This window comes from Haloarcula nitratireducens, from assembly GCF_019599505.1.
The window spans coordinates 168,590-224,664 of the sequence record NZ_RKLT01000004.1 but is presented as its reverse complement, the minus strand read 5'-3'; the positions used below and the strand labels follow the sequence as shown (position 1 = coordinate 224,664).

The 56,075-nt window shown below is 67.5% G+C and carries 54 protein-coding genes, 1 tRNA gene and 1 pseudogene (2 of these 56 running past the window's edge); 35 read left to right on the top strand and 21 right to left on the bottom strand.

Features of this window, described 5'->3' with window-relative positions:
* From EGH23_RS13490 to EGH23_RS13475, 4 genes are all read right to left on the bottom strand, one after another.
* On the bottom strand, positions 1-119 hold the 5' portion of the coding sequence (locus EGH23_RS13490) for a DUF8028 family protein (RefSeq protein ID WP_220580506.1). 97 nt of this gene lie to the left of the window's left edge; only the first 119 of its 216 coding nucleotides appear in the window; its start codon is at positions 117-119; the stop codon falls past the left edge of the window.
* A 401-nt stretch (positions 120-520) separates the two neighbouring features.
* Positions 521-1,396, bottom strand: coding sequence for a universal stress protein (locus EGH23_RS13485; protein WP_220580505.1), 876 nt, complete (start codon positions 1,394-1,396; stop codon positions 521-523).
* A 73-nt stretch (positions 1,397-1,469) separates the two neighbouring features.
* Positions 1,470-2,663, bottom strand: coding sequence for a site-2 protease family protein (locus EGH23_RS13480; protein ID WP_220580504.1), 1,194 nt, complete (start codon positions 2,661-2,663; stop codon positions 1,470-1,472).
* A gap of 126 nt (positions 2,664-2,789) precedes the next feature.
* The gene (locus EGH23_RS13475; RefSeq protein ID WP_220580503.1) at positions 2,790-4,043 is read right to left on the bottom strand and encodes an RNA-guided endonuclease InsQ/TnpB family protein; all 1,254 of its coding nucleotides are present in this window, start codon (positions 4,041-4,043) and stop codon (positions 2,790-2,792) included.
* Between the two features lie 350 nt (positions 4,044-4,393).
* Here EGH23_RS13475 and EGH23_RS13470 point away from each other — a divergent pair, with 350 nt between their 5' ends.
* The 20 genes from EGH23_RS13470 (at position 4,394) to EGH23_RS13375 (ending at position 25,176) form a co-directional block, all read left to right on the top strand.
* The gene (locus tag EGH23_RS13470) at positions 4,394-5,275 is read left to right on the top strand and encodes a halocarboxylic acid dehydrogenase DehI family protein (protein ID WP_220580502.1); all 882 of its coding nucleotides are present in this window, start codon (positions 4,394-4,396) and stop codon (positions 5,273-5,275) included.
* 190 nt (positions 5,276-5,465) lie between these two features.
* Positions 5,466-7,511 carry a DEAD/DEAH box helicase gene (locus tag EGH23_RS13465; RefSeq protein ID WP_220580501.1) on the top strand — a complete coding sequence of 682 codons (2,046 nt, stop codon included), beginning with the start codon at positions 5,466-5,468 and terminating at the stop codon, positions 7,509-7,511.
* A gap of 39 nt (positions 7,512-7,550) precedes the next feature.
* The gene (locus tag EGH23_RS13460) at positions 7,551-8,402 is read left to right on the top strand and encodes a hypothetical protein (protein ID WP_220580500.1); all 852 of its coding nucleotides are present in this window, start codon (positions 7,551-7,553) and stop codon (positions 8,400-8,402) included.
* Between the two features lie 75 nt (positions 8,403-8,477).
* Positions 8,478-10,337: an SLC13 family permease gene (locus EGH23_RS13455; RefSeq protein ID WP_220580725.1), complete on the top strand. Its 1,860-nt coding sequence runs from the start codon at positions 8,478-8,480 to the stop codon at positions 10,335-10,337.
* Positions 10,338-10,393: 56 nt separating this feature from the next.
* A tRNA-Pro gene (locus EGH23_RS13450) sits at positions 10,394-10,464 on the top strand.
* Positions 10,465-10,558: 94 nt separating this feature from the next.
* A complete protein-coding gene (gene mbhE, locus EGH23_RS13445) occupies positions 10,559-12,910 on the top strand; it encodes a hydrogen gas-evolving membrane-bound hydrogenase subunit E (protein ID WP_220580499.1) in 2,352 nt (783 codons plus the stop codon).
* Complete coding sequence (locus EGH23_RS13440) at positions 12,907-13,371, top strand: MnhB domain-containing protein (RefSeq protein WP_220580498.1); 465 nt, start codon at positions 12,907-12,909, stop codon at positions 13,369-13,371. The genes mbhE and EGH23_RS13440 overlap by 4 nt, the downstream gene beginning before the upstream one ends.
* Positions 13,368-13,709 carry a sodium:proton antiporter gene (locus EGH23_RS13435; RefSeq protein WP_220580497.1) on the top strand — a complete coding sequence of 114 codons (342 nt, stop codon included), beginning with the start codon at positions 13,368-13,370 and terminating at the stop codon, positions 13,707-13,709. The genes EGH23_RS13440 and EGH23_RS13435 overlap by 4 nt, the downstream gene beginning before the upstream one ends.
* Before the next feature lies 1 nt (position 13,710).
* Positions 13,711-15,318 carry a complex I subunit 5 family protein gene (locus EGH23_RS13430; protein WP_328765972.1) on the top strand — a complete coding sequence of 536 codons (1,608 nt, stop codon included), beginning with the start codon at positions 13,711-13,713 and terminating at the stop codon, positions 15,316-15,318.
* Positions 15,315-16,022, top strand: a complete 708-nt coding sequence (locus EGH23_RS13425) for a Na+/H+ antiporter subunit E (RefSeq protein ID WP_220580496.1) — start codon at positions 15,315-15,317, stop codon at positions 16,020-16,022. The genes EGH23_RS13430 and EGH23_RS13425 overlap by 4 nt, the downstream gene beginning before the upstream one ends.
* Complete coding sequence (locus tag EGH23_RS13420) at positions 16,012-16,317, top strand: MrpF/PhaF family protein (RefSeq protein ID WP_220580495.1); 306 nt, start codon at positions 16,012-16,014, stop codon at positions 16,315-16,317. Before EGH23_RS13425 ends, EGH23_RS13420 begins: the two co-directional genes overlap by 11 nt.
* 94 nt (positions 16,318-16,411) lie before the next feature.
* The gene (mnhG, locus tag EGH23_RS13415) at positions 16,412-16,753 is read left to right on the top strand and encodes a monovalent cation/H(+) antiporter subunit G (protein ID WP_328765971.1); all 342 of its coding nucleotides are present in this window, start codon (positions 16,412-16,414) and stop codon (positions 16,751-16,753) included.
* Between the two features lie 79 nt (positions 16,754-16,832).
* Positions 16,833-18,011, top strand: a complete 1,179-nt coding sequence (locus EGH23_RS13410) for an AGE family epimerase/isomerase (RefSeq protein ID WP_220580494.1) — start codon at positions 16,833-16,835, stop codon at positions 18,009-18,011.
* Between the two features lie 150 nt (positions 18,012-18,161).
* Positions 18,162-21,686, top strand: coding sequence for an LAGLIDADG family homing endonuclease (locus EGH23_RS13405; protein WP_220580493.1), 3,525 nt, complete (start codon positions 18,162-18,164; stop codon positions 21,684-21,686).
* The gene (locus tag EGH23_RS13400; protein WP_220580492.1) at positions 21,687-21,959 is read left to right on the top strand and encodes a DUF7854 family protein; all 273 of its coding nucleotides are present in this window, start codon (positions 21,687-21,689) and stop codon (positions 21,957-21,959) included.
* Positions 21,960-22,000: 41 nt separating this feature from the next.
* Entirely contained in the window at positions 22,001-22,618 is a 618-nt protein-coding gene (locus tag EGH23_RS13395) for a DUF7504 family protein (RefSeq protein WP_220580491.1), read from the top strand.
* 22 nt (positions 22,619-22,640) lie between these two features.
* On the top strand, positions 22,641-22,976 hold the full coding sequence (locus EGH23_RS13390) for a DUF7855 family protein (RefSeq protein WP_220580490.1): 336 nt from the start codon (positions 22,641-22,643) through the stop codon (positions 22,974-22,976).
* Positions 22,973-23,782 (top strand): DUF7856 family protein, encoded by an 810-nt coding sequence (locus EGH23_RS13385; RefSeq protein WP_220580489.1) that lies wholly within the window; start codon positions 22,973-22,975, stop codon positions 23,780-23,782. The genes EGH23_RS13390 and EGH23_RS13385 overlap by 4 nt, the downstream gene beginning before the upstream one ends.
* Positions 23,783-23,815: 33 nt before the next feature.
* Complete coding sequence (locus EGH23_RS13380; RefSeq protein ID WP_220580488.1) at positions 23,816-24,514, top strand: DUF7857 domain-containing protein; 699 nt, start codon at positions 23,816-23,818, stop codon at positions 24,512-24,514.
* Positions 24,511-25,176, top strand: coding sequence for a MinD/ParA family ATP-binding protein (locus tag EGH23_RS13375; RefSeq protein ID WP_220580487.1), 666 nt, complete (start codon positions 24,511-24,513; stop codon positions 25,174-25,176). The genes EGH23_RS13380 and EGH23_RS13375 overlap by 4 nt, the downstream gene beginning before the upstream one ends.
* On the opposite strand, the pseudogene EGH23_RS13370 reads toward EGH23_RS13375, so the two are convergent.
* A pseudogene (locus tag EGH23_RS13370) lies at positions 25,155-26,017 on the bottom strand (transcription initiation factor IIB). The gene EGH23_RS13375 and the pseudogene EGH23_RS13370 sit on opposite strands and share 22 nt — an antisense overlap.
* 173 nt (positions 26,018-26,190) lie before the next feature.
* Here EGH23_RS13370 and EGH23_RS13365 point away from each other — a divergent pair.
* Positions 26,191-26,691, top strand: a complete 501-nt coding sequence (locus tag EGH23_RS13365) for a DUF7858 family protein (RefSeq protein WP_220580486.1) — start codon at positions 26,191-26,193, stop codon at positions 26,689-26,691.
* A gap of 80 nt (positions 26,692-26,771) precedes the next feature.
* Positions 26,772-28,292 (top strand): glutamate-cysteine ligase family protein, encoded by a 1,521-nt coding sequence (locus tag EGH23_RS13360; RefSeq protein WP_220580485.1) that lies wholly within the window; start codon positions 26,772-26,774, stop codon positions 28,290-28,292.
* Between the two features lie 15 nt (positions 28,293-28,307).
* Here the strand turns inward: EGH23_RS13360 and EGH23_RS13355 are convergent, their stop codons facing one another.
* The 5 genes from EGH23_RS13355 to EGH23_RS13335 are packed head-to-tail and all read right to left on the bottom strand — an operon-like array spanning position 28,308 to position 31,668.
* Positions 28,308-28,790 carry a TIGR00725 family protein gene (locus EGH23_RS13355; RefSeq protein WP_483867113.1) on the bottom strand — a complete coding sequence of 161 codons (483 nt, stop codon included), beginning with the start codon at positions 28,788-28,790 and terminating at the stop codon, positions 28,308-28,310.
* A 14-nt stretch (positions 28,791-28,804) separates the two neighbouring features.
* Positions 28,805-30,217 carry a poly(3-hydroxyalkanoate) polymerase subunit PhaC gene (gene phaC / locus EGH23_RS13350; RefSeq protein WP_220580483.1) on the bottom strand — a complete coding sequence of 471 codons (1,413 nt, stop codon included), beginning with the start codon at positions 30,215-30,217 and terminating at the stop codon, positions 28,805-28,807.
* A 3-nt stretch (positions 30,218-30,220) separates the two neighbouring features.
* Positions 30,221-30,766, bottom strand: a complete 546-nt coding sequence (locus EGH23_RS13345) for a poly(R)-hydroxyalkanoic acid synthase subunit PhaE (RefSeq protein ID WP_220580482.1) — start codon at positions 30,764-30,766, stop codon at positions 30,221-30,223.
* A gap of 47 nt (positions 30,767-30,813) precedes the next feature.
* Positions 30,814-31,365: a hypothetical protein gene (locus EGH23_RS13340; RefSeq protein ID WP_220580481.1), complete on the bottom strand. Its 552-nt coding sequence runs from the start codon at positions 31,363-31,365 to the stop codon at positions 30,814-30,816.
* A gap of 6 nt (positions 31,366-31,371) precedes the next feature.
* A complete protein-coding gene (locus EGH23_RS13335) occupies positions 31,372-31,668 on the bottom strand; it encodes an AbrB/MazE/SpoVT family DNA-binding domain-containing protein (protein WP_135303420.1) in 297 nt (98 codons plus the stop codon).
* A 296-nt stretch (positions 31,669-31,964) separates the two neighbouring features.
* Here EGH23_RS13335 and EGH23_RS13330 point away from each other — a divergent pair, with 296 nt between their 5' ends.
* Positions 31,965-32,522 carry a MaoC family dehydratase gene (locus tag EGH23_RS13330; RefSeq protein ID WP_220580723.1) on the top strand — a complete coding sequence of 186 codons (558 nt, stop codon included), beginning with the start codon at positions 31,965-31,967 and terminating at the stop codon, positions 32,520-32,522.
* Here EGH23_RS13330 and EGH23_RS13325 read toward each other — a convergent pair.
* The 4 genes from EGH23_RS13325 to EGH23_RS13310 form a co-directional block, all read right to left on the bottom strand.
* On the bottom strand, positions 32,519-33,361 hold the full coding sequence (locus EGH23_RS13325; protein ID WP_220580480.1) for an alpha/beta fold hydrolase: 843 nt from the start codon (positions 33,359-33,361) through the stop codon (positions 32,519-32,521). The genes EGH23_RS13330 and EGH23_RS13325 overlap by 4 nt on opposite strands.
* 47 nt (positions 33,362-33,408) lie before the next feature.
* Entirely contained in the window at positions 33,409-34,746 is a 1,338-nt protein-coding gene (locus EGH23_RS13320; RefSeq protein WP_220580479.1) for an oxidoreductase, read from the bottom strand.
* 81 nt (positions 34,747-34,827) lie between these two features.
* A complete protein-coding gene (gene cgi121, locus EGH23_RS13315) occupies positions 34,828-35,355 on the bottom strand; it encodes a KEOPS complex subunit Cgi121 (protein WP_220580478.1) in 528 nt (175 codons plus the stop codon).
* Entirely contained in the window at positions 35,355-37,766 is a 2,412-nt protein-coding gene (locus tag EGH23_RS13310; protein ID WP_220580477.1) for an ATP-dependent DNA helicase, read from the bottom strand. Before EGH23_RS13310 ends, cgi121 begins: the two co-directional genes overlap by 1 nt.
* A 111-nt stretch (positions 37,767-37,877) precedes the next feature.
* Between EGH23_RS13310 and EGH23_RS13305 the strand changes: the two genes are divergently transcribed.
* The 4 genes from EGH23_RS13305 to EGH23_RS13295 all read left to right on the top strand — a co-directional run bounded on the left by EGH23_RS13305 (position 37,878) and on the right by EGH23_RS13295 (position 40,605).
* Positions 37,878-38,123, top strand: coding sequence for a ferredoxin (locus tag EGH23_RS13305; RefSeq protein ID WP_135303415.1), 246 nt, complete (start codon positions 37,878-37,880; stop codon positions 38,121-38,123).
* Positions 38,124-38,187: 64 nt separating this feature from the next.
* The gene (locus EGH23_RS13300) at positions 38,188-39,654 is read left to right on the top strand and encodes an MATE family efflux transporter (protein WP_220580476.1); all 1,467 of its coding nucleotides are present in this window, start codon (positions 38,188-38,190) and stop codon (positions 39,652-39,654) included.
* 69 nt (positions 39,655-39,723) lie between these two features.
* Complete coding sequence (locus EGH23_RS27195) at positions 39,724-39,819, top strand: hypothetical protein (RefSeq protein WP_425433223.1); 96 nt, start codon at positions 39,724-39,726, stop codon at positions 39,817-39,819.
* Complete coding sequence (locus tag EGH23_RS13295) at positions 39,820-40,605, top strand: DUF7089 family protein (RefSeq protein ID WP_220580475.1); 786 nt, start codon at positions 39,820-39,822, stop codon at positions 40,603-40,605.
* Here EGH23_RS13295 and EGH23_RS13290 read toward each other — a convergent pair whose 3' ends face one another.
* From EGH23_RS13290 to EGH23_RS13280, 3 genes are all read right to left on the bottom strand, one after another.
* Positions 40,606-41,733, bottom strand: a complete 1,128-nt coding sequence (locus EGH23_RS13290; RefSeq protein ID WP_220580474.1) for an ORC1-type DNA replication protein — start codon at positions 41,731-41,733, stop codon at positions 40,606-40,608.
* 202 nt (positions 41,734-41,935) lie between these two features.
* Positions 41,936-43,921: a helix-hairpin-helix domain-containing protein gene (locus tag EGH23_RS13285; RefSeq protein ID WP_220580473.1), complete on the bottom strand. Its 1,986-nt coding sequence runs from the start codon at positions 43,919-43,921 to the stop codon at positions 41,936-41,938.
* A 67-nt stretch (positions 43,922-43,988) separates the two neighbouring features.
* Positions 43,989-44,540, bottom strand: a complete 552-nt coding sequence (locus EGH23_RS13280; protein ID WP_220580472.1) for a DUF8173 domain-containing protein — start codon at positions 44,538-44,540, stop codon at positions 43,989-43,991.
* Positions 44,541-44,653: 113 nt separating this feature from the next.
* Between EGH23_RS13280 and larE the strand changes: the two genes are divergently transcribed.
* Entirely contained in the window at positions 44,654-45,547 is an 894-nt protein-coding gene (larE, locus tag EGH23_RS13275; protein ID WP_220580471.1) for an ATP-dependent sacrificial sulfur transferase LarE, read from the top strand.
* Between the two features lie 9 nt (positions 45,548-45,556).
* On the opposite strand, the gene EGH23_RS13270 is transcribed toward larE, so the two are convergent.
* Both EGH23_RS13270 and EGH23_RS13265 read right to left on the bottom strand, forming a co-directional pair.
* Positions 45,557-46,177: a histidine phosphatase family protein gene (locus EGH23_RS13270; protein WP_220580470.1), complete on the bottom strand. Its 621-nt coding sequence runs from the start codon at positions 46,175-46,177 to the stop codon at positions 45,557-45,559.
* The gene (locus EGH23_RS13265; protein WP_220580469.1) at positions 46,174-48,207 is read right to left on the bottom strand and encodes a twin-arginine translocase subunit TatC; all 2,034 of its coding nucleotides are present in this window, start codon (positions 48,205-48,207) and stop codon (positions 46,174-46,176) included. Before EGH23_RS13265 ends, EGH23_RS13270 begins: the two co-directional genes overlap by 4 nt.
* Before the next feature lie 120 nt (positions 48,208-48,327).
* On the opposite strand from EGH23_RS13265, the gene EGH23_RS13260 reads away from it, so the two are divergent.
* The 4 genes from EGH23_RS13260 to EGH23_RS13245 all read left to right on the top strand — a co-directional run bounded on the left by EGH23_RS13260 (position 48,328) and on the right by EGH23_RS13245 (position 52,509).
* Positions 48,328-50,553: a twin-arginine translocase subunit TatC gene (locus tag EGH23_RS13260; RefSeq protein WP_220580468.1), complete on the top strand. Its 2,226-nt coding sequence runs from the start codon at positions 48,328-48,330 to the stop codon at positions 50,551-50,553.
* A gap of 47 nt (positions 50,554-50,600) precedes the next feature.
* Positions 50,601-50,777 (top strand): ribbon-helix-helix domain-containing protein, encoded by a 177-nt coding sequence (locus EGH23_RS13255; RefSeq protein ID WP_135303406.1) that lies wholly within the window; start codon positions 50,601-50,603, stop codon positions 50,775-50,777.
* A complete protein-coding gene (locus tag EGH23_RS13250; protein ID WP_220580467.1) occupies positions 50,767-51,483 on the top strand; it encodes a queuosine precursor transporter in 717 nt (238 codons plus the stop codon). The genes EGH23_RS13255 and EGH23_RS13250 overlap by 11 nt, the downstream gene beginning before the upstream one ends.
* Before the next feature lie 66 nt (positions 51,484-51,549).
* Positions 51,550-52,509 carry a dienelactone hydrolase family protein gene (locus tag EGH23_RS13245; RefSeq protein WP_220580466.1) on the top strand — a complete coding sequence of 320 codons (960 nt, stop codon included), beginning with the start codon at positions 51,550-51,552 and terminating at the stop codon, positions 52,507-52,509.
* A gap of 19 nt (positions 52,510-52,528) precedes the next feature.
* Here the strand turns inward: EGH23_RS13245 and EGH23_RS13240 are convergent, their stop codons facing one another.
* Complete coding sequence (locus EGH23_RS13240) at positions 52,529-53,323, bottom strand: 23S rRNA (uridine(2552)-2'-O)-methyltransferase (protein ID WP_220580465.1); 795 nt, start codon at positions 53,321-53,323, stop codon at positions 52,529-52,531.
* A 49-nt stretch (positions 53,324-53,372) separates the two neighbouring features.
* Positions 53,373-53,963, bottom strand: a complete 591-nt coding sequence (locus EGH23_RS13235; RefSeq protein ID WP_220580464.1) for a hypothetical protein — start codon at positions 53,961-53,963, stop codon at positions 53,373-53,375.
* 184 nt (positions 53,964-54,147) lie between these two features.
* Between EGH23_RS13235 and EGH23_RS13230 the strand changes: the two genes are divergently transcribed.
* The 3 genes in view from EGH23_RS13230 to EGH23_RS13220 are tightly spaced (at most 36 nt apart) and all read left to right on the top strand, a layout consistent with a single transcriptional unit that may run on beyond the window.
* Positions 54,148-54,891 (top strand): DNA polymerase sliding clamp, encoded by a 744-nt coding sequence (locus EGH23_RS13230; protein ID WP_220580463.1) that lies wholly within the window; start codon positions 54,148-54,150, stop codon positions 54,889-54,891.
* A 24-nt stretch (positions 54,892-54,915) separates the two neighbouring features.
* Positions 54,916-55,797 carry an alpha/beta fold hydrolase gene (locus EGH23_RS13225; RefSeq protein ID WP_220580462.1) on the top strand — a complete coding sequence of 294 codons (882 nt, stop codon included), beginning with the start codon at positions 54,916-54,918 and terminating at the stop codon, positions 55,795-55,797.
* 36 nt (positions 55,798-55,833) lie between these two features.
* A protein-coding gene (locus EGH23_RS13220) for a cell division protein CdpA domain-containing protein (protein ID WP_220580461.1) crosses the window boundary here: on the top strand, positions 55,834-56,075 show its 5' end (the start). It continues 370 nt past the right edge of the window; the window shows 242 of its 612 coding nt (coding positions 1-242); its start codon is at positions 55,834-55,836; the stop codon falls past the right edge of the window.

The following is a 56,075-nucleotide window of genomic DNA, read 5'->3' as shown; positions in this document are numbered from 1 at the left end:
GTAACGAGCGTGCTCGCGATGAGGACGGGAAGGGGGATAGTCGCCCAGAAGGCGACCCCTCGGACCAGCGTCGCACACGCGTCAACAGTAACGGCACCAACAGTCCGGAGGGTGCTCATATCAGAATCTATACTCGAAAGCGGTGGGCGTGCGATGGACATGGCTGATTCGTGTGCCGAAACCATGAACTCGAATCGTCATATAAAGTCGATATTATTCACGTCAGTTTTCAGCGTTCGCGTGCAACTGTTTCGGTTTCGGCTATTTCATAATCGGCATATACGGCCCGAGAGCCGGGAAAATAGCGAAATCGGATGATCGAATAAGTTCCGAGTTAGCGCACTCGCTTACCTCTCGGCAACCTCTCAAATATATTGTCTGTCAAAAATATAAGTACGAAAGTCTAACTATTGTAGCGGTAATATATTCTCGTTTAAAATAATCGGATTTTATATGCTTCGGCACTTCTCGGTCGGCGAACTACTGCTCGGTGCGCCGTCGCTCGACCGCGGCGGGGAGTTCACTCCGCCGGCGGCGACTGCTTCACCGAGAGCACCGGGGCGTCCGCGAGGCGGACGACGCGTTCGGTGACGCTCCCGAGGATGTATCGCTCGAGGCCAGTGCGGCCGTGGGTCCCCATTACGATACAGTCGACGTCGTTCTCGTCGGCGTAGTCGACGATCGCGCGATGGGGGTTGCCGGTCAAGAGTTCGGTTTCGACGTCGGAGACGCCCGCCTCGGAGGCGCGGGTCTCGACCGCTTCGACCGCTTGTTCGCCGACGTCTTCGAGCGTTTCGAGCAGTTGACTGGGGTCGACCTGGGTGTCGAGCAGGTACGGGTCGACGACGTGAACCACGTGGAGTGTCGCGCCGGTCGCTGACGCGAGGTCGATGGCACGGTCGCTGGCGACGAGCGCGCCGTCGCTCCCGTCGGTCGGGACCAGGATTCGCTCGAAGGGCATCTCGACGGTGGATTCCTCGTGGACGGTCAACACCGGGACTGGCGACTCACGGAGCGTCCGCTCGGCGACGCTCCCGAGGACGAACCGGTCCAGTCCGGTCCGTCCGTACGTCCCCATCACGATGCAGTCGGCGTCGTGGTCGTCCGCGTAGTCGAGGATGCCCCGATGTATCGGGACACCGCCGACGATGACCGACGTGGTCGCCTCGACGCCGGCCTCGGCCGCCCGCTCGGCGGCCGCCGTGGTCGCCTCCGAGCCGACCGACGCGAACTGGTCCGCGTCGTCGTCTTCGACCCCCGGCGGGAGTTCGCCCATCTCCATGACGTGGATGGCGTGCAGGTGCGCGTCGAAGCGGTCGGCGAGCGTAATCGCCGCCGAGACGGCGGCGTCGGAAACGTCGCTCCCGTCGGTCGGAACCACGATCTGGTCGAACATTGTCGTTCGTATTGATATAGCTGCGACGCGCTCTTAGTACCCGCCGTCCGTATCCCGATGTCTCGGCCGGTCCCTAGGGCTCCGTCCGAAGCGTCTGTGAGTCGGCGTCGTCTGCGACCCCGTACGCGTCGCTGGATTTGATGATGGAGAGGGCGGTCATGATGTCCGTGCGAGTGAGCAGGCCGAGGAACTCGCCGTCCTCGTCGGTGACGATGAGGCGGCCGACGGAGTTGCTCTGGAGTTCGCTCAGCGCGTCCATCACGTCCGTCTCGGGACCGATCGTGACCAGGTCGGTCGTCATCACGTCGCCGACGGTGTAGGCGTCGCGCTCGACCTCCCGGACCGCGCGGGCGTCCTCTAAGGTCACGAGACCGACGATCTCGCCGTCCTTCTCGACGGGATAGCCGGTGTGACGCTCCTCGAACATCGTCCGAATGAGCTCGGTGACGGACTGTTTCGGCGTGACCGCGGTGACGTGGTCGGCGGGCGTCATCACGTCCCTGACGGTGACGCCCTCGAAGGCGGCCCGCATCGTCGTCTGCCGGGATTCCCCCTGCGCACCGATGTAGATGAAGAAGGCGAGCCCGGCCAGCAGGAGGTTGTTGGCGACGAACAGGCCGAACAGGCCGAGCATGACGGCGAACGCCTTCCCGACCTCGGCGGCGATCTGGGTCGCGCGGGCGTACGAGCGAGTGCGAGCGAGCAGCGCTCGCAGGACGCGCCCGCCGTCCATCGGGAACCCCGGGAGCATGTTGAACACCGCCAGCGCGACGTTCATCAGCGCCAGGTAGGCGAAGACGAAGCGCGCGCCCTCGATAACCGCCGATTGCGCGCCGGGGAGCACGGCGAACGCGACGTAGGAGAGCACGCCGAGAACGACGCTGACGGCGGGGCCGGCGACGGCGATGGCCAGTTCCTGCTTCCAGTCTTCGGGCATCTCCGTCAACTGCGCGATGCCGCCGAAGAGCCACAGCGTGATCGAGTCGATGGGATAGCCGTACCGAAGCGCCACCAGCGAGTGACCGAGTTCGTGCAAGATGACGCCGGTAAAGAGGCCGACGGCGGCGAGGACGCCGAGCACCCATACGAGGTTCCCGTCGATCAGCACGGCGGGGTCGAGCCCCGCTCCGAGCGTGTCGTTCAGCAGCTCGATCGTGTTCCCCATCTCCGAGCCGATGATCCACGCGAACAGCGGTAAGACTAATAGGAAGGTCAGATCGAGCTGAATGGGGATGCCGAAGGCGCTCCCGATGCGGAACCGACGCATACGATATGTTGTCGGCGGCGCGACTTAAACGCGATGCGAGCTGGCGACTGGGACGCCGTCGAGAGCATCGTGCAGCGTCGGAAACCCCGCTAGCGACGGTCGGTTCGTGTGCGACTGGTAAAGCAGTCATCGACCCACGACTGAAGTCGTGGGTTTGTCCGTGGACTCCCGGTCTGACGACGAACCGTCGTAGGCGATGTAATCGCCGTTCCCGTTCAACATCCCAGATTTGAGGGCGAGATGACCGTCGCCCAACCCAGAGGGACGTTTGCCCTCTGGTAAAGTTAGTAACTTGAGGCCGATGTTCTTCGACGCGTTGTAGTCGCCGTCAACTGAGTACTCACAATCGTTACACTCGAACCACCCGTCCGAGTCACGATTTGTGCTGGACTGATGCCCGCACTTCGAGCAAGTCTGCGAGGTAAACGCAGGTGGTATCTGCTCGACACGGATTCCACACTCGCTGGCCTTGTACGCGAGCATCTCTTGGAGTTCGCGGAACGCCCAGTTGTGCATCTGGCGCTTCACTTGGTCGTTCCCGTTGTCCATTCGCTCGCGGATGTGGGTCAAGCGTTCGACGGCGATGTACGAACAATCGTGGGCGTCGGCTTCCCCAACGATACGTCGAGAAATCGTGTGCAGGCGATTCAGCACGAAGCGGTTTTCTCGCCCCGACAGTCGCCGGAGTACCTGCTTGGCGGAGCGAGTGCCTTTGTGCTGAAGGCTTCGACGCACGCGGAAGTAGTGGTTCTGGCCCCACAGCAGTTCGCCACCATCGTAGAACGACCCCGTACTCGTCACGGCGACGTTCTTCAGGTTCAAGTCCACGCCCAGTACCGTGTCACCGTCGCGTTCTTCGACCTCTTTCTCGATGACGATGTGGAGGTAGAACGCATCCTCGTCCTCGCGGTAGTGGAGCGTTCCCATTCGTTTTTCGTAGTCGTTATCATCCAGGTAGGACTTCTGGTAGTCTCCAAGAACGTAGTCAACGGCGACCCGCCCGTTGATGGTTGAGAGCGTGGCCGACCTGTCCTTAATCGTCAACGTCCGCTTATCGTACACAGCGGATGGTTCGTTGAATCGAGGGAGTGGTCGGCTGTTGCCCTTCTTCCAGTCAGCGACGGTGCTTTTCATCGCTTCGATGGCTTTGGAGTACGCCCGGACACAGAGGTTCGCGGGCAGATCTGTCTCATCCCGCAGGTCGTGGTACACCTTGTCGTGTATCTTTGACTTGTTCAGAATGAGGTAGCCGTCGTCGTTGCGACCGTGTTGGACGGTGTAGTTGCAGGCGTGGTTGAATTGGTCGATGGTCTGATGGAGATCGTCCTGCCGGTCGTCTAGAACCGAGAGTTTGACCGGAATGGTTCGCTTGACCTCCATCTGTAACTTCACGTACGAACCGTTGTTTTATACTCATTATGTCTGGCGGTGGGGGAGTCGGGTGGCTATCGCTCGTGGTTGGGGGAGTTGAGTGTCGGATTCCTCCCACGGCTAAAGCCGCGGGCTTCCTCCTTGTATCTCTGTGAAGACGCGGAACAGCCAGAACGTCCCGGTGCGTTGCCCTCCGCGGCTCGTCGTCGGTTCGCTTCGGCGATGCGGTCTCCGACCCTGTACTCGACGTCGAGTGGGTCGTCCCTGGAACCGGGTCGGCCCGACTGGACCCCTCGCTGACGACGCGTGAGAGACCAGTTTGGCTGGCCGATTATCAGTCCGAGGCCCGTTGAACCGGCATGGACACGAGCGAACAACTCTACGAGGCGGAGGCGACGGGGTGGAAGCGAGGTGTCTACGACGACGTTCAGGCGACGTTCCGGGCGCCCGTCGTCAACTGGATCTGGCGAACGACGATGGCGAACTATCCCGAGTTCTGTCGGTACCTCTGGTCGCAGGTCAAGCCGGTCTTCGAGACGCGAGCGTTCGGGCGGTTCTCGGTCCGCTACCGCGACGCCGTCCTCTCGGCCGTCGAGAGCGACGTCACGATACCCGCGTATCGCCGGACGAACCTCGACGTCGCCCCCGCCGAGTACACCGAACTGAGGGGGCAACTCGCCACGTTCGACGTCGTCGCACCGAGACTCGCGGTCCTGTTTCGGGTGACGAACCGCGCCCTCCACGGGGAACCCGTGGGCGCCGACCCGGGTACCGACTGCGCGACGACGGCCCCGTTTCCCGACTGGCTCGACGCGGACCGGGGACGAACGCCGTCGATGGTCCCCTTCGACGAGTTCGGCGAGGACGCCGCCGAGACGGCGGCCGCATTTCGGCGGTTCCACGGCTTCGACGACGGGTTGGCGAGTATCTACCGCTGCCTCGCACAGTGGCCGACGCTGTTCGATGCGCTCTGGACGGACCTGGGGCCCGTACTGGAGAGCGAGACGTTCGAGACGGCGTGTGACCGTGCGGACGAGCGCACGGACGCCTTCGTCGACGGTCTCCCCTATTCGCCGCGTCTTGGGCCGGACGCGCTTCGGGAGTACGGGTTCGACGACGGTCTGATAGGCGACGTGCAGGCCCTGTTCCGAGAGTTCGACGAGGGCGCTGTCGACGACGTCCTCCCCGGGATCCACCTCTGGGCGGCGTCTGTCGATTCCGTCGGCGAACGGGACTGGTAGAGCGGACAACCGCTCTTCGACGATACCGCTCGTATCGGCCCGCGGGTGTGGGTATCGCCCTGCCGGCCCCAATTGACGCTCGGGCCACGGGTATCGGTAACGAGGACCAGGGAACCGAGATGGAGTCGCCGCCACCGAGGTCGGTCCCGTGTCGAGTGACTGAAGTAGGTCCCGTCCCGTACACACGCTCGTGTCTCAGCAGGCCGCACAGGTGGATACGCTGTTCCTCCACGAACACGGCGAGGACGTGCGGGTAGTCGCCAACCGCGACGGCGGGCGGCTGTTCCACGGCGTCCTCGAACTGAAGGAGACCGACGCGGGGCCGCGACCCCGCCGGCTCCGCATCAAGGACGGAACCAGCGAGGACCTCCGCTCGCCCGACCAGTTCGTCGAACTCGCCCGCCGAGCGGCCCGCATCCGCATCTCCGAGCAAACCTCGCCCAGCGCCCGCGACCGCATCCGCGAGATGCTCGACGGCTATCAGCTCGACGCGAAGGTCGTCCGGACCTGTCGCTTCTGCTCGAACGCGGGGCGCTATTCGCCCATCACGAGCGAGACGGCCATCGAAGCCGACGGGGAGACAATCTGCCCGTCGTGTGCCCGCGAGGAACTGGACCGAGAGCTCGCCTTCCAGGGCGACATCACCGGCGACGCCCGCGAACGCCTCGAAGACCTCCTGCTCGAAGTGCAGGACTTAGAACGCATCACGAACCTGCTGTCGGGGCAACTCGACCCCGACCTGACGAAGTTCGACGAGATCTCGGCGACGACGGAGGACGTAGAGCCCGTTCCCGTCGATTCGCTGGGATTACATCCCGGCATCCAGCAGCACCTCGAAGGCCGCTTCGAGACGCTACTGCCGGTCCAGAGCCTCGCGGTGGAACACGGCGCGACCGACGGCGCGGACCAACTGGTCGTCTCCGCGACGGCGACGGGGAAGACCCTCATCGGCGAGATGGCCGGGCTGGACCGCGTGCTGAACGGCAAGGGGACGATGCTGTTTCTCGTCCCACTGGTCGCGCTGGCCAACCAGAAGTACGAGTCCTTCCAGGAGCGCTACGGCGATATGGTGGACGTCTCGCTGCGCGTCGGCGCGAGTCGCATCGCCGACGAGGGCGGCCGCTTCGACCCCGACGCCGACGTCATCGTCGGCACCTACGAGGGGATCGACCACGCCCTGCGGACCGGAAAGGACCTCGGCACTATCGGCACCGTCGTCATCGACGAGGTGCACACGCTCGGGGAAGACGAGCGCGGCCACCGACTCGACGGCCTCATCTCTCGGCTGAAGTACTACTGCGAAACCGGCGGCGCGCCCGACGGCGACGACACGCAGTGGATCTACCTCTCGGCGACGGTCGGCAACCCCGGCCAGCTCGCGAAGAAGCTCCGGGCCAACTTAGTCGAGTTCGAGGAGCGCCCGGTCCCCATCGAACGTCACCTCACCTTCGCGGACGGCCGCGAGAAGATCGACACCGAGAACAAACTGGTCAAGCGGGCCTTCGACACGAAATCGAGCAAGGGGTATCGCGGTCAGACGATCATCTTCACCAACTCCCGGCGGCGCTGTCACCAGATATCGCGAAAGCTCAACTACGACTCCGCGCCGTATCACGCCGGGCTGGACAACCGCAAGCGCCAGCAGGTCGAGCGGCAGTTCGCCGACCAAGAGCTGGCGGCCGTCGTCACGACGGCGGCGCTGGCCGCCGGGGTGGACTTCCCCGCCTCGCAGGTCATCTTCGACTCGCTGGCGATGGGCATCGAGTGGCTCACCGTCCAGGAGTTCAGCCAGATGCTCGGCCGGGCGGGGCGACCGGACTACCACGACAAGGGGACCGTCTACCTCCTCGTGGAACCGGACTGCTCGTATCACAACAGCATGGAGATGACCGAGGACGAGGTGGCGTTCAAACTCCTCAAGGGCGAGATGGAACCGGTCATCACCCGCTACGACGAGGGCGCGGCCGTCGAGGAGACGCTGGCGAACGTCACCGTCGCCGGCAAGCAGGCCAAACGGCTCAACGACCGGATGATCGGCGAACTGCCGACCAAACACGCGCTGGGCAAACTCCTCGAATACGACTTCATCGACGGCCTCTCGCCGACGCCGCTCGGTCGGGCCGTCACCCGCCACTTCCTCGCCCCCGACGAGTCCTTCCAGTTGCTCGATGGCATCCGCAAGGGACGGGACCCCTACGACATCGTCGCCGAGATGGAACTGCGCGAGGAGGAGTAGGGCCACACCTTCTTGTGGTTCGGCCGTCTTCGCCCGTTCATGGGGCTGTTCGATAAGGTCCGCCGCGCGGTCGGCGGCAGCGAGGACGAGTCGGCCGACGACGAGTCGAGCGACGCCGCCGACTCGGAACCGGACGGCCGAGCGACGGCAGAATCCACGGCGGAGTCGGAACCGGACGACCGAGCGGCCGAGGGACCCGACGACTCGGACCTGATCGGCGAGGCCGAGGAGCCGGCGGCCGACGCGTCCGAAACCGAGGGCGGAGACGCCTCGGAGCCGCGGGCGTTCGCCGACGCGGCCGACGAGCGTAGCGACGCCGACGCAGACGCGGGAAGCGAACCCGATGCAGGCGACGCGGACGGCCCGACCGCGGACCCGTCGTCGGTCGGCCCGCCCGCCGCTTCGGACTCTCCGACCACCGACCCGCCGCCGGTCGACTCGACTGCCGACTCCTCTTCCGCCACCGGCGACGACCTCGGCGCCGAGTACGCCGAGACGGCGACCGACTTCGCGGAGTTCTGGGGCGAACGCGACCTCGATTTCACGCCGGACTCGCTCTCCCGACTGGACGACCTCGTCGAATCGGAGTGGGACGGCGACCGGTTCGCGGACGCGACGTTCGGTAGCGAGGCGACGTTCGACGACCGCGCCTTCACCAGCGTCACGCGGGAACTCGGGAGCTACTTCGGCGAGGTGCTGGTCCGGGACCTCGCCGGCGAGTGGACCGACGAGACCGACCACGAGGCCGTCGTCGTCGTCAGCGGCTGGGACGGGAGACTCGCCGTTCCCGTCTTTCGGATCGCCGCCGACTCACTGCGGGAGACGGCCGCCTTCGCTCGGAGCTACGAGGCGTTGCTGGCCGACATCGACGCCGAGACGAGTGGGGAGTGACCCCGGCGAAATCCCCACGCTTTTGCTACCGCCAGCCTACTCCCCGACGTGTCGCTGCCACCCGTCACGCCAGGGATGGCGTTCGTGTTCGCGCTGATACTCGTCGCGCTCGCCCTCTTCGCCACCGAGGCGCTCCCTGTCGACGTGACCGCGATCGGCGTGATGGTCGCGCTGATGCTCGTCGAACCGACCACCGAGTCGCTCGTCCAGGCCGGCCTGCTGGCCGAGCCGATCTACATCCTCCACCGGCCCGGTGACGGCGTCTCGCCGCTGACGCAGGGGCTCTCGGGCTTCGCCTCGACGGCGACCATCACCGTGCTGGCGATGTTCATCCTCTCCGACGGCGTCCAGCGGACCGGTATCGTCCAGATACTCGGCTCGAAGCTCGCCTCGCTGACCGGTGACAGCGAGACGAGACAGCTCGGGGCCACCGTCGGCCTCGTCGGCCCGATCTCCGGGTTCATCAACAACACCGCCGCCGTCGCCATCCTGCTGCCGATGGTGACCGACATCGCCCACAGCGGGAAGATCTCGCCGTCGAAACTACTCTTGCCGCTCTCGTACGCCTCGATGTTCGGCGGGATGCTCACGCTCATCGGCACCTCGACGAACATCCTCGCCTCGCAGCTGTCGGCGGACTTACTCGGCCGCCCCTTCTCGATGTTCGAGTTCACCCAGTTGGGTCTCGTCGTCACCGTCGTCGGCACGATCTATCTGCTGACAGTCGGCCGATGGCTCGTCCCCGGGCGCATCCCGGCCCGCGAGGACCTCACCGACGAGTTCGAGATGGGCGAGTACCTCACCGAGGTCGTCGTCCGCGAGGACTCCCCTATCGTCGGCCAGACGGTCCGCGAGGCGCTGGCAGAGACGGACTTCGACGTGGACGTCATCCAGCTCATCCGCGGGAAGCGGACCTTCCTCGAACCGCTGGACCCCAAGACTATCCAAGCGGGCGACGTCTTCGCGCTCCGGACCGACCGGGATACCCTCGTGGACCTCCTCGACGCCGAGGGGCTGGACCTCATCCCGGAGGTGGACGTGGACGACGCCGAACTCGAACGCGCGAGCGAACAGCAGAACCTCGTGGAGCTCGTCGTCTCGCCGGGGTCGTCGCTCGTCGGCGAGACGCTGACCTCCGCGAACTTCCGGCAGCGCTACGACGCGACGGTGCTGGCGCTGCGCCGCGGCCGCGAGCTGTTCCGCCAGCGGATGGACCGCGTGGGTCTGAAAGTCGGCGACACGCTACTCGTTCAGGCGACGGCCGACAGCATCGACCGCCTCAACATCAACAACGACTTCATCGTCGCACAGGAGGTCGAACGGCCCGATTACCGCCGGTCGAAGATCCCCGTCGCCGTCGGCATCGTCGCCGCCGTCGTCGCCGTCGCCGCCCTGACGCCCATCCACATCGTCGTCTCGGCGCTGGCCGGCGCGGTGGCGATGATCCTCACCGGCTGTCTCCGCCCGCCGGAGCTGTACGACGCGGTCCAGTGGGACGTCATCTTCCTGCTCGCGGGAGTCATCCCGCTGGGAATCGCGCTCCAGGAGACCGGCGGCGCGGACCTGCTCGCCGAGGCGTTCGTCCTGGCCGCCCCCGGCCTGCCCCCCCTCGTCGTGCTGGGGCTGATGTACGTCGTCACCGCCCTGCTGACCAACGTCATCTCGAACAACGCCTCGGTCGTGCTGATGGTCCCCGTCGCCGTCGAGGCCGCCCGGCAACTGGAGGCAAACGCCTTCGCGTTCGTCCTCGCGGTGACGTTCGCCGCCTCGACGGCGTTCATGACGCCCGTCGGCTACCAGACCAACCTGCTGGTCTACGGGCCCGGCGGCTACCGCTTCACCGACTACGTGAAGGTCGGCGCGCCGCTACAGGCCGTCTTCGCCGTCGTGACGACGCTCGGCATCGCCTTCTTCTGGGGCCTCGCGCCGCAATGACACGGGGCGTCGCTCAACGAAACGCTTTACTCGGTGACGCGGGGAGTAGTATACGCGGGACCATGGGTTAGTGGTATACTCCGAGCCTTGGGTGCTCGTGACCCCGGTTCGAATCCGGGTGGTCCCACTTCTACGTCGCCACGTCAGTGAGCTACTGCGTCGCACTGGCGATATGCAGCAACAGGGACTAAGTGTGCGCTGGCAGTACGTGGACACACTCGATGGACCCCGATTTTGCGGTCGTCGCCACCGCGATAGGCCTCCCGTTTCTCGCCGCGCTGATAGCCCCGTTTCTCTACCGGGCGCTCGGCGACCGGACCGGGTACGTCGGCGCGCTCGTCGCGGCGGCGTCGTTCGCGCTCGTGAGCACGCAACTCGGGGCGGAAGGCGTCGTCGCCGTCCCGTGGATCCCGTCGCTCGGCGTCGCGGTCCGCTTCGCCGTCGACGGGTGGGCGCTGCTGTTCGCGCTGCTGGCCAGCGGCGTCGGCATCGTCGTGTTCACCTACTCGGCGACGTACATGCACGGCGGGGAGAACCTCGGGCGGTACTACGGCGTCCTGCTGGCGTTCATGGCGTCGATACTCGGCGTCGCGTTCGCGGCGGACATGGTCGTCCTCTTCCTCTGTTGGGAGCTGACGAGCGTCTGTTCGTTCCTGCTCATCGGCCACGAGACGACGAGCGACGACTCGCGCTACGCCGCCCGGATGGCGATGGTCGTCACCGTCGGCAGCGGGCTCTGTCTGCTGGTCGGGCTGCTGTTGCTCGCAGTGGCCGCCGGCGGCCCGCTCGGCGGCACCACGTTCGACCTCGCGGCGATACTCGCGAACGGCGAGGCGGTCCGAGCGGCGCTGCGCGAGTCGGGGCTCTTCCTCCCGGTGTTGGGCCTGCTGGCTATCGCGGCCGGCGCGAAGTCCGCGCAGGTGCCGCTTCACTTCTGGCTGCCCAACGCGATGGTCGCGCCGACGCCGGTGTCGGCGTTCCTCCACTCGGCGACGATGGTGAAGGTGGGCGTCTACTTCGTCGGCCGCGTCCGCCCGCTGTTCCTCGGGCCGGAGTGGACGGCGCTGTTCGCGACGCTGGGACTGGCGACGATGCTCGTCGGCGCGACGCTGGCGGTCGTCGCGAGCGACAGCAAGGAGCTGCTGGCGTACTCGACGGCGAGTCACCTCGGCCTGCTGGTCGCCGCCTTCGGCTTCGGATCGTACTACGGCCCGCACGCGGGGAGTTTCCACCTGTTGAACCACGGACTGTTCAAGGCGGCGCTGTTCCTCGTGGCCGGCATCGTCGTCCACGAGGCCGGTACCCGCAATCTCAACCGCCTCGGGGGGCTCTGGCGGGAGTTGCCGGTGACCGCGGCGATAACGGTCGTCGGGACGCTCTCGATGGCCGGCCTGCCGCCGTTCAACGGTTTCTACTCGAAGGAGCTACTGTTCAAGGCGGCCTACGAGACGGCGGTCGACGGGGGCGGGCTCGCGTGGGTCTACCCGGCGGTCGCGGTTCTCGCGAGCGCGCTCACCGTCGTCTACTCGCTGCGGTTCCTCTGGATATTCCTCGGGGATCGGCCCTCGGAACTGGAGGTCGCGGGTCGGCCCTCTATCGGGCTGCTCGCGCCGGCGGGGGCGCTGGCGCTGGTCGCGGCGGCTATCGGGCTGGTCCCGCAGGCGGCCGTCGACGCCGCCGTGCAGGCGGCCGCCGACGCGACGGCGACGGAGTCCCATCCGGTCGTCGCCGTCATCCCGACGCACCTCTCGGGACCGGTCGCGATGTCCCTGACGACGTTCGCGCTCGGGTTCGCCGCGTTCCCGGCCCGCGACCGCCTTCAGACGGGCGTCGACCGCGTCATTAGTTCCGGGACGCCGCTGTGGCCCAATCGGTGGTACGACCGACTGGTCGACGGCGCCACGACCACCAGCATCCGCCTCGACGCCGTCGTTCACGGCGGGGCGCTGCGGACATACGTCCTCTGGGCGCTCGGGTCGGCCAGCACGCTCGCGCTCGTCGGGTTCGTCGCCGCCGACGTCGTCGTTCGGCCGACGCTGGGACTCGGCGTGCCCCTCGCGGTGGCGCTCGTCCTCGCGGTGGCGCTCGTGGCCGGCGGCGCGATGCTGACGGCCCCTTCACACGTCGCCGGCGTGCTCACGCTGTCGATTCTGGGGTTCATGATCGCCATCTTCTACGTCCTCGCCAGCGCGCCGGACCTGGCGCTGACCCAGCTCATCGTCGAGACGCTCGTCCTGCTGATATTCCTCCTCGTGCTCGACCGGATTCCCGCGTTCTACCACGACTTAGACGCCCGGGTCGCCCTCACCGACGGGGCGATCTCGCTCGCGGTCGGCGCGGCGGCGTTCGTCTCGGTGCTGGCCGCGGGCCGCGGTGCGAACGAGGCCCCGACGGCCATCGCCCGGTACTACGTCTCGCAGGCGGTCCCGAAGGCCGGCGGGACGAACGTCGTCAACGTCGTCCTCGTCGACTACCGCGGGTTCGACACGCTCGGCGAGAGCTTCGTCATCGCCATCGCCGCCATCGCGGTGATGGTGCTGCTGACGATGCGCAACCGAGGTGAGACGGAGTGACGACGACCATCACCAGGACGACCATCAGGGTCGTCGTCCCCATCGTCCTCGTCGTCGCGATCCTGTTGCTCTTACAGGGCCACAAGCTACCGGGCGGCGGATTCATCGGCGGCGTCCTGACGACGGCGGCGCTCGTCCTCGTCTACGTCGCGTACGGGCTGGACTACGTGGAGATGGAGGTCCTCGACCGGGAGGTCGAGTCGGGCGGGGGCATCTTCGAGCGGCGCATCGTCACCGCGTACCGGCGGCTGTTCTCCCTCGGGCTGGGGCTGGCCGTGACCAGCGGCGTCGCGGGACTGGTGTTCGGCGAGCCGTTCCTCTCGCAGTCGTTCGTCATCTTCCACGACGTGCCGATCTATCACGAGGTCGAACTGGCGAGCGCGCTCCTGTTCGACCTCGGCATCTACGGCGTCGTCGTCGGCGGCCTGCTGACCATCGTCTCGGTGGTGGGAGCCGAATGAGCCTCGCGCTCGCCACCGTCGTCGGCGGCCTGTTCGCGCTGGGGACCTTCCTCCTGCTCCGACGGGACCTGGTACGGGTCGTCTGGGGGGTCGCCGTCTTCTCGCAGGCGGCGAACGTCTACCTGATTTCGATGGGCGGCGTCGCCGAGGGGAGCTTCCAGCAGGTGCCGATACTCGCGACCCACGGCGGCGAGGTCCCCGAGACCGCCGACCCGGTGGTCCAGGCGCTGGTGTTGACCGCCATCGTCATCAGCCTCGGCACGACCGCGCTGGCGCTGGTCCTGTCGTATCGCGCCTACGAGGAGAACGAGACCGTCGACGTCCAGAGGTGGCAATAGCGTGCCCCCGCACATCGTCGTCGCGCCGATGCTCGTCGCGCTCGGAACTATCCTCGCCGTGCTGGGGCTGCGGAGCGCTCGGACGGCCCAGCGAGCGGTGAGCGTCCTCGGCGGCGCGGTCTACGCCGCCGTCGTCGGTCTCCTGACGTGGCGGGTGATGCTGTCGCCGGCCGAGCCGACGCCGCTGGTCTACCAGATCGGCGGCTGGCCGGCCCCTTTCGGCATCACGCTCGTCGCCGACGCGCTGGCGGTCTTCATGCTCGTCATCGCCGCCGTCGTGACGCTAACGGCCGTCGCGTTCTCGGTGCGGTTTATCGACCGGCAGAACCAGCAGGTGTTCTATCACCCGCTCTTCCACTGTCTGCTGCTCGGCGTCACCGGGGCCTTCCTCACCGGCGACCTGTTCAACCTCTTCGTCTGGTTCGAGGTGATGCTGATGGCCAGCTACGTCTTCGTCGCCTTCTACGGCGAGGCGCCCCACACCGCCGCCGCGTTCCGCTACCTCGTCTTGAACGTCATCGGGAGCGCCGTGATGTTGCTCGCCATCGGCGGGCTCTACGCCACGACGGGGACGCTCAATATGGCCGACATGTCCCGGCGACTGGCCGCGCCGGCGGCCTACGGCATCGACGTGGCTCCCGTGGTCGGCCTCTCGGCGCTGCTGTTCGTGACGTTCGCGCTCAAGGCCGGGCTCGTCCCCTTCCAGTTCTGGGTCCCGGCGGCCTACCGGTCGGCCCCGCTCCCCATCGCGGCGATGCTGGCCGGCGTGACGAAGAAGGTCGGTGTCTACGCTATCGTCCGGCTCTACTTCGTCGTCTTCGCCGGGGCGTCGCTACCGACGGAGTTTGGCCCGATAAGCGGTCAGTCACCGCTGGCCTTCCTCGCCCCGGTCCTGTTCGCGATGGGCGCTGCGAGCATCGTCGTCGGCGGTTTTGGCGCGATCGGTCAGAGCCGCCTCGACGGCGTCTTCGCGTACTCGAGCGTCGGACAGGTCGGGTTCATCGTCCTGCCGGTGTCGTTCGCCGCGGCGGCCCAATCCGCCTCGTTCCGCCGGCTCGCGCTCGCCGCGGCGCTCGTCTACGCGCTCCACCACGCGCTGACGAAGTCGCTGCTGTTCCTCTCGACGGCGGCGATTCGCGGGGCGGCCGGGACGACGAACATCTCTCGCCTCGGCGGGCTGGCCGCGTTCTCGCCCGCGCTGGGCGGGATCTTCCTGATCGGCTGCGTCTCCATCATCGGCGTGCCGCCGATGACCGGCTTCTTCGGCAAGTTCCTCGTCTTCGAGGCCGCGGCCGCGCGGTACGCCGCGGCGCCCGGGTTAGTTCCCGCCGTCGCCGTCGTCACCCTGCTCGCGGGCGCGCTGTTTACCATCCTGTACGCCTCCCGCGCGTGGGTCAGGGGCTTCTGGGGCGAGCAGACGGAGGTGGTCGCGACCGCGACCCTCGACCGCGGACAGCTCTCGATACTGGCCGCGCTCGCGCTGATCGTCGTCGCCGTCGGCGTGGGCTTCGACCCGGTCTATCGGTTCGCCGGGGCCGCCGCGGAGGCGGCGCTGGACCGCGGCGCGTACGTCGACGCCGTCGCCCCCCGCGGAGGTGGCAGCCAGTGACCCGCCGCTGGCCGATCGCGGGCGTCGTCTTCGGGGTCCTCTGGGTGTTCGTCCGCGGGCCGAAGTTCACCGCGGCGGCGTTCCTCGGCCAGTTCCTCTTCGGCCTCGCCGTCGGCTTCCCGGTGGCGTTCGTCTTCCGACGGCTGTACGACGACACGTTCGAACTCCGTCGGACGGTCTCGACGCTCCCGGCCGTGGCGGGCTTCCTCGCCGTCTTCGCCCGGGAGGTCGTCGTCGCGAACGTCGACGTCGCCCGGCGGGTGATGCTGCCCGGGATGCCGCTGGAACCGGAGGTGATCCTGGTCCCGCTCCGCGTCGAGACGGACCTGGGTATCACGACCATCGCCAACAGCATCACCATCACGCCGGGGACCGTCACGCTGGACCACGACCCCGAGCAGAACGCGCTGTACGTCCACTCCATCCAAGGGAGCGACCTCGAATCGGTCGTCGAGCCGATACGGGCCTGGGAGCGGTACGCCCTCACCATCTTCGACGAGGAGCGCTCCCCGGAGGACCCCGCTCCGCCGATACGGAACACGCCCGAGGACGGGCCGCCAGAGCCCCAGCGCGCGCCGATGATGCCCGGCGGACTGCTGGGCGGGGACCAGGTACGCGTCGACGACGAGACGCCCGAGGACGAGGGGGCTCTGGAGTCAGGATCCAACGACGACGACGAAGGGGGGACCGACGATGGTCGCTGAGGAGACCATCGTGACGACGGCCGCGGACGTCGGCATCGTCCTCGTCAGCGCCCTCTGTATCCTCTGTAGCTACCGGGTCGTCAAGGGGCCGACCGTCCCCGACCGCGTCGTCGCGCTCGACGCCATCGCCACGAACGTCGTGGCGCTCGCGGTGCTGTTCGCGCTGAAGACCGACCGCGGCCTGTTCGTCACCGTCAGCCTCGTGCTGGCCATCATCGGGTTCCTCTCGACCATCACCGTCGCGAAGTTCGTCACCGAGGGTGACATCATCGAGCGACGGGAGGAGCAACAGTGACACGAGACCGTCTCCCCTCGATCGCACCGCTCGCCGAGCGTTCGCGACCGCTCGGCCGCACGAACCCCGCGCTGGCAGCGGGAGGTGAGCGACCGTGGTGACGCTCGCGCTCCTCCAGCAGTGGGTCGTCGTCGGGCTGATCGCCGTCGGCTGTTTCTTCCTGCTGGTCGGCACCGTCGGGCTCATCCGCCTCCCGAACGTCTACAACCGGATGCACGCCACGAGCAAGCCGACGACGCTGGGGACGGCCTCTATCTTCCTCGCCGGGTTCGTCCACTTCGGGCCCGGCGGTGCCGGCCTGCCGTCGCTCATCGGTATCGTCTTCCTCTTCCTGACGGTGCCGACCGGCGCGCACATGATCGCGCGCTCGGCCCAGCGCATCGGCGTCCCCTTCCTCGGGAGCGTCACCTGGCCGACCGAGGACGACGAGGAGTGACCGAAGAGCACGGATCGGAACCCCGCCGCCGCGCTACCCGGCACAACGCTCTTGCCGACCCCCCGTGACTAGCCGACTCATGACCGACTACGCCGACGCCGACTGGCTCCGCGAGCGCGTTCAGGCCGTCCTCGACTTCTACTACCCCGCGTGTATCGACGAGGAACATGGCGGTTTCGTCGCGCAACTGGACTACGAGACGGGCGAGGTGTACGACCCGGACAGCAAACACCTCGTGGCGACGGCGCGCTTCACGCGGAACTTCGCGCTGGCAAGCGAGCTGTTCGGCGACGACCGGTGGTTCGAAGCCGCCGAACGCGGCGTCGACTTCCTCCACAGCGAGTTCCGCGACGCCGAGCGCGGCGGCTATCACTGGCTCTTGGAGGGCACGACGCCCGTCGAGTCGCGGCGAATCTGTTACGGCCACGCGTTCGTCGTCCTCGCGTACGCTCGCGCGGCCGACGCGGGCGTGCCCAGGGCCGCCGACTATCTCGACGAGGTGTGGGAACTCCTCGACGACCGGTTCTACGAGGCCGATCACGGGCTCTACCGGAGCGCCTACGACGCCGACTGGACCGAGGCCGAACCCTACCGCGGACAGAACGCCAACATGCACGCCTGCGAGGCGTCGCTGGTCGCCCACGAGGTCACCGGCGAGGACCGCTACCTCGACCGCGCGGCGACCATCGCCGAGTCGCTGTGCGTCGACTTGGCCGCCGAAACTGACGGCCGCGTCTGGGAGCACTACGACGCCGACTGGACGCAGGACTTCGCGTACAACCGCGACGACCCGGCCCACCAGTTCCGGCCGTGGGGGTACCAGCCGGGCCACCACGCCGAGTGGGCGAAACTCCTCTCCGTGTTGGACCGCCACTACGACGCCGAGTGGCCGCGCGAGCGAGCCACCGAACTGTTCGAAACCGCCCTCGACGGCTGGGACGACGACCGCGGCGGCTTCTACTACTCGCTGGACGAGGACGGCGACCCGGTCGTCGACGACAAGTACAGTTGGGAGGTCGCCGAGGCCATCGGGGCCGCCGCGGCGCTCGCGGAGCGTACCGACGACGACAGCTATCGGGAGTGGTACGACCGCTTCTGGGAGTACGCTCTCGAGACGATGGTCGCGCCGGCGGGCAACTGGTACGAGCGCGTCGACGCCGACAACGCGGTGTACCCGACCGGCGACGGTCCGGAGGTCGAACCGGGCTATCACCCCATCGGAGCGTGTTACGAGGGCCTGCGCAGCCTCGGTGAGTGACTATCGTGGGCGGATAACTCACTGACCACCTCACCCCCTCGTTTCGCGGCCGCCCCATCTGCCGCCCCCGAGTTCTCTCTCACCGTCGACCACTTTCACCACCCTTTGCGAACCTTCTTAGGCGAGTGGGCGTTACCTCTGTGCACTCAGATGGCGACCGCCGAGAACACCGAACTCATCGACCGCTTCGAGGAGTTCTACCGTAACTACTACCGCAACGAGATCGGTGAACTCGCCCAGAAATACCCGAACGACCAGAAATCCCTCTACATCGACTGGCAGGACCTCTATCGGTTCGACCCGGACTTGGCCGATGACTACCGGACCAAGCCCGAACAGCTACAGGAGTACGCCGAGGAGGCGCTTCGCCTCTACGACCTCCCGGTCGACGTCTCGCTGGGGCAGGCCCACGTCCGCGTCCAGAACCTCCCCGAGTCCGAGGATATCCGCGAGCTCCGCCACGAACACCACGGCAACCTCATCGCCGTCCAGGGCATCGTCCGCAAGGCGACGGACGTGCGCCCGAAGGTCCTCACCGCCGCCTTCGAGTGCCAGCGCTGCGGGACGCTCACCCGCATCCCGCAGGCCGCCGGCGACTTCCAGGAACCCCACGAGTGTCAGGGCTGCGAGCGACAGGGTCCGTTCCGCCTGAACACCGACCAGTCGGAGTTCATCGACGCGCAGAAACTTCGAGTGCAGGAATCGCCCGAGGGACTGCGCGGCGGCGAGACGCCACAGTCTATCGACATAAACGTCGAAGACGACATCACCGGCGAAGTCACGGCCGGCGACCACGTCCGGGTCACCGGCGTCCTCAAACTCGACCAGCGGGGGTCGGACCAGGACAAGTCCCCGATGTTCGACATCTACATGGACGGCGTCAGCGTCGTCATCGAGGACGAGCAGTTCGAGGACATGGAGATATCCGACGCCGACAAGAAGGAGATCGTCGAACTCTCGAACGAGCCCGACATCTACGAGAAGATGGTCGGTGCCATCGCGCCTTCCATCTACGGCTACGAGAAGGAGAAACTCGCGATGATGCTCCAGCTCTTCTCGGGGGTCACCAAGGAGCTTCCTGACGGTTCGCGGATACGTGGGGACCTCCATATGTTGCTGATAGGCGACCCTGGGACCGGGAAGTGTGTCCACGGAGACACTCGTATCACGCTCGACGACGGCCGTGACGTGACTATTCGAGAGCTGGTCGAGTCGAACCTCGACAACCCGAAACCGGTCGACGACGGTGTGTGGGACTCGGTGGACTTCGAGGTTCCGTCACTGCAGGACGACGGGATGATTGCGACACAACAGGCGACGAAAGTCTGGAAGCGCGAAGCTCCGGATACGCTGTACCGGATACGGACCGCAAGGGGGCAGGAACTCGACGTGACACCATCACATCCGCTGTTCGTCCAATCTGATGGACGGTTCCAAGCGACGAAGGCCGAAAACCTGTCTGAGGACACTCACATTGCGACTCCCCGAGACGTACCGACCAGCGGCCGTGATGACCTCGACATCGAGTTCCGCAAATCGAAGGCACACAATCGAATCGACCTCGAACTCTTCGACGAGTGGACCCCTGATCTCGGTCGGCTTCTGGGGTACATAACTGCCGAAGGATACGTCGAACAGCGGGCAGATAATACTGGGTTCGTTTCGATAACGAACAACGACCGCGCGGTCCTCGAAGACGCGAAGGTAGTACTTGAGTCCGTTAATCTAAATGTCACCGAACGGGTACCACACGATGGCAAGAACGCCCGCGAGTTGCTCTGTTCGGCCGGCGAGTTCGTGAGTTTCCTCGCGTCACTCGACGAGACGTTACTCTACTCGTCCAGCGAGCGTCGTGTCCCGGCAGATATCATGGGCGCGAGCGATGCTGTCGTCGCTGGGTTCCTAAAGGGATACATCGAAGGAGAGGGTCACGTCTCTACGTCACAGCGAGAGATCGCCGTCGCGTCGATGAGTCGAGGGTTGCTCGAAGACGTACGATCCATGTTGCTCTCGTTGGGCGTCACATCACAGCTCAAGCCCCGAAACAACGGTAGTTACCGACTGCGGATTTCTGGAGACTCGTTCAGTCGTTACGTCGAACGTGTCGGCTTCGTTACGAGCCGAAAGCGCGAAGCGTGTGAACAGTACGACGGGACGAACGCGAACACGAATCTCGACGTAATCCCAGCTGTCGGAACCGATCTGCGACGGATACGCAAGGCTCTCGGCCTCACGCAGTCGGAATGTGGGATTCCGCGCTCGACGTATCAACATTACGAGCGCGGTCGGCGGAATCCGGGACGTGAAAGTCTCGCTGCAGTCGTCGACGCATTCCGAGCGCGACTCACCGAGATTGACGCTCCCTCAGAAGGAACTTTAGCGGCCACCGATGGCGGTGGTCTCGACGCACTGAGACGAGATATCGACGCGCTCGGCGCACTCGTTGAAGGCGATATCGGCTGGGACCGAATCGAGTCCATCGAACCGGTGGAACCTGACGAGGAGTGGGTGTACGACCTCGAAGTCGAAGGGACGCACAACTACATCTCGAACGGCGTCGTCTCGCACAATTCACAGATGCTATCGTATATTCGAGAGATAGCGCCGCGCTCGGTCTACACCTCCGGAAAGGGGTCGTCGAGCGCCGGTCTCACCGCGGCAGCGGTTCGCGACGACTTCGGCGACGGCCAGCAGTGGACGCTCGAAGCGGGGGCGCTCGTGCTGGCAGATCAGGGCATCGCGGCGGTCGACGAGCTAGATAAGATGTCGCCCGAGGATCGTTCGGCCATGCACGAAGCCCTCGAACAGCAACGCATCAGCGTCTCTAAAGCCGGAATCAACGCAACGCTCAAGAGTCGCTGTTCGCTGCTGGGTGCAGCCAACCCCAAGTACGGCCGCTTCGACCAGTACGAGCCCATCGGCGAGCAGATAGACCTAGAGCCGGCGCTCATTTCGCGGTTCGACCTCATCTTCACCGTCACCGACCAACCGAACGAGGAGGAGGACCGCAACCTCGCTCAGCACATCATCCAGACCAACTACGCGGGCGAGTTGAACACCCACCGGGTCCAGAACGCCACCTCGAACTTCTCCGAGGAGGAGGTCGATACGGTCACCGACGAAGTCGCACCGACCATCGAACCCGACCTCCTGCGGAAGTACATCGCCTACGCGAAGCGAAACTGTTTCCCGACGATGACCGAGGAAGCGAAATCGGTCATCGAGGACTTCTACGTCGACCTGCGGATGAAAGGGCAGGACGACGACGCGCCGGTGCCGGTAACCGCCCGGAAGCTCGAAGCGCTCGTCCGCCTCGCGGAGGCCTCGGCGCGCATTCGCCTCGCCGACACTGTCGAGGAGGAGGACGCCGACCGCGCGGTCGACATCGCCCACTACTGCCTGAAGGAGATCGGCGTGGATCCCGAGACCGGGGAGTTCGACGCCGACGTGGTCGAGACCGGCACCTCGAAGAGCCAGCGCGACCGCATCCAGAACATCCGGGGTATCATCGCCGACATCGAAGACGAGTACGACGAGGGCGCGCCCATCGACGTGGTCGTCGAACGCGCCGAAGAGGTCGGCATCGACGAGTCGAAAGCCGAACACGAGATCGAGAAGCTCAAGCAGAAAGGCGAGGTGTACGAACCGCGGACCGACCACCTCAGGACGACGTAGATGGACCGCATCTCCGCACTTCGGAACGTCGAGGACGCGCTCGCGACCTTCGAGGCCGGCGAGTGCTCGCTCTCGGACCTCGAAGCGACCGTTCGAGGCGTGTTGCGCACCTACGCGTCCGACTTCGAGGGCGACCTGCAGGCGTATCGAGCCAGCGGCGACGGCCCGGCCGACGGCGTCGTCGTCCTCGCCTCGTCCGGTCCCGACGCGCGAGAGCGAGTCGAGGCGCTCCTCGAGGACCCCGGCTCGTTCACCGTCGTTGCCGTCGAGTGAGGTGAAAGGCGCTTTCCACGCGGAGACGGAAGCCGGAAACCATGACCGAGCGCCCCGACTGGGTCGCCGCTGCGGCGACGACACTGGTGGCCGCGCCGTCTCTGAGCGGCGAAGACGGCGGTGGCGGGGTCTGTACGGCGTTTCTGGACCGGGCCGGCCCGAGCGCGACGAGTCTGTGGGTCACGTACACTCGGACGCCGTCGGCCTGCGTCGAGGCGTACCGAGAGACGTCACACTCGACGGGGGCGACCCCGACGCTCTCGGTCATCGCCGTGGGTGATACCGGGACCGACGCGGCCCTGTCTCGGGAGACCGTCACTGTCCAGACGGTGTCGACCCCCAGCGACCTGACGGGACTGGGCATCACGTTGAGTCAGTCGTTCTCGGCGCACGACGACGTGGTCGTCTGTTTCGACTCGCTGACGGCGCTGCTCCAGTACGTCGACTTACCGACGGTGTACGAGTTCCTCCACGCGGTCACGGGTCAGCTCGACGCCGCCGACGCCGGCGCGCACTTTCACGTCGATCCGACGGCACACGACCGACAGACGGTCGACGCGCTCGCGTCCCCGTTCGACGCCGTCGTCGAGTGCTGTGACGGGAACGTACGGTTCGAACGCGCGGACCGTTGCACGATTAGTTTGATAAATTTTATATAATCTTGACGGGTTTCCACGCTCGGTGCTACTGGTCGTAACCTACTCGCGGGGGGCTCGACGCGACCTGCGAAACGTCTGTCGGGCGCACGAGGGGTGCGTGGTCCGCCAACTCGGTCGAGCGGCGCTGCTGGAGTGGACGGAGTTCGGCGCGTTCCAGGCGCTCAGACTCCGCGAGAAGCACGGGCTCGACGTCCAACTGGAGCGGGTCGTGCCCTTCGAGCCGGCAGACGCACCCGAACGCGTCCGCGAAGCCGCGAGCGCCTACGAGTCGCGCGACCAGCCGTCGACGCCGTACGAGCGGTTCGCGTCGGGCCGGGACGTTCCCGACCCGGCGGCGATGCGGGGTGAGGACCTGTGAGGCTGACCGTCGGCGGGACCACGTACGAGGGCCGCGTCGTCGACCTCCGAACGAGGGCGGTCAGCGGCGCGGCCATCGCCGCGGCGGTTCGCGGGGAACGGTGTCTGCCCGTGATCTCCGCTCCTGGTCCGCCGACCGTCTACGACTACTGCGGGCACGTCTATCCGGAGATGGGGTTCCGAACGAAAACGGCGCTCGCGGCCGCCGCCCGGTCTCGCGGTATCGAGACGCGACACGACGGGGAGATCGCCGAGCTGCGAGAGCAACTGGCCTCGCTGGACTCCGAGGAACCGTCGCTACCGCCGGCCGACGACCCGGTGTCCGAATCGGCTATCGCGGCGCTTCGAGAGGACGCCGCGACGGCGCGCGGCCGACTGGACGCGCGAAAGACGCTGGGAGCGAACACCGACGATGCGCGGCGGTCCGTTCGGGAGACGACCGGCGCGCTCAGCGAACGGGAGACCGAGCGGACGGCCGCCGCTCAGAGCCGGGAACGGCGGCGGGACGTGGCACGCTCGTACCGCGACCGCCGCGCCGAGCGGCGGCGAGTGGCCGACCGGCTCGCCAATCGCCGGCGCGACGCCCGAGCGGCGCTCGTCGACCGGCTGCGAGGGCGGTTCGCCGCGGCGCTCGACGCGCTTCCCGGTTCGACGCCGACGGACCCGTTCGACGCGTCGCCGGTGCTCGCGGCGCTCTCGATACTCCGGGTCGCACGAACCGACGCTCCGGTGGTCCTCGAAGTCGACCGCTTCGAGCATCCCACGGCCGCGGCAGCGGCGCTCGACGCGCCGATTGTCCGGTGCTGAGATTTAAACCAGAACGCGGGACCACGTCGAAACATGGTCAGCTTCGACTGCACGACTATCCGCCACGACGGGGTGACGCTGGTCACCGCCAGACTGCGGGGGATCGACGAACCGACGCGCGTTCGGGTCCGGAACCGTCTCGACGGGCCGGTGTGGCCGCCGCGCCGACGGGGCACGCCCGAAGCGGGGTGGACCGACTCGGGGTTCGAGGCCGTCGTCGGGCCGGGGTCGCACGCGCTGGGCTACGCGACGCCCGCGTCGCCGGCCGATCCCGCGGCCGAACTCTGCGACGTGACGCCGGCTCCCGACGCCGTCCCGGTCGGCGACCGAACCGAAACCGCTGCCGACGTCGTACGCGAACTCGGCGACCCGTCGCCGCCGGCGGACGCCGTCCCGATCGACGCGGCGACGGACGAGCCGTCAGAAACCCGGTCGCGAGCACCGGCTCGATCACCGGAGTCGTCGGTTCGACTGCCCGACGAGATAGATTCCTGGCTCGTAGCGATGGCCCACCGCGTCGAACGCGCCGAGGCGCTGGCCGCCGCCGAGACGCTTCAGGAAGCGACGACTGCGGTCGGTGACGCGGGCGGGCTAGCCGGGGTCCGGACGCTCGCGGACGCGGCGGAACGCGACGAACGACGCCTCCGAGCGGTGGCCCGGCGCGCCGAGGCGCTCGCTGACCGTCGAGCGGCCGCCAGCGTTCCCGTCGAGACGCTGGCTCGTCTCGCATGATCCTGGCAGTCACCGGCGGCAAAGGCGGCGTCGGGAAGTCGACGGTCGCGTACAACCTCGCCGCGGAACTCCGCGGCGTCGTCGTGGACGGCGACCTCGCGATGGCCGACCTCCCGTCGAGTCGCGGCCCGGATCTCCACGACGTGCTCACGGGGCGGGCGACCCCGCACGAGGCCGTCCGGTCGGACGGCCCGGTGACGACGGTCCCCTGCGGTCGGACGCTCACGGGGGCGCGGGCGGCCGACCCGACGGCGCTCGCCGACGCGCTGACCGAATTAGATCGCGCGTACCGCTGGGTCGTCGTCGACTCGCCCGCGGGGCTCCGCGCCGACGTCGGGCTGCCGCTCGCCGTCGCCGACGCGGCGATCCTCGTCACCGCTCCCGGAGCCGCGGCGCTCGCGGACGCGCTGCGGGTCCGCGAACTCGCGCGGGAACTGGACGCGGGGCTCTGTCGCGTGGTTCTCAACAGATCGGGACCCGACCCGACGACCCGCGCAATCGCTTCCCGGTTCGGCGCGCCGGTCGTCCCGGTCCCCGAAAGCGAGGCCCTCGCCGCGGCACAGCGCCACGGCCACCCGGTCAGCGAGACGGCACCCGACTCCCCCGCGACCGCCGCCTTCGAGGCGCTCGCCGACGCGGTTCACTCCTGTAAGTCGGTGTAGGTCCCGCGCAGCGTCACCGGAGTCACGTCCGCGGCGTCGGCCGCTTCCGCTTGAGTCAGCTCGACGCCCCGTTCGCGGGCGGCGGTGTACAGACAGGCCGCGGCGACGCCGGCGGGGTTGCGACCGCCGACGATTTCGCGGTCGCGCGCCTCGTCGACTAGCTGTTCCGCGCGAGTGCGGACCGAATCGGGGAGTTCGAGCGTCGTGGCGAAACGGGGGACGTACTCGCGGGGGTCGATGGGCCCCGTCGGCAGCCCGAGGTCGCGGTTGAGCGCGTCGTAGGCCGCCCGGAGTTCGTTCGGGTCCGCGCGCGCGCGGCCCGACACAGCTCCTCGACGGTTCTGGCGACGCCTTCCGTCCGGCAGGTGGCGTACACCGCGGCGGCGGCGAACCCCTCCAGCGAGCGTCCCTGTAAGAGGTCGGCGTTCTGTGCGGACTCGAACAGCACGCAGGCTCGGTCGCGGATGGCCTTCGAGAGGCCGAGCGAGCCGACGATGCGGCGAATCTCGGTGAAGGCGTATATCTGATTCCGCTCGCGTTTCGAACTCACCTGCGCGCGCCGGTGCTCGCGGCGGAGCCGGGCGAACTGACGGCGCTTGCGCCCTTTGAGCCGCGTCGATCGGCCGATCTCCGTCGAGAGACCGCGGTCGTGGCGGGACCGTGTCAGCGGCGCGCCGGTGCGGGCGCGTTCGGTGTCGTCGTCCTCGAAGCTGCGCCACTCGGGGCCGCGGTCGATGGCGTCCTCGCCGACCACGAGTCCGCAGTGGGTACACACCGTCTCACAGCCGTCTTTTCGAAGCGATCCGTCACATTCGGGACAGCCTGTCGCCGTTGCGCTCATCGTACTTCGAGCTACGACCGGAGCGGGGGTTAAAAACCGATGCTGCGGCGGTGATGCGGCGGTTTTCAGCGTAATCTACCTACCGGTTACCGGCAGGTATCGAGTATCGGAACGACTCCGCTCCCGCCGGGAAGACGGCAGTATTAAATCGAAAAAGGAAGGAAATTATTCCAATGGGACTATCGGAGATCGCCGCCGGCATCGAGGTGACCGAACGCCAGCGGGAGCGTGGGGTCGCGGCCGTCGACGACACCGACGCGTCGCTGACCGAGCGGCTGCGCCCGTTCGAGGAGTCGTTGCCCTGTTCGGCCAGCGAGGCGGCGACCGTCGTCGAGGCGTACGCGGGCGGGACCGCCGTCGACGCCTGCGGCCACGCCGCAGGGGTTCCGCCGGTGACCGCCGCCAAGACGCTTCACTTGCTCGGCGAGCAGGTCTCACCGGTGGGTCCTCGCGGGCGCGAGGTCGTTCGCGACTGGCTGACCGGCGCGCTCTCGCGGCGCGACGCGATGGGACTGACCGGCGTCGGCGAGCGGACCTTCGCGCTGGCGGCGTACGTCGAGAGCCACGACCCCCTCCCGGCGGCCCGAGACGCCGTCGAGGGGGCGCTGTCGTCGTCCCACGACGAGGCGGACCCGCTGGGCGAGGCGCGGAGCGACGTCGGCGAGCTACTGTAGCTTGTAGCACCTCGTTTGGCCGAGACGCCGCTCGTCTCCACTGGGCCACGCTTAACACCTCGCGCCGTGAACCGGCGGCTATGTCGGCATCGGAACTGGCCGCGGCAGTCGCGCAGGCGCTCGACGTGGACGCCGAGGCGTTCCACGCACAGGCGCGCGAGGAGGCCGAGTCGCTCAAAGAGGAGGTCAGGTCGGGGACGTTCGACAACACCGAGGCCATCGTCGGGATGGAACTGGAGCTGTACGCCGTCGACGATCAGACCGATGCCCTCCGTCGCGTGCCCAGACAGTTGCTCGAACTCGTCGGCTTCGAGAAGGAGCTCGGGCTCCACAACGCGGAGATGCAGACCAGCCCCGTGCCGCTGAACTCCCACGGGCTCGCGGCCCAGCGCCACGAACTGAAGTCGTCGCTGATGCCGGCCCAGGAGCGGCTCGGCACCGAGGGGATCCGGCTCGTCTCCGACGGGATGTGGACGGTGCCGCCGACCGGCGAGACCGCCCGCGAGTACCTCTGTGACGCCGTCGAGGAGGACGGCATCCGCATCGGGACCAACATGTCCGATTCGGTTCGCTATCACACGATGGCCAACACCGACTACCCGTCGGCGTTCGAACTCGACGCGCCGCACGTCTCGCTGCGGGCGGAGTCGGTGATGCCCGAGGCGCTCATCACGTCGATCCAGCCCCACTACCAGATTCCCCACGCGCCGGACCTCCCCGAGTACTTCAGCTACGCGCTGCGCGTCGCCGGCCCGGTGCTGGCACTCGGCGTCAACGCCCCGTTCTTCCCCCCGGACCTCTACGACGACGCGCCTGACGAGGAGATCGTCGACGACGCGCACATGGAGAACCGCATCGGCGTCTTCGAGTCCGTCCTCAACCCGCCGGAGGACGACCCGACGCCGCCGAAGGTCTGCTTCCCGCCAGACTTCGAGACCGTCGAAGAAGTCATCGACGACATCGTCGAAGACGACACCATCGTCCCCATGGACCTCCAGTCGGGGACGCGCTTCGACGACGGCTTCGTCCACCTGCGACACAAACACGGGTCGTACTGGCGATGGGTTCGCCCGGTCTTCGAGGGGGCGACCCGTTCGGCGGCCAACGCCCGCATCGAGTTCCGCCCGCTGCCGGCCCAGCCCACCGTCGACGACGCCATCGCCTTCGAGGCGCTGTTCGCGGGGCTGATGGAGAGCCTCCCGAAACTCGAACATCCGATCCAGTCACAGGACTGGGAGACGGCCGAGGACAACTTCTACGCCGCCGCCGAGGACGGGCTGCGGGCCGACATCGAGTGGATAACCGCCGACGGCGAGACGACGACGGCGACCGACGAGATCTACGGCGAGTTGTTCGAACTGGCCCGCGAGGGGCTGGAACTACACGGCCTCTCGACGGAGGAGGCTCACGAGTACATCCGACCGCTGCGCGAACGCGCCGACCGGCGGCTCACTCCCGCTCGCTGGAAGCACGAGTACGTCCGCCAGCGCGTCGAGGAGAAGGTCCCGCTGGCGGAGGCCATCTGGGGGATGCAGTCCGCGTACATCCGCCACCAGCGCGAGACGCTTCTCGACGGCAGCTTCGTCGACTGGCTGGAGTGACTTCCCCGGCGGAGGCTACACCGTCGATTCGACGTGCTCGACGGCCGCTTTCGGCGTGTCCACGTGTTCGATGCCGTCCAGTTCGTCGAGTTCGTGCGTCCCGAGTCCGGCCACTGGACGGCCCATATCGAGTGCGTGGCCGAGTTCCGAGAGCGTCCCCGCCTTACCGTCGATGGCGATGACGGCCGCGCCGTTCATCACGACGAGGACGTTCCGGGCGTTCCCGAGGCCGGTCGCGACGACGGTGTCGACGTAGTCGTTGGCGGCGGCGCGGCGCTCGCCGGGAAGGATGCCGATGGTGTGGCCGCCCTCGTCGCTCGCGCCGCGACAGACCGCTTCCATCACGCCGGTTAGCCCGCCACAGACGACTTCGTGGCCCGCTTCGGCGAGCAATCGGCCAACGGTGCGTGCCTGTCGGTACTGGTCGTCGGACACTCTCGAACCGCCGATGACGGAGACGCGCATGGCTCTCCTTGGGCGAGCGCGAAGAAAAAGAATCGCCGGCGACCGAACTACAGCTGGTCGAGCCACTCCTGGGCTCGAGACTCGGTCGTCTCGGCCAGCTCGGCGATCTCGGCGGCGTCGTATCCCTTCAGGTCGTCGACGGTGTCGACGCCGGCCTCGTGGAGGCGGTCGGCGTAGGTCGGGCCGATGCCGTCGACGGTCTCGACGTCGGCGGCGGGTTCGGTGCCGACGTCCTCGGTGGCGGCCGCGTCGGTGGCCTCGTCGACGTCTTCCGCGACCTCTTCGACGGCTTCCTCGGCGACCTCGTCGGGCGATTCGACCTCGATGTCGACCTCTTCGTCCTGCCGGTTGCGCTCCTTGTACCACTCGGCGACCTCGGGCCAGAGGTCGGCGTGGGTCGACGAGGAGACCGAGAGGCCGATGTGGCCCGTCGAGAACTCGATGGTCCGCGTGTCCTCGCTCGGGATGACGTCGTTGAACGGCTTCGAGGCCGCCGGCGGGATGAGGTGGTCGTACTCGCCCATCAACTGGAGGACGGGCATGTCGAGGTTATCCAAGTCGACGTGTTCGCCGCCGACTTCCAGTTCGTTCTTGTAGAGCTTGTTGTCCTGATAGACGTCTCTGAGGAACTGGACGTAGGTGTCGCCGGCCATGTCGATGCCGTCGCCGAGCCACTTCTCCATCCGGCCGAAGTTCTCGACGAACGCCTCGTTCTCTAAGTTCTCCGCGAGGCGGATGTACTTCGAGACGTAGTTGTCGACGGGGTCCATCAGCGCGAAGCCGATGTCGAGCATGTTCGCGGGGACGTTGCCGAACGTCTCGACCACGTCCTCGGGGTCGTAGTACTCGTCGGAGCCCCACTCTTCTAAGACGCCGCCGGTCTGGTCGAAACACAGCCCGGCGGCCATGAGGCCGAGCGCGTTGACCTTCTCCCGGTGGAGCGCGGCGTACATCACCGACATGGTGCCGCCCATGCAGTAGCCGAGGATGTTGATCCTATCCTGGCCGGAGCGCTCGCGGACGACGTCGACGCAGTTGTCGATGTAGCGGTTGACGTAGTCGTCGAGGGTCAGGTGCTGGTCGAGGCGCGAGGGCTCGTTCCAGTCGAGGAGGTAGACGTCGTGGCCCGCCTCGAGCAGACGGCGCACGACCGAGCGCTCCTCCTGTAAGTCGAGGATGTACGGCCGGTTGATGAGCGCATAGACGATGAGGATGGGGACCGACTCCTTGTCCTCCTCGTCGACCTCGATGCCGGCGGCTTCCGCGTCGTAGTGGAGGAGCTCGAGCTTGTTCTCCTCGTAGACGGCTTCGCTCGGCGTCTGGCCGACTTCGACCGACTCCATCAGCTCGAGTCGCTCGTCGGCGACCTGACTCGTCTCTGCGGCCTCGGACATGGATTCGAGCGTCTTGGTCTGCCAGTCGAGCGCGGCCGCGAACGGGTTGAATTGATTACTGGACATGAGTTACTCTTCGAGGTGTTCGAGGACGCGGTCGAGTTTCTCCTCGACGGCGTGCTGACGGCGCTCGACTTCGAGGAGGCGCTCTGCGACCTCGTCCATGTCGTCGCGGGTCGGGAAGCCCATCTGGGCGATGGCGTCCTGGTTGAGTTCGTCGGCCTCCTGTTGCATCTCCATCATGGACTCGACGAGCTGGCCGTTGGCGGCCGCGAAGGCCGAGGTTCCCATGACGTGTTTGAACGCTTCGTTGGCCGACTGGAGCCAGATGTCGCGGAACTCGGAGGGGTCGACGTCCTCGCCCTGCGCGGCGTCGGCCGAGCGCTCGACCATCTGCTCTGCCGCGTTCATCCACTCCTCGTAGGCCTGGTTGTAGCCCTGAAGGCCCTCCGCGAGCTCGTCTTCCTTCGGGAGGGAGTCCTCGACGGCGTCGGCCCACGACTCGACGAAGGCCGCCTGTGCCTTCATGTTCTGCTCCATCGAATCGGCGACCGCGTCGTTCATCTGTTCGACCATCTCCGCCCAATTGTCCTGCATCTGGTTGGTATCGCTCATTGGTATGTAGTAACTCGCGCTGTAACGCACAAAAAACGGCTGGTTCGTTACGCCTCGACGGCGTCGGCGGCCTGGGACTGCACTTCTTCGACCTGCTCTTGGATCTCCTCGACCTGCTCCTGGACCTCTTCGAGCTGGTCGCCGTACTGCTGGGCCACCTCGACGGACTGGGATTCGAGTTCCTCGTGGGCCTCGACGAGCATGTCGACTTGCTCCTCGACGGCGTTGAGGTAATCCTCGGTCAGCTCGTCGTAAGCGTCGGCGCCCTCGGTCATCTCGCTCTCGAGGTTGTCGAACACTTCGGCGTGGTTCTCCAGCAGGAAGTCGTACTGCTCGTCGACGGCCTGCCGAACCTCGTTGATGGGACCGGCCATGCCGGGCATCGTCGTCTCGACGGCGTCGAGGTAGCTGTGGAAGGCGGTCTTCGAGAGCTCGACGCCGCGACGCTGAGCCGACTCCTGCGTGTCGAGGCTGTCGATGACGGCGCTGTTGACGTTCTTCTGGAAGGTGACGCTCTGTTCGAGGGCCTTCTGGCTCTGTTCGATCGTCGCGCGCTGCATCTCGAAAGCGGTCGTGACGGGGGTGGTGTAGTCTACCATTGTTGATTACTCCGTGTTTGTTTTGACCGGGAGGACGACTGTCTGGACGATATCGCCTTCCTCGATGCCGAGCGCTTCGCGTTCGGCGTCGGGAATGCTGATACGGCCACCGCTCTGGACGCGGGTCTTGAACGTCGCCATCTGGCTCATCGCGCCGAGCTGATTCATATCGAAGCTCGGCATGCCACCGCCGGCGAACAACTGTTTCATCATCTGCTGCTGCTGTTCCATCGCGTTCTCGCTCGCCTGCTGCATCCCCTTGAACATCGGGGGCCACATCAGACCGTCGTCCTCGTCGGCCATCGGTACCTCCATCTACACCCTTCAATGACTTAAGACTTCCGCAAAATACCATCTGTTACCATTAGATGGTAGAGAATGGTAACAGGCTGAGCGACGGCGAGCGAGACGCTCGCGGCTCTATGTGTCGTCACAGAATCGTGAAACCCACGTCCTCGCGGGGTAGAAGCCGTCTCGAGCGTATAGAACTCGAAGCAACGCCAAGACTTAATACTCGGACCACTAAATACGACTCATCAATGAGTTCTGAATCGCCTCGGAACCCACTGCTCGATACGTGGACCGAAACCTCCTCACACATGTTCAACAGCGTCGTCGCGGCCAACCGGGCTGCGTTCGCGGCCTTCGGCGTGCAACACGATAACAATGAGGACGAGGACGTCACCGAACCGCCCGCAGAGCGTATCGAGCCGAACGAGGACTTGCCGGAGTGGCACGTCACGATCTCCGAGGACCACCCCGACCACCTCGGCGTCGGCGACCGCGTCGAGTTCACCAAGACGATCTCCGACGACGACGTCCGACAGTTCGCCGCAGCCAGCGGCGATACGAACCCGCTTCACCTGGACGACGAGTTCGCAGAGCAGACGCGGTTCCGCGGCCGCATCGCTCACGGGACACTGGTGGGGTCGCTCATCAGCGCCGGCCTCGCCCGTCTCCCCGGCCTGACCATCTACCTCTCGCAGGATCTGGAGTTCCACAACCCGGTCCGCATCGGCGACCGACTCACCGCCGAGTGCGAGATCGTCGAGGATCTCGGCGACGAACAGTACCGTCTGACGACGCGCGTAAAGAGCGACGACGAGGTCGTCATCGACGGCGAGGCCGTCGTCCTCATCGACGAGCTACCGAACTAACAGAACGCTCGAACGACGCGATTGAACCGCTCCGGTTGCTCGCGCGGCGGGCAGTGGCCGCAGTTCTCGAAAATCTCTAACCGGCTATCTTCGATCAACGTCGCCGCTCGCTCCGACCACGACTCGGGGAGCAACGGGTCCTCTTTGCCGTGGATCAGCAGCGTCGGAACGTCGATTTCCGCGAGTCGATCGGCGTAGTTCGTCCGGAAGCCGCTCTCTCGGAACTCGCTGCGCTGCCAACGCCGCATCGCCCGCACGGTACCACGGTCGACCACTGCGGACACGTCGTCGACGAGTTCCTGTGACGGTTCCACTGCACCCATCCCGCGCAGTCCCGTCCGGATAGCTGGCTTCGAGACGCTCACGCCCTGCCAGAGCATGTCGCCGAGTACCGGGGTCTGAAAGATGCCGTTGGCGGCCGTTCGCCAGTAGGCGTCCGCGCCCAGTCCGTAGCTATCGACGAGGACGAGGCGCTCGACCGCACGACCGTCGAGTGTGTGGCCGAGCGCTATCGCCCCACCCATCGATAAGCCCGTCATCGCCGGCTCGTCGATATCGAGCGCGTCGAGGAACGCCTCGACGGTCTCTAGGTAGTACTCGGTCGTGTAGTCGCAGTCCGGTTTGTCGCTCCTTCCGTGGCCCGGCAAGTCGGGCGCGTAGACGGTGCGCTCCTCGGCTAACGCGGGCAACGCGTACCGCCAGGACACCGTGGCGGCGTCCAGTCCGATGCCGTGTAAGAACACCATCGGCGGCCCGTCGCCACCGGTTCGATAGTGGATGTCTACGTCGTCGCCGTCGACCGTCAGTTCGACGCGGTCCGACGCTATCTCGGAAGTCATTAGGCATCATCGGGGTTGGATGCGGATGAGTGTGCTGGTTGCAATTCTTACTGCTCGCTCTCCGAACCAGACCCAGCACCGGTATCTCTCTCGTAGGCATCTTTTTCGGCGAGCCGCGCCTGCGCCCGAACGACCGACGGTGTCCGACAGCGACCGGGTTCGCCGGCGACCTGTGGGACCGTACAGTTGTTGCAACTCGCACAGAGCGCGTCGTGGCCCTCGAGCAAGCGCGCGCCGAGTCGCGGTTCGGCGTAGAACGGCCGGGCCATGCCGACCATGTCGGCGGCGGGCGGGTCGCCGTCGTCGCCCAGATAGCGGTCGCAGTCGGCGCGGGCCCGCAACCCGCCTTCCAGTAGCACCGGAACGTCGACGCGCCGTCGGACCCGCCGACAGAAGTCGGCGTTCCAGCCCGGGTCGCGGTCGAACTGCCGGGCCTGGAGGCGGTTGAGCAGTTCCACCGCGCGCGCCCTCACCGGCCCGCCGAACGCCGTCTCGTACGCCGACTGGAGGTCGGCCGCCGCCCACGCTCGGTCGGGGAACGCGCCGCGGATGATGCTCATGTCCCAGAACACCGAGACCTCCACGGGCACGAGCGCGTCGTAGCCGATCCGGTCGAGGCGCTGTGCCGTATCGAGACCCGAGAGACGGGAGATGCGCCGCCGGACGAACGGGGGGGAATCAGTTTCCACTGGTACCTTCGTGAGTAACGGGACGTCGCCGGCGTGGTCGCGGACGGCGTCGTGAACGACCTCCAGGAAGCGGACGCCGTCGCCGAACTCGTCGTCCCGGCGGTTGTAGTACGGCGAGAGGAACTGCTGGATGATACCCATGTTGGCCGCCGACAAGTGGATGCCGTCGTAGCCGGCGTCGACGGCGTAGCCGGCCGAGCGACCGAACTTCTCGGCGAGGTCGTACACCTCCTCGGTCGAGAGGACGTGGGGTTTCAGCGAGAGGATGCCCGCGCGGTCGAGCAGACGGAGGGCGCGCGGCGGCCGGGAGACGGCGAGCTGTCGCCGGTCGGGATATCGCTCCCGATACTCGCCGTGCCACAGCGAGAGGCTCCGGAGCCCGCCGTGCGCGAGCTGGACGAATATCTTGCCCTCGTGTGCATGAACCGCGTCGGTCAGCCGTTCGAGGCGGGCGACGAACTCGGGGTCGTGCATCCGCGTCATGTTCGGGGCGGCGAACCCCCCCGTTTCCGTGACGACGCTGGCCCCCTGGAAGACGAGGCCGACGCCCGATTCGGTGGTCGGTTCGAGCTCGTCGACGAGCGCGTCGACGGCGGCCTCGTCGCCGGTACCGGCGCATTCGAGGACCGGCGCGCGGTACAATCGATTCGGGACGGTGACGCCGCCGATTTCGACCGGCGCTTCGAGCGCTGTCACTGTCGGACGGGACGCGACGGCTGGTCTGCTCGCGGGCTCATTCGCGTGGCTCTAGGGCGTTCCGCGGGAAAACGCTTGCCGCTACTTCTCGACGACGAGGAGCGCCACCCGCTCGCGGACGGCGTCGGCGAGCGTGCCGTCGGTGGCCGCCAGTTCGGTGTCGGACACGTCGAAGAACGCACGCACTCGTTTGGGGTCGTACCCGCCGAGCGTCTCTCCGGGCGCGAGCAGGTCACGGAGGTCAGCGGCGGCCGCCGTCTCGGGGTCGTCGCCGCCTGCTGCCTCGGTGCCGCCACTCGTCTCGTTCCCGACGACCACTGCGACGACCGGGGTTTCGCCCCCGCTGACGCCCATCTCCAGCGCCCTGTTTATCTGCCGACGACCGGCCGCGTACAGCAGTATCTCGACGCCGAAGTCCTCGGCGATGGCGTCGTCTCGCGACCGGGCGCGCGTCGCCAGTTCGACCGCCCGTTCGAGGTGGGCGCGGTCGACGACGTAGCGGGCGTCGAACACCTGTATCGTCACGTCGTGTCGCTCCCCGACGGCATCGACGCGCTCGACGAAGTCCCCCACGTCCTCGACGTCGGCGACGCCCTCTACCACCTCCATCAGAAGTCACCCAGGCTCGACTGGTCCTCGCTCGTGTCGTCGTCTTCGGCCCCGTCGCGCGGGTCGGTCGCGTCCACCTCGACGTCGGGGTCGGGTTCGACGCCCTCCATCGAGGGGTCGCGGTGACCGGCGTTCTCCAATACGTTCTCGGCGGTCTTCCGGCGGCCCCGCAGGGCCGCCAACACGACCGGCTTCGCGGCGTCGCGCAGTTGGGCGCGGTCGGCGATGCCGGCCTCGAACAAGCGACGCGCGCGCTTGCGCCCGACGCCACGCACGCCCGCGAGTTCGACCAGTTCCTCCCGGACGCCGTGTTCGACGCGGATGCGGGCCTCGCTGACGGCGCGGGCCACGTCGGCGTCGACCTCGTCGGCCAGCGACTCGGCGGCCCCGAGCAACCACTGGGCGGTCTCGACCTTCCCGCGGATGTCGCCCGGGCCGACGCCGTAGCGCTCGGTGATGGTCTCCTCGTCGACCTCCTCGGCCCAGTCTTCGAGCAGCCGCGCGGTCTTCAGCGCCGACAGCCAGTCCTCGAAGCGGCTGTCCTCGAACTCCGACGGCGTCGGCCCCAGCAGCTCGTCCTCGCGTTCGTACAGCTCCATCTCGAACTCCTCGCGGTCGCCCGAGCGGAGGTAGAGCTGGTACATGTCCGGCGTGCGCGAGACGAGGTGGTAGAGGCCGAGCGCCGAGATCTCGTCGGGGTCGGTGTCGCCGCTCGCTTCGGCGGTCGCCTCGTCTGCCAGTTCGCTCGCGGTGGTGAAGCCGCCCTCGGCGGCCTCGCGCTCGTCAGTTCCGCTATCGGCGTCTCCGGCGTGGCGCTGCCAGTGTTCCAGTCCGTCGATGATCTCGGCGGCGCTCATCGGGTCGAGGTAGAGGCGCGAGACGGTGTGACCGAGCGAGGTGGCGTCCAGTTCGCCGCCGTCGATTTCGAGGAAGCCGTTGCGCTCCAGATACGTCAGCACGTCGTCGGTGACGCTCTCGAGGCGGCCGCTCTCGTCGGTCTGGCTGGCGTAGAGCGTCTGTTCGAGGAACTCCAGCAGCCCCTCTCGAGAGCGGGCGAAGCCCGAGGAGACGGTGGCGAGGATGTGGGTGCGAAGCGCCGGCTCGGCCGCGAGCTTCGAGCGCACCGGCTCGGGGTCGGCCCAGACGTAGCGCTCGAACAGTTCGTCGAGTTCGTCGTGGCTGTTGGCCACGAGGACGGCCTCGCCGTAGGGGTCCAGTCCCGGCCGACCCGCCCGCCCCATCATCTGGTGGACTTCGAGCACGGAGAGCGGTTGCATCCCGCCCGCGGTGCCGTCGTAGCGCCGCCAGTCCCGGACGACGACGCGCCGCGAGGGGGTGTTGACGCCGGCGGCGAGCGTCGGCGTCGCACAGACCACCTTGACGAGTCGGTCGCGGAAGGCGTCCTCGACGAGTTCGCGGTGGCCCCGAGCGAGGCCCGCGTGGTGGAACGCCGCGCCGTCGGCGACGGCGTCGGCGAGGTCGTCGCTCGTCTCGGTGTCGCTCACGTCGCGGATCTCGGCGGCCACGTCGGCGAGCTGCGTCCGTTCCTCGTCGGTGAGATGCGGGCGCACGGTGTTCGCCAGTCGCCCGGCGGCGGCCTCGGCGTTGCGCCGGGAGTTGACGAACACGAGCGAAGACCCGCCCTCCTCTTTGAGGTTCCCCTCGTCGTCGTAGTCGTCCTGCAGCGTGTCGCGGACGACGGCGGCGGTCGCCTTCTCGTTGTTCTGGACCGCCAGTCGCTTCTGCTGGCCGTCCTCTAAGTGGAGCGCCTGCCCGTAGTGGACGCCCTTCTGTAACTCGATGGGTCGCCAATCGGAGTCGACGAGTTCGGCGTCCAGCCATCCTGCCAGTTCGTCGGCGTTACCGATGGTCGCCGAGAGCGCCACCGTCTGTAAGTCGGGGTTGAGCCGGCGGAGTTTCGCCAGCGTCACTTCGAGCGTGGGGCCGCGCTGGCCGTCGTCGACGAGGTGGACCTCGTCGCTGACGACGCAGGTCAGCTCCTCGATCCACGGCGCGTCGTTGCGCACGAGCGAGTCGACCTTCTCGCTGGTGGCGACGACGATATCTTTGTCGGCCAGCCAGCCGCCCTCGGACTCGTAGTTGCCCGTCGAGACGCCCACGTCCAGGCCGTACTGCTCGAACTGCTCGAACTCGGCTTGCTTCTCGCTGGCGAGGGCGCGAAGCGGCACGATGTAGAGCGCCTTGCCGCCCCGCGCGACCGACGAGAGCATCGCCAACTCGGCGACGAGGGTCTTGCCACTGGCGGTGGGGATGGCGGCGACGAGGTTCTGGCCCTCGGTGACGCCCGCTTCGACGGCCTCGCCCTGTGGCGGGTACAGTTCCTCGATGCCGTCCTCGCGTAGATGGTCCGGGAGCCACTCGGGGACACCCGGCAGGTCCGCAACGTCCATTGTCCCTCCGTTGGGGGCCGCTCCGATTTAAACTGTTGTCTCCGTCTTCGCTCGCCGTCCGCCGAGTGACCGAGGGGAACGCCTTTGGCCGTCACGGGCTAACCCGACCGTATGCACATCGAGTACGACCGCGACACCTGCATCGGGATGTTCCAGTGCGTCGCGGAGTGGGACGCCTTCGAGAAGGACGAGGACGCCGGCAAGGCGGTGCTCGCGGATAGCGAGGAACGCGACGAGGACCTGTTCGTGCGCGAGGTTCCCGAAGACGCCGAGTTCGACGCGAAGTTCGCGGCTCGCGCGTGTCCGGTGGAGGCCATCGCGGTCTACGACGACGACGGCGAGCAGTTGATTCCCTAGCGCCGTCATGCACGGCGCTGCCGCCCTGGCTCCGAGAGCGCGCTTCCCCGTCAGGACCTCGTAGATGGTCCGCCGCCTCCTCCAGCGGTTCGTGAAGGGCGTCCCGGCGGTGCTGGCACGCCTGGGTCTGGTCGACCGGCAGAAGGCGACCGAGGCGACGGACCTGGCCGCGCCGGTGATGGTCACCGGCGGCCTGCGCATCCTCCTCAGACTCGCGGACTTCCTGATGGTCGGTATCGCGCTCGGCGACGCCGCCATCGCGGGACTGGAACTCGGTTTTCAGTACTACTTCGTCGGTTTCGGACTCTCGCTGGCGGTCTCCTCGGGGACTATCAGCGTCGTCTCCCGGTTACAGGGGGGCGACCAGCCGGCCCGGGCGAACCTCGCCGTCAAGCAGTCGCTGTGGTTGGCGCTCCTGTTGTCGGCTCCACTGACCGCCGTCTCGTGGCTGTACCCCGGCGTTCTCGTCGACGTCCTCACGAACGACGCGACGACCATCGACTACGGCGCGACGTACCTCAGTATCGTCATGCTGTCGCTGGCCCCGCGTTTCTGGAGCATGATCGCCTCGCGGTCGCTCGCCGGCAGCGCGGACACGCGGACGCCGATGTACGTCCGCCTGCTGACGCTGCCGACCAACGTCGCGCTCAACGCGCTCCTCATCTTCGGTCCGGGGCCGTTCCCCGAACTGGGCATCGCCGGGGCGGCGTGGGGGACGGCGATCGCGAACACGCTCGCGGCCGCCATCTTCCTCGCGCTGCTGGTCTCCGGGCGGTACGCCGTCCAGCTGTCGTTCGCCGGGCCGCAGTTCGACCGCGCGCTCGTAGCCGAGATCGTCCGCGTGGCGCTGCCGTTGGCCGGAATGCGCCTTCTCCAGACGTTCGCGCGCTTCCCGTTCCTGTTCGTTCTCGGCGTCCTCGGGACGCCGACGCTCGCGGCCTACGCCATCGGCCGGCGGGTGATGCTGCTGGCGCTGATGCCCGCGTGGGGGTACTCCACCGCCGCCTCGACGCTCGTCGGCCAACACCTCGGGGCCGGCGACGAGTCATCGGCGGCGGACTACGGCTGGCAGACACTGCGCGTGGCGCTTGCGGTGCAACTCACCGTCGCCGCCGTACTGGTCGTCTTCGCCCGGCCCGTCGTCTCGCTCTTCGGCACCGAGTATCCCGGCCTCGCGACCCGGTTCGTCCGCGTCTTCGGACTGGGCGTCGCCGGGTTCTCCGTCTCGCGGACGATGCGCGGGAGCCTGCGCGGCGCCGGCGACACCCGCTGGCCGCTCTACGGTTCGGTCCTCGGCGACTACTGCTTTCGCCTCCCCGTCGCGGCGGTCGCGCTCCCGACGACGTTCGCGGTGACGCTTCCGTTCGTCGGCGTCAGCGTCGCGCCCGGACTGGGACTCGGTCTCCCGGCTATCTTCGTCGCCCTCGTCGGCAGCTACTACGTGAAGGCGGCGGTCAACACCGGTCGCTTCTGGACCGGTAAGTGGCGCGACGTGGCCCGTCGCTCCACCGTCGGCGTGGCCGACGACTGACGGGGACGGCGTCCGGCAAGCGGTAGTCGTTTCTCAACACTTAATGCGGGGCCTGCGATACGGACTCACATGAGCACGGCAACGAAGATCGTCCTCGGAACGCTCGCTGTATCGACTATCCTCTCGGTCGGCATCATCGCCAACCTCATCGTGTTCACGGCGTAGATGTTCACGGAGCGCTCGCTCTCCGGGGAACCGGCCGCGGTCCGGTCGGCGTACGCCCCCGACGCGCTCGTATTGAACTGCGAGCGCGACTTCGAGACGCTGGACTCGGCGGTCGCGGAGCAACTGCTGTTGGTCACCGACGCCGTGGACCCCCTCGCCTACGAGCCGTCGTGGCTCCCCGACGACGCGCCCGATGAACTGCACCGCTTCGCCGGGAGCGACCTCACCGTCGGGATGCCCGGCGACGGCGGCGTCGCGTGGACGCACCAGACCGAGCCGCCCTGCGTGTTCGTCAAGCCGCGACTGGAGACCTCGCCGACGCCGTTCGTCGAGTTCCTGATAGCCGAGGCACTGGTCGAAGTGAGTCTCGACGAACCGGAACACTTCCTGGGCTTCTTCGGCGAGCGCTATCCCGAGTTCGCCCGCGTCGTCGGCGACCGGCTCGGTCCCGCGGACACCTACCAGCTCGCCGCGGCGCTGTACGACGCGTATCTCGGTATCCAGACTCGTGCGGCCTTCGAGACGTGGGCCGACGAGTACCCCGGCCTCTACGACGCGTGGGCCGACGCCGGCGAACGCCTCGAACCCCGCCTCTCGGACCTCGCGGGCGAAGTCGCCCGCGGGCAGACGAACTTCGCCGCGGCGGCTGAACTGGCCTGTAGCGCGGTCAAACACGGCCTCTCCCTCCCCGCGCCGTTCGCCGCGCTCGACACCGACGCCTACCGGGAGCACGGGGCCGACTACGCCGTTCAGTGGGCCGAGACGACCTTCGAGAAGATGGGGTGACTACAGTCGCTCTAACACCGCGTCGGCGTCGTAGTTGAGCGTCAGTCGTCGCGAGCGACCTCTGCCTTCGACCTCGGTGTAGTCGGCGTCGATGATGTCCAGCTGGTCGAGCTTGTTGATGATCTCGGAGTAGCGGGTGTAACCAAGCCCGGTCGCGTCGTTGAACGCGTCGTAGATGTCGCCGGCGCGCTGGCCGTCGTGCGCGGCGATGACCTCCGCGAGCGCCGCCTCCGAGTCGGAGAGTTCCCGCAGACGACGCGAGAGGTGGACGTATTTGGACTTATCGTAGGCCGACTCCACGTCTTCGAGTTCGACCGACCGCGAGGCGCGCATCTCGGCGTTCATCCCGGCCCGCCGCAGGAGGTCGATCCCCACCCGCAGGTCGCCGCCCTGCTCCTCGGTGAACTCGGCGACGCGGTCGAGCACTTCGGGACCGACCACGCCTTCGTTGAACCCGCGCTCGACTCGCTCTTCGAGGATGTCGACGATCTCGGACTGGCCGTACTGATTGAAGTACACCTCCTCGGGCCGGAACACCGATTGGACGCGGGTATCCAGCGCCTCGATGACGTCGAGTTCGAGGTCCGAGGAGATGCAGATGACGCCGATCTTCGCGCCCGAGTGGGCCTCGTGGGCGCGCAACAGCGAGTAGAGCGTGTCGCTGGCCTCGCTCTCGTAGAAGAGGTAGTTCACGTCGTCGAGCGCCACCACCAGCACCTCGTCTTCCTCGACGAGTTTGTCGGTGATCTGCGAGAAGAGCTTCTTGAAGGAGATCCCCGAGGAGGGCGGTTCGTATTCGAATATCTCGGCGAACAGCCGCGAGAAGACGGCGTAGCGCGTCGAGTCCACCTGGCAGTTGACCCGCACCGCCTGCACGTCCGTCTGGGCGGTCAGCTCGTCGAAGAGGATCTGCGAGGCCGTCGTCTTGCCGGTGCCCGGCGGTCCGCGCGCGATGACGTTCAGCGGCCGCGAGCCCCGAACCGCCGGCCGGAGCGAGTACTTCAGCGTCTCCATCTGCGTCTCCCGGTGTTTGAACGTCTCCGGGAGCCAGTCGATCTCGAAGACGTGCTCGTCCCGGAACACCGACTCGTCCCAGCCGAGCATCCCCTCCTCGGGGTCGTCGCTCATCACTTTCACCGAGCTTCCCGGACCACTTAACCATTTGCCACCAACGGCGGAAGTGAAATCGCACGCGGGCGTGGAGGTGCGCTCCGCCGTTGTGCGAGGGCTCGCTCGCAGCGCTCGCACCGAACCACGCTACTGCTCGGGGCTTCGCCGCTCGCTGTCCCGAGGGCCGACTCTCTCACTACCGTTCGGTCGTCGCCCCTCGCTACTTGAACTTCCCCAACAACCCCGAATAGAAGCCCTCGTCGCCGCCGTCGTCGGCCAGTTTTTCGACGATGAGCTCCGGCGTCGAGCGGGCGAGTTGCCCCTTCACAGGGGAGCGATTCACCCGCAGTTCGCCGTCGACCAGTCCCTCGGCCTGGATGCCGTCGATGGCGAGGTCGGCGTCGGCCGCCGCCAGGATGTCCTCTGCGAGGTGCGAGACGAAGACTGCCGTCACCTCGCGCTCGGCCAGCGATTCGAGGATGCCGGCGATGATGGTCGCCGCCGCGCCGGGTTCCGTGATGGATTCGAGTTCGTCCACGAGCACCATCACGGGGCGGTCGGCGGCCACGTCGGTCACGAGCCCGCCAAACTCCCGGAGGGTGGCCTCGAACGCGCCGGCGTCGAGGGTCCCCTGCGTCTTCGCGTGGTAGTGCAGTTCCGCCACGCGGCCGATGCGAGCGGATTCGGCGGGGACGGGCAGACCCATGTGCGCGAGCGTCGTCACGAGCGCCACCAGGTCGAGCGTCGACGTCTTCCCGCCGCTGTTGACCCCCGAGAGAACGGTGACGCCCGAGACGCCGTAATCGACCGGTTCCACCGCCTCGAAGTCGACGTCGAGCAGCGGGGAGCGCCCGCCCTCGATCTCGAAGCCGCCCTCCTCGGTCACCTCTGGGAGCGTACAGTCGAAGTCGGCGGCGAAGCGGGCGACGGCGAGTTCCACGTCCAGTTCGAGGGCGGCGGTGACGAGCGACTCCGCGTCCGAGCGCATCTCCGCTAAGTCGTCGGCCAGTTCGCGCTTTCGCCGCGTTGCACGGCGGTCCCGCGCGGCGGTGAGTTCCTCGCGCAGCCGGCTCACTACGTCTTCCTGGCGCTCGACTGGGTAGGCGGGTTCGTCCGGAAAGGCCCGCCGGGCCGTCGCCTCCGTGTCTCGCAGTCGCAGCGCGTCGACGAGGTGGTCGCGGGCCTTCTCGACGGCGGCGGCGTACTCGTCGGCGAGTTCGCGCTGGAGCAGCGAGTCCACGCCCGCGCCGCGCTCGACCAGCGAGAGGAGGTCCGTCCCCTCGATGGTCACGTCGCGCTCCTCGATGGCGTCCCGGAGGTGGTCGTTGGCGACGCTTTCGGCCGTCGAGACGGCGGCGTCGAGGTCGTCGACGGCCGTCGACAGTCGGTCGAGTTCGTCGTCGCCGCGCACGCTGCCGTCGGCGTCGAGCTGTTCGAGCGCGTCGGCGAGCGTTCCCAGATCACAGGGTGCGTCCAGCCCGGCGACGCGGTGGACCTCGGCGGCGGCCCGCACCCGGTCGCGGTTCCGCGCGAAGAAGGTCAGGACGCGCTCGGGGACGACGCTCGCCGGCCGTTCGAGCGCGTCGGGTTCGATCCGCACGTCGCCCTCGATATCCACGCCGGCGAAAGCCTCGTCCAGCGCCACGACCGTCGAGTACGAGCGGGCGAGCTCGGCCAGTTGCCGGGCGTCGTCGACCACCTCGACGCTGACCTCGGGGATGACCTCCTGAGCTTCCGCGTACCGTTCGGCGTCGCTCGTGGCGAGACAGCGGTCACGGACGCGGACGTCGCCGGGTTCGGAGAGCGGTTCGACGCCGGCCAGCGCCGCTCGAACGTCGGGGTCGGGGTCTCGTTCCGTCGCTCGCTCGCTGAACGCTCGGACCTCCTCGATGCGCTCTCGCACGCCGCTGGGGTACAGCGTCTCAAGTCGCTTCGCGGCGTAGTCGGTGACGGTGCGCTCCTGGACGAGCCCGAGGGCCTCGCCGAAGATCTCGCGGGCGCGCGGCGTCGCGGCGAACCCGCCGGGGTCGTCGTGTTCGGCGCGGATCGCGCCGCGGGCGATGCGAGCGGCCCTCCCTTCACTGATGCCCGGTGCCTGCGACAGTGCCGCCACGTCGCCCTCGCTGAGCGCCCGTTCGGGGTCGTCCAACTCGCGCAGGGCGGCGGCCGTCTTCGCCCCGACGCCGGGCACCGATTCCAGTTCCATCTGCCGACTCATTCGAGGCCGACGAGAAAAAACCCGTTGTCAGTCCGACCCGTCGGACGGTCGGCACTCAATCTAACAGACGGCGTTTCGTCCGTAGCATGAGGACGCCGACGCCCGGACTGGCGACGAGCGTGTTCAACAGGCCGCCCACGAGGGGGACGGCGCTCACCGCGCCGATGAGTATCGTTCCAACGAATAGGGCGAGCCACCGGTTCTCTGCGCCGCCCGCGTCGGTCAGCACCCGACCGGCAGTGTAGGCCCCGAGCGGCGTTCCGACCAGCGCGAGAACGAACAGTCCGAGCAGGCCGGGAATCGTGACGACGATGCCGACGATGGTGATGGCGAGAAGCGCGAATCCGACGGCGGCGGCGTAGTAGCCGAGTGACCCGACGGCGACGCTCACGACGGGGTCTCGGCGTGCCTCGCTGGCGACGCCGTCGACCCAGCGGCGGTCCGCGGCGAGCATGAGCGCCCCGACGGCGAAGCTGTACCCGAAGGCGATGGCGAACTGCGTCGTGAGCGAGAACTGTACCGCCGGCGGCCGTTGCGCCGCGGCGAGGCCGGGGAGCGTCGCGAGCGCGAGCGCCGCTAACGCGGCGGTGAATCGAGTGGAGGGCATCGATTCGCGGTTTTCATCCCATCGACAAAAGCGTATCCGGCATATGGCACTCTCTAGCACGATAGAGCGGCCGACGCGAAGGCGTTTTTGCCGTCCGCCCGATAGGGGAGTCCATGTCCCCTGTCGCGGAGAAACTAGCCGCCGCCCGCGAGGACTTACAATCGCGCGACGGCGTGCTCGTCGCGTTCTCCGGCGGCGTCGATTCGAGCGTCGTCGCGGCGCTGGCACACGACGCCCTCGGCGAGGACGCCATCGCCTGTACCGCGAAGTCCGAGACCCTGCCCGCCGCCGAGTTGGAGGACGCGACCCGGGTCGCCGAGGAGATCGGCATCCGCCACGAGATCGTGGAGTTCTCCGAACTCGACAGTCAGGAGTTCATCGAGAACGACGACATGCGGTGTTATCACTGCCGCTCGATGCGACTGGGCGCGATGTACGACCGCGCCCGGGAACTGGGCATCGACGTGGTCTGTGACGGCACCAACGCCTCCGACGTCGGCGAGGGCCACCGCCCCGGTCTCCGCGCCGTCGAGGAACTGGACGCCTACTCGCCGCTCTTAGAACACGACATCGAGAAGCCCGAAGTTCGGGACATCGCCCGCGAGTACGACCTCTCGGTCGCCGACAAGCCCTCGATGGCCTGTCTCTCCTCGCGCATCCCGACCGGCCTCGAAGTGACCGAGGACCGCCTCTCGCGCGTCGAGAAGGCCGAGCGCCTGCTCCGGACGTGGGGCTTCGAGCAGTTCCGCGTGCGCGACCACGACGGCCTGGCCCGCATCGAGGTCGGCGAGGAAGAACTGGAAGCGGCCTTGGACCCCGACTTCGTCCGGGCGGCCCGCGACCACGTCGAGGACTGTGGCTTCGACCACGTCACGCTCGACCTCCACGGCTATCAGACCGGGAGCGTCAGCCCCGAAGAGGAGGGTCAGAGCGACGCGGAGAACCAGGGCGAGGACGACGTGGTCTCGAACGTCTTCGATACGGAGTATCCGAGCGTCGACGACTGAGGGCTTCGCTCAGTTTTCTGCGGGCCGTTCTCCTTCCCTGAGAAGTTCCGGACCATCGCCGTCGAGACGGATCTCCGTCACCGAGCAGTTCGGCGGCGAGTGCCCCGACAGTGTCCGCTCGCGGCCGCGGTCGGCCACGAGCGAGAGCAGGACCTTGATGACGCCGCCGTGGGTGACCAACAGCACCGTCTCGTCCTCGTCGACCGTCTCGCGGAACTCCGTCCACGCCGACTCGACGCGGTCGCAGAAGTCGGCGACGCTCTCGCCGCCCTCCGGGTCGGCGTCGAGGATCGAGACGCTCGCTTCCGGTTCGTGGCCGGGGTGGCGCTCGAAGAGGTCCTCGGCGAGAAAGCCCTGATAGACGCCGAAACCGCGCTCGCGCCACGCCTCGTCGAGCGTCGGGTCGGGCAGGTTCTCGGCGGCGTCGACGGCTCGCTCGGCCGTCTCGCGGGTCCGCTGGAGGTCCGAGGAGCGGACGCGGTCCACGTCGTAGTTCTCGTCGAGCCACGGACCCACCGCCGTCGCTTGTTCGCGGCCGCGGTCAGTCAGTTCGGTCGGTGCCCAGCCCTGGATGCGTCCCTCGCGGTTCCAGGCGGTCTCGCCGTGACGGACGACGAGGACCGTGCTCACGTCTCGGCCTCGAACTCCGCGTCGCGGTCGTCGTCGGGATCGCCGCTCCGCCAGCGGGCGAGCGCGAGCGTCCCCTCGAAGAGGACGACGAGGCCGACGGCGACGGCCGCCGCGACGGTCGGTTCGACGCTGAACTGCTGGACGAGACGGAACAGCGCGGGGTCGGGGCTGGAGAGGTAGCCGACGACGATGGCGACCGCCCAGAGCGGCAGGCGCGCCCGGCGGAGGCCCCGCCAGAGGCGGACGCTGCCGTAGTAGTTCTTGTTGACGTACGCCGTCAGTTCGAACAGGACGATGAGGCCGCCGCCGACGAGTATCGGCGGGGCGAGCCCCACCGTCGCCAGCGTGTCCGTGACGGTCGCGGGCAGCTCCCCGTAGTAGCCGGTGGGCACCGGCAGGGGGCTCACGACGTAGCCGACCAGCGCGAACAGCGCGTAGATGGTCGGTCGGCGGTCCGTGAGGTCGTCGATGGACGGGATCGGCGAACTGCTCCCGGTCCACTTCAACAGCAGGAGCGTCCCCTCGAAGAGGCCGATCATCGTCACCGCGACCATCAGCGGGGCCATCCCGGTCGGGTCGGGGCTGAAGACGAACGCGACGGCGGCGAACCCGCCCCAGAAGTAGAGGCGGCGCTCGACGAGCCACCGGCGGGTCGTCACGCCCATCATGATGGCGAGCATCACGAACAGCGGAATCTGGAAGACGAGCGCGAAGAAGCCGAGCATCAGGACCATGAGGCTGAACGTATCGCCCAGCCCGAACGCGAGGTCGGCAGCCCGGTCGGAGTAGACGCTGAAGTAATCGAACATCGCCCGCAGGACGGCGAAGTACGCGAAGGCGACGCCGACGGCAGCGAGCACGAGGCTCGTCGGAACCGCGGCGAGGTAGTAGCGCCGCTCGCGGGGGTACAGCCCCGGTCGCATGAACAGGTACGTCTGGTAGACGAAGACGGGCAGGGCGACGATCATGCCCACTAACGACGCGACTTTCAGCCGCGCGAATATCAGCGCCAGCGGGCTGTAGATGTGCGGGCAGTCCGCGCCGGACGGTCCGGCGGCCGCGCCGCCCTGCTGGGCGTCGACGGCGACCTGCCCGCAGGCCTCGGCGGGGCCGTCGAGGAAAGAGTACCAGAGGAAGTTGATGAGTTCGTCCGAGACGGGGAGCGTGAGGACGGCGACGACGGACATCACGCCGACGACGACGAACAGCCGCATCGCCATCTCCTCGACGTGGTCGGCCAGCGGCATCTCCTGGTCGTCGGGCGCGCCGCCGAACCCCCCCTCGCCGCCGGTGCCATGTCCGGGGTCGCCGGCGTCGGTCGCCGGCGCGCCGCCGGCTTCCGAGCCGTGACTCGGCGTCGGCGGAATCCCTCGGTCGACGGGGACGTCGGCCGGGACGGCGGCTTCGATCTCGGCGGGGTCGCGGTCGAACAGGCCGGGCCGCGTCGGACCCGGCAGGGCGTGTGCCCCGGCGGTCGCTTCGTCGCCGCCGGCGGGCGCGTCGCCGATCGGGTCGAGGTCGTCGCTTATGGGTTCGAGGTCGTCGCCGCGCTCGACGCGCTCGGAGTCGAGGCCGCCGGACTCCATCGCGTCAGTTCCCGGCAGGTCCTCCTCGGGCCCCGCGTATCGGTCCCCGTCGTCCTCGCGCGCCGGCGGATTGACCTCGGCTTCGTTGTCGTCTTCCTCGGGCGGAGAGAGCGGCTCGTCGTCCGCGGACGCGCCGGCGCCGAGTCCCGACGCCGCCGAGTCGCCGACGAAGGCGTCGTCGAACTCCTCGTCGTTCGAGCCGTCCGAGTTCTCGTCACCCTCGGGCGAGGCGGACGGTTCGTCCTCGTCGGTCTCGGAGCCGAACCACTCCTCGGCCGTCGATTCGTCCTCGACCGCGAGCTCGTCGTCGGACGTGTCTTGCTCGTCGTCGGACGCCGCTTCGCCGTCCTGTGGGTTGACCTCGGCTTCGTTGTCGTCCAACGGTGGCGGGTCGCGCGGCTCATCGGGGTCGGAGCGCTCCTCGTCCTCGTCGCCGTCCACCATCTGACACTGCATTTGGGGGTGGTAGTTGTAAACTTTCTTTTCGAGCGGCCGCGCTCGGGGGGTTCGGACGCTCGCGTGATGGACAAATTGATAACGACGACTCGGTTACTCTCAGGGGACATGGCGAGTGCGATAGACGAGGACACCGTCCAGACTGTCCAGAGCGGTCGGGCGACGCTGGGGGCGATGCTCGGCACCGCACAGACCCATCTCCAGAAGGTGTTCATCGTCTTCGTCGTCGGAATGATGGGGACCATCATGGGCCTGCAGTACGGGGTCTGGGACCGGCTCAAGCAGGACCTCCTGTACTCGAAGATGGACCTCACGACGCAGGAGGCCGCGAACATCGTCGCGGTCACGCCCTTCGACGTCATCCTCCTGCAGGTGAAGATCGGGGCCGTCGTCGGGATTCTCATGGCGCTCCCCTTCCTCATTTACTTCGGGCGGGACGGCCTCCGTCAGCGGGGCTGGTGGCCCGCCGAACACATCCCGTTCTGGAAGGGGGCGCTGTTCGTCCTCACCAGTCTGGGGCTGTTCGCCGTCGGCGTCGCCTACGCCTACGAGCTGTTCTTCCCGATGATGTTCAACTTCCTGGCGGGCAACGCGATCGCCGCCGGGTTCAAGCCCCAGTACTCCATCGTCAAGTGGGCGCAGTTCGTCTTCTTGCTGGCGGCGTCGTTCGGGCTGGCCGCCCAGTTACCGCTGTTGATGACCGTCCTCTCGTACACCGGTATCGTCCCCTACGAGACGTTCCGTGACAAGTGGCGCTACGCCGTCGTCGCTATCTTCGGGTTCGGGGCGCTGTTCTCGCCGCCGGACCCCTTCACGCAGATCATGTGGGCCGCGCCGCTGTGCGGGCTCTACGCGCTGAGTCTCGCGCTCTCGAAGCTCGCGGTCACTATCAAACGCTCCTCGGACCTCATCAGCACGCGCCGGGTCGCCGCGGGTCACTGGAACGTCCTGCTGGGCGTCGTCGTCGCCGTCGGGGGCGCGGTGTACCTCGTCTTGACCACGTCGGCCTTCGAGTACGTGCGGGCGACCGTCGCCTTCCTCGCGCAGTACTCCTCGCGGCTCCCCGGCACCCTCTCGCGCCCGGCGCTGTTCGGTCTCACGACGGAGACGACGGCCGCCCTTCTCGGCGCGGCGCTCGGTCTCCTCGTCGCCGTCGGCGTCCTCTACTACTACGTCCTGAAGGCGCTGGGTCAGAGCGCAGCCCCCTCGGGCCGACGGCACGGCGACCCGACGGCCATCGACATCGACGAGATCGACGGGGCGGCCGTCGAAGTCGCGCCGCCGGAGGTCTTCGAGGAGATGAGCGAGGAACAGGCCTTAGCGCACGCCGACACCGCGCTCTCGGAGGGCGACCAGGAGAAGGCCCAGCTCATCCTCGACCGCTGGGACATGGCAAACGAGGCCGACGAGTCCGACCAGGAGGTCTCTCAGGCCGCCGACGCCGAAGCCGCGACGGCCGAGGGCGGCCAGGGCGGCAGTGAGGGCGAGAACGTCCTCGCGTCGACCACCGCCGGCATGATGAGCGCCTTCTCCGAGGAGGAGACGACCGAGGACGACGTGGGCGGCTACTACTACGACCTGCGCTTCATCTTCGACTCGATCGCCTCCAAAGCGTTCTGGATCATGGGCGTGTTCGGTGCCGTCCTCGCCGGCGCGTTCTTCTTCCTCTACTCGGGCGGCATCGAGCGGCTGCAGAAGACCTTCGTCAGCCGCCTGCCGCCGGGAATGGCCGAGGGGTTCGACATCGTCACGCTCCACCCGGTCGAACACCTCGTCTTCATCGTGAAGTTCTCGACCATCCTCGGGTTCGTCTCCGTCGTCCCGCTGTTGCTGTACTTCGCGTGGCCGGCGCTGCGCGAACGCGGGTTCGTCGTCGGCGACCGCAACGTCCTGCTCCTCTGGGGCGGGACGGTGTTCGCGGCGCTCGTCGGCGGGAGCCTGCTCGGCTTCCTCTACGTCGCGCCGATGACCATCTCGGCGATCGCCTACGACCAGTTGCAGGCGAACATGGTCATCGCCTACCGCATCAGCAAGTTCGGGTGGCTGGTGTTCTTCCTCACCATCGGTATCGGCCTGCTCGTGGAGATCCCCGTGACGATGTTCCTGTTCCACCGGGGCGGCATCGTCCCCTTCGAGCTGATGTACGAGCGCTGGCGCGAGGTGGTCATCGCCATCGTCGCGCTCTCGGCCATCCTCTCGCCCAGCGGCATCTTCACGATGCTGCTGGTCGGCATCCCGGTGTCGCTCGCGTACCTCGTCGGGCTGGGCATCCTCTGGGTGTACACGCTGGGCGGCCGGCGGACGCCGAAGGGTCGGAGCGACCCCGCGGACTGAGGCGGCGAGCCGACTGATTTAAGCGACCCTGTCGGTATTCTCTCAGTATGCCCAAGATAAGCGTCGAAGTGCCCGCCGAGCTACTGGGGGACCTGGACGAACACGTCGGCGAGGACGGGAAGTTCGTCAATCGGAGCGAGGCCATCCGCGCCTCTATCCGCAAGACGCTCGATCTGCTGGACGACATCGACGAGCGGCAGGGACGGCTGGACGATGAGCAGTGACGGCCGGCCGACGCGCGGCGACGGCCAACCGGTCCGGATCGCCCTCGTCGCGCTGTTCGTGACGGCGCTGGTCGTCTCGCAGGTCACCGCCTCGAAACTGCTCGCCTTCGGCCTGCCCTTCTCGCTGCCCGTCGCCGGCGACACGCTCGTCCTCCCCGGCGCGGCGCTGGCGTACGCGCTGACGTTCTTCGCCTCCGATTGCTACGCCGAACTGTACGGCCGGCGGGCCGCCACCGTCGTCGTCAACGTCGGCTTCGCGATGAACTTCGTCCTGTTGGCGCTGGTCTGGAGCACGATCCTCGCGCCCGGCCTGCCCGCGGCGGCCCAGCCCGTGGACCCGACGGCGTTCCGGAACGTGCTGGCGGCCAGCACCGGCATCGTCGTCGCCAGCCTCGCGGCCTACGTCGTCAGCCAGAACCTCGACGTGTTCCTCTTCCACGCGCTGCGTGACCTGACCGACGGCGACGCCCTCTGGCTTCGCAACGTCGGGTCGACGGCGACGAGCCAGCTCGTCGACACCATCATTTTCGTCGGCGTCGGCTTCGTCCTCTTCCAGGAAATGCCGCTGGCCGGGGCGCTCTCGCTCGTCGTCGGCCAGTACCTCCTGAAGCTCACGATCGCGCTGGTCGATACGCCGTTCGTCTACGCCGTCGTCGGGTTCGCTCGCGGCAACGGCGTCGGTAGCGTCCCCGCGCGGGCCGACTGACCTGACCAGTATCTGCGGGGCAACTCGTCACAACGGCTTTGGTTCGTATAGCCTATCCAACAGGATATGCGAACTACCGTTCTCGCGTCGGCGCTGGCCGTACTGCTACTCCTGAGCGGCTGCACCGGCGCGCTCCAGGGGAGCGAGGCGGCCGCGCAGACGAACGCCACTGCGACTGCCACCACGACGACAACGACCGCGACGCCGGCTCCTACAGACGCACCGACCGCATCGTACAATCAGACGCCGCACATGGGGTGTCAACCGGGGGCGATCGAGAAGAACGGAACCTGCCGAGTTGTCACGAACGGGTCCAACGCCGACATCTTCAGCGCCGAGAACCTCTCGGCGATAACGGCTCGGAACACGACGATAAACGGCACCTCGGGCTATCTCGCTCGACCGGCCGACAACGGGACCTACCCCGCCGTCGTCATGATCCACGAGTGGTGGGGTCTCAACGAGAACATCAGGCACATGGCCGATATCCTCGCCGGCCACGGCTACGTCGTCTTCGCCGTCGACCTCTACGACGGCCGCGTGGCGACGAACTCCTCGGAGGCAGCCCAGTTGTCGGGCGAGGTGCGGAGCGACCCCGACGAGGCGGTAGCGGAGATGAGCAACGCGACCGCCGGACTACGCGCGCTGCCGTACACGACCGACCGGGTCGCCAGCCTCGGCTGGTGTTTCGGCGGCGGCCAGAGCCTGCAACTGAGTCTGAGCGACGCTGACCTGAATGCGACGGTCGTCTACTACGGGACGCTGACGACGAACGAATCGACGCTCCGGAACGTCGACGGTCCGGTGCTGGGCATCTTCGGCGCGGAGGATCAGGTCGTCCCCGTCGAGACGGTGCGGGAGTTCAACCGGACGCTCGGCGAACTCGGCGTCGAGCGGGAGATCTACGTCTACGAGGGAGCGGGTCACGCCTTCGCCAACCCGAGCGGCGAGAGTTTCCAGCCGGAAGCGACGAGAGACGCCTGGTCGAAGACGCTCGACTTCCTGAACCGGACGCTGAAGGAGTAGGGCGAAAAGCCGCACGTCCCTACTCCGCCGGCTGAGCGAACGCGTAGCGCGGTTTCACGTCACCGACGCGCACGTCGACCGTCTCGCCTTCCTCGACGCCGCCCACGAAGACGGTGAACCCCTCGACCTTGGCGATGCCGTCGCCCTCCTCGCCGATGTCCTCGATGGTCACCTCCACCACGTCGCCCTCGCGGACGGGCGCGGTCAGGCGGTGTTTCGCCACCAGATACAGCTCCGAGGAGGAGTCCCGGGAGGCGTCCGGACGGACCTCGCGGACGTACTCGAACTCCGGTTCGATGTCGGCTATCAGGTCGTCTAAGTCCTGGCCGTCGAAGACCTTCGCGGCGAAGTCCCCGCCCGAATCGAGGAGGTCCGTCGCCACCTCGAAGGCCTGTCGCACGAGGTGGACCGAGCGAGCGTGGTCTAAGTCGTACTCGCCGCTCATGTTCGGAGCCATGTCGGAGACGACCACGTCGACGGGGCCGCCGCGCCTGTCGTCCGCGCCGCCGACGACGTCTCGAATCTGATCCTTCGTGCTCTCGTCGGTCATGTCGCCGCGGACGTACTCGACGGCGGGTTCGGGGTCGTCGAGCGGGTCGATTCGCTGGCGGTCGACGCCGACGACGGTCCCGCGTTCGCCGACGCGCTCGGCGGCGACCTGTAACCAGCCGCCCGGCGCGGCCCCGAGGTCGACGACGGTGCGGCCCTCGCCTAACAGTCCGGCCGTCTCGTCGAGCTGCTGGAGCTTGTAGGCCGAGCGGGCGCGATAGCCCTGCTGCTTGGCCTTGTTGTAGTATTCGTCTTTCCGGCTCATTTGCCCCGAATAACCCGCCGAGGCGGTTATGGGTGTCGTTCTCCGGGTTCTACTCGCCGCGGAGCGCACCGTAGCCGAGCGCGGCGGCGACGGTGGCGACGACGCCGAAACCCGGCCCGGCCGCCCCGCTCCCGCCATCGCCGCCACCGTCTCCGCCCGACGCCGTCGCGGTACGGACGTCGCCGCTGACGGCGGCTTCGAGTTGGCTCGACCCGAGGCGTTCGAGACGGATGCCGACGTACCCGTCGGTGCACTGTTCCTGCGAGTTGATGACGAAGAGAGTGCCGGGCGGGACCTCCGTCGAGTTGTCGACGTACAGCGACCGCGAGTACTGTTCGTAGTCGGGCCGTCCCCGGTCGATGAGCTTCACGTCGTACGTTCTCGTCTCCTCGGCCGGCCAGTCGGCGAACTCACAGCTATCGGCGACCTGGGCGTCTGTCGGGTCGGTGGTCTGACCGACGTGGACGAAGAAGCCCGTCATGTCGTTCTCGGTCGCCGACCCGTCGGCGATGACGGCCTTCCTCGTCGACTGTGCCGCCGCCTGCCCGGACGCCGCGAGCGTCCCGCCGACGACGGTTCCCGTTGCAGCCAGCACCTCACGACGCGAGTAGGACCGCGAGGAGTCGTCCGTTGTCGTCATGCTGGCGACAGTTTGTTCCTCTGTTTGGAAAAGGCCTGAACTCGCAAATGCAAGCGGCCTGCGAGGCGTATTCGATAGCGCGTCCGTCGTTCGAGAGACCTCGCCGTCCGCTGATTGGGGGTCGCACGCGCACGCGGATTCAATGAGGGGCTTTTTAATGCATGGGGGCGTAGCCCGGTTCAAGATGTTCAACGCCATTGTGAGCGCGGACACGCTCCAGGCGGCTCTCGACTCTGTGAGCGTGCTGGTGGACGAATGCAAGATCCACCTCGAAGACGACGGGCTGGAGATCCGGGCGGTCGACCCGGCCAACGTCGGCATGGTCGACCTCCGACTGGACGCGGCGGCGTTCGAATCCTACGAGACCGACGGCGGACTCATCGGTGTCAATCTCTCTCGACTGGAAGACATCGCCGGCATGGCCGACTCCGGCCAGCTGGTCCACCTCGACTTAGACGAGGAGACGCGCAAACTCCACATCGCCATCGACGGACTCGAATACACGCTCGCGCTCATCGACCCCGACTCCATCCGACAGGAACCGGACCTACCGGACCTCGACCTGCCGGCTCACATCGTCATCGAGGGCCGTGACATCGACCGCGCGGTCACGGCCGCCGACATGGTCTCCGATCACATCGCGCTGGGCGTGAACGCCACCGACGAACTGTTCTACGTCGACGCCGAGGGCGACACCGACGACGTCCACCTCGAACTCACCCGGGACGACCTCATCGACCTCACCGCCGGCGACGCCCACTCCCTGTTCTCGTTAGACTACCTGAAGAACATGAACAAGGCCATCCCGAAAGACGCCGAGGTCGAGATGGAACTGGGCGAGGAGTTCCCGGTCAAGATGCACTTCAACTTCGCTGAGGGCGAAGGTCGCGTCACCTACATGCTCGCGCCGCGCATCCAGAGCGAGTAAACCCACCACCTTCGATAGGCTCCGATGCTCCCCGTCAGCGACTGGACGCCGGCCGACGCCCCCGCCCCTTCCTCTCTCACTGTCGACGGTCGACGGGTCGCTTACGCGACCTACGGCGACCCCGAGGGCACGCCGGTCATCTTCGCGCACGGGACGCCCGGGTCGCGGCTGCTGGGCCGCCTTCTCGACGAACCCGCCGCCGAGCGGGGGCTTCGTCTCGTCGCGCCCGACCGACCGGGCATCGGCCGCTCGGACGACGCGAGCGTCGGCATCGAGGGATGGCCGGCCGACGTCGCCGCGCTGTTGGACCCCCTCGACGTCGACGCCGCGAACGTCGTCGGCTTCTCCGGCGGCGCGCCGTTCGCGCTGGCGTGTCACCGACTGGAGCGCGTCGCTCGAATCGCGCTGGTCGGCGGGAGCGGCCCGCCGGGAATCAGCGACACCGGCCGGACACAGCGGCTTCTCGGTACGCTGGCTCGATACGCCCCGCCGGTGGTCTCGCTCCTCCTTCGAGGCCAACGATGGGCGCTCGCCCGCCGCGACCCGTCGTTCGCCCGCTCGCTCGTCGCCGACGGCGCTCCGGCGACGGACGCGCTGTCGGCCGACGAGGTGGCCCGCCTCGTCCGGGCCGACGTGCTGGAGGCGATGGCCGACGGTCCCGACGGGGTCGTGCGAGAACTGGGGCTGCTCGCCCGACCGTGGCCGTTCGACTTGGAGGAGGTGACCGTCCCGGTGACCGTCTTTCAAGGACAGCGAGACACGAACGTCGCCCCCTCGACCGGCGAGCGACTGGCCGCGGCCCTGCCCGAGGCGACGCTCGAAACAGTCGACGCCGACCACCTCGGAACGCTGTGTCGGGCCGGGAACAGCGTCCTGCGGGCCGTCTCCAGTCCGACGCGCGTCTGACGTATCGTTTTGTGGGATGGGGAACAACCCCGTGCCATGGAGAGCCTCGGAGACGCCTACGGTCCCCGCCGCGACGAGGGGCGGGACCCGCGCCGCGTCTTCGCCGGGGTCGTCCTCGGTCTCCTCGGTGCGACCGCCGTCGTCGTCGGCGTCTTGCTGGTGACGACGCCGCTGTCGGACTGGATGGGGGCCACCGACATCCGGGCCGCCGAGAAACTCGCCGGGACGCTCGGCGGACTGGGAATTCCGGCGATGTTCCTCGCCGTCGTCGCCGTCCT

What these genes read in the sequence shown, in the direction of transcription:
- EGH23_RS13485 (WP_220580505.1), bottom strand. Translation starts at nt 1,396, where the DNA reads ATGTTCGACCAGATCGTGGTTCCGACCGACGGGAGCGACGTTTCCGAC.
- EGH23_RS13480 (WP_220580504.1), bottom strand. Translation starts at nt 2,663, where the DNA reads ATGCGTCGGTTCCGCATCGGGAGCGCCTTCGGCATCCCCATTCAGCTC.
- EGH23_RS13475 (WP_220580503.1), bottom strand. Translation starts at nt 4,043, where the DNA reads ATGGAGGTCAAGCGAACCATTCCGGTCAAACTCTCGGTTCTAGACGAC.
- EGH23_RS13470 (WP_220580502.1), top strand. Translation starts at nt 4,394, where the DNA reads ATGGACACGAGCGAACAACTCTACGAGGCGGAGGCGACGGGGTGGAAG.
- EGH23_RS13460 (WP_220580500.1), top strand. Translation starts at nt 7,551, where the DNA reads ATGGGGCTGTTCGATAAGGTCCGCCGCGCGGTCGGCGGCAGCGAGGAC.
- EGH23_RS13455 (WP_220580725.1), top strand. Translation starts at nt 8,478, where the DNA reads ATGGCGTTCGTGTTCGCGCTGATACTCGTCGCGCTCGCCCTCTTCGCC.
- mbhE (WP_220580499.1), top strand. Translation starts at nt 10,559, where the DNA reads ATGGACCCCGATTTTGCGGTCGTCGCCACCGCGATAGGCCTCCCGTTT.
- EGH23_RS13435 (WP_220580497.1), top strand. Translation starts at nt 13,368, where the DNA reads ATGAGCCTCGCGCTCGCCACCGTCGTCGGCGGCCTGTTCGCGCTGGGG.
- EGH23_RS13420 (WP_220580495.1), top strand. Translation starts at nt 16,012, where the DNA reads ATGGTCGCTGAGGAGACCATCGTGACGACGGCCGCGGACGTCGGCATC.
- EGH23_RS13410 (WP_220580494.1), top strand. Translation starts at nt 16,833, where the DNA reads ATGACCGACTACGCCGACGCCGACTGGCTCCGCGAGCGCGTTCAGGCC.
- EGH23_RS13405 (WP_220580493.1), top strand. Translation starts at nt 18,162, where the DNA reads ATGGCGACCGCCGAGAACACCGAACTCATCGACCGCTTCGAGGAGTTC.
- EGH23_RS13400 (WP_220580492.1), top strand. Translation starts at nt 21,687, where the DNA reads ATGGACCGCATCTCCGCACTTCGGAACGTCGAGGACGCGCTCGCGACC.
- EGH23_RS13395 (WP_220580491.1), top strand. Translation starts at nt 22,001, where the DNA reads ATGACCGAGCGCCCCGACTGGGTCGCCGCTGCGGCGACGACACTGGTG.
- EGH23_RS13380 (WP_220580488.1), top strand. Translation starts at nt 23,816, where the DNA reads ATGGTCAGCTTCGACTGCACGACTATCCGCCACGACGGGGTGACGCTG.
- EGH23_RS13375 (WP_220580487.1), top strand. Translation starts at nt 24,511, where the DNA reads ATGATCCTGGCAGTCACCGGCGGCAAAGGCGGCGTCGGGAAGTCGACG.
- EGH23_RS13365 (WP_220580486.1), top strand. Translation starts at nt 26,191, where the DNA reads ATGGGACTATCGGAGATCGCCGCCGGCATCGAGGTGACCGAACGCCAG.
- EGH23_RS13360 (WP_220580485.1), top strand. Translation starts at nt 26,772, where the DNA reads ATGTCGGCATCGGAACTGGCCGCGGCAGTCGCGCAGGCGCTCGACGTG.
- phaC (WP_220580483.1), bottom strand. Translation starts at nt 30,217, where the DNA reads ATGTCCAGTAATCAATTCAACCCGTTCGCGGCCGCGCTCGACTGGCAG.
- EGH23_RS13345 (WP_220580482.1), bottom strand. Translation starts at nt 30,766, where the DNA reads ATGAGCGATACCAACCAGATGCAGGACAATTGGGCGGAGATGGTCGAA.
- EGH23_RS13340 (WP_220580481.1), bottom strand. Translation starts at nt 31,365, where the DNA reads ATGGTAGACTACACCACCCCCGTCACGACCGCTTTCGAGATGCAGCGC.
- EGH23_RS13335 (WP_135303420.1), bottom strand. Translation starts at nt 31,668, where the DNA reads ATGGCCGACGAGGACGACGGTCTGATGTGGCCCCCGATGTTCAAGGGG.
- EGH23_RS13330 (WP_220580723.1), top strand. Translation starts at nt 31,965, where the DNA reads ATGTTCAACAGCGTCGTCGCGGCCAACCGGGCTGCGTTCGCGGCCTTC.
- EGH23_RS13325 (WP_220580480.1), bottom strand. Translation starts at nt 33,361, where the DNA reads ATGACTTCCGAGATAGCGTCGGACCGCGTCGAACTGACGGTCGACGGC.
- cgi121 (WP_220580478.1), bottom strand. Translation starts at nt 35,355, where the DNA reads ATGGAGGTGGTAGAGGGCGTCGCCGACGTCGAGGACGTGGGGGACTTC.
- EGH23_RS13310 (WP_220580477.1), bottom strand. Translation starts at nt 37,766, where the DNA reads ATGGACGTTGCGGACCTGCCGGGTGTCCCCGAGTGGCTCCCGGACCAT.
- EGH23_RS13305 (WP_135303415.1), top strand. Translation starts at nt 37,878, where the DNA reads ATGCACATCGAGTACGACCGCGACACCTGCATCGGGATGTTCCAGTGC.
- EGH23_RS13300 (WP_220580476.1), top strand. Translation starts at nt 38,188, where the DNA reads ATGGTCCGCCGCCTCCTCCAGCGGTTCGTGAAGGGCGTCCCGGCGGTG.
- EGH23_RS27195 (WP_425433223.1), top strand. Translation starts at nt 39,724, where the DNA reads ATGAGCACGGCAACGAAGATCGTCCTCGGAACGCTCGCTGTATCGACT.
- EGH23_RS13295 (WP_220580475.1), top strand. Translation starts at nt 39,820, where the DNA reads ATGTTCACGGAGCGCTCGCTCTCCGGGGAACCGGCCGCGGTCCGGTCG.
- EGH23_RS13290 (WP_220580474.1), bottom strand. Translation starts at nt 41,733, where the DNA reads ATGAGCGACGACCCCGAGGAGGGGATGCTCGGCTGGGACGAGTCGGTG.
- EGH23_RS13285 (WP_220580473.1), bottom strand. Translation starts at nt 43,921, where the DNA reads ATGGAACTGGAATCGGTGCCCGGCGTCGGGGCGAAGACGGCCGCCGCC.
- EGH23_RS13280 (WP_220580472.1), bottom strand. Translation starts at nt 44,540, where the DNA reads ATGCCCTCCACTCGATTCACCGCCGCGTTAGCGGCGCTCGCGCTCGCG.
- larE (WP_220580471.1), top strand. Translation starts at nt 44,654, where the DNA reads ATGTCCCCTGTCGCGGAGAAACTAGCCGCCGCCCGCGAGGACTTACAA.
- EGH23_RS13265 (WP_220580469.1), bottom strand. Translation starts at nt 48,207, where the DNA reads ATGGTGGACGGCGACGAGGACGAGGAGCGCTCCGACCCCGATGAGCCG.
- EGH23_RS13260 (WP_220580468.1), top strand. Translation starts at nt 48,328, where the DNA reads ATGGCGAGTGCGATAGACGAGGACACCGTCCAGACTGTCCAGAGCGGT.
- EGH23_RS13255 (WP_135303406.1), top strand. Translation starts at nt 50,601, where the DNA reads ATGCCCAAGATAAGCGTCGAAGTGCCCGCCGAGCTACTGGGGGACCTG.
- EGH23_RS13250 (WP_220580467.1), top strand. Translation starts at nt 50,767, where the DNA reads ATGAGCAGTGACGGCCGGCCGACGCGCGGCGACGGCCAACCGGTCCGG.
- EGH23_RS13245 (WP_220580466.1), top strand. Translation starts at nt 51,550, where the DNA reads ATGCGAACTACCGTTCTCGCGTCGGCGCTGGCCGTACTGCTACTCCTG.
- EGH23_RS13240 (WP_220580465.1), bottom strand. Translation starts at nt 53,323, where the DNA reads ATGAGCCGGAAAGACGAATACTACAACAAGGCCAAGCAGCAGGGCTAT.
- EGH23_RS13235 (WP_220580464.1), bottom strand. Translation starts at nt 53,963, where the DNA reads ATGACGACAACGGACGACTCCTCGCGGTCCTACTCGCGTCGTGAGGTG.
- EGH23_RS13230 (WP_220580463.1), top strand. Translation starts at nt 54,148, where the DNA reads ATGTTCAACGCCATTGTGAGCGCGGACACGCTCCAGGCGGCTCTCGAC.
- EGH23_RS13225 (WP_220580462.1), top strand. Translation starts at nt 54,916, where the DNA reads ATGCTCCCCGTCAGCGACTGGACGCCGGCCGACGCCCCCGCCCCTTCC.